A 57671-nucleotide genomic window follows, 5' to 3' on the forward strand; every position below is an offset into this window, starting at 1 on the left:
GGTGGTGACCGTCGGTGGCTGATTTGACGCGCGGTGTGCGGCTGGGTGTCGACGTCGGTCAGGTGCGGGTCGGTGTCTCCCGCTCGGATCCGGACGGGATCCTGGCAACTCCGCTGGTCACGCTCGCTCGCGACCTCACCGCGTCGCCGGACACCGTTCCGAGCGATCTCGCCGAACTGGCCGCGTTGGTGGCCGAACATGAGGCCGTCGCGGTTGTCGTCGGCCTTCCGGTCAATCTCGCCGGAAAACACGGCCCGGCGGCCGTCCACGTGAAGGCGTACGCTGACCGACTGGTCGATGTGATAGCGCCCGTCCCGGTAACGCTCACTGACGAGAGGATGTCGACCGTGGTGGCTTCTCGTAGGCTTGCCGAGCGTGGCGTCCGAGGTAAGCGTCAACGTGCGGTTGTCGACCAGGCGGCCGCGGTGGAGATTCTGCAGAGCTGGCTGGACGCGCAGCGGAGGCGGACGTAATGATCGACGATCTGGACCTTGGGTTCGACGAGCCGGAGCGGGGGGAGAAGGGTCGGCACCGGCGCGGCTTCCGCAAGCGCAACGGCAAGTCCGGCGGCGGCCGGGGCAAGACTTTCCTGGCTCTGCTGATGGCCCTGCTCCTGCTGGGCACCATCGGCGGTGGCGCGTTCTACGGCTTCGACCGCATCCAGAACTACTTCGTCACCCCCGACTACGACGGCGCCGGGACGGGTGAGGTCACCGTCGAGATCAAGAACGGCGCGCTGCTCGCCGACATGGCCGACGCCCTGGTGGCGGCCGACGTGGTGAAGAGCCAGAAGGCGTTCATCGAGGCCGCCGAGGCCGAGTCGCGCAGCAAGAACATCCAGCCGGGCACGTACAAGCTGCGCAAGCAGATGAGCGGCGCGAACGCCGTCACCGCGATGCTCGACCTGAAGAACAAGATCGTCAACGGCCTCACCATCCCCGAGGGCCGGACCGCCAAGAACATCTACAAGCTGCTCTCCGACAAGACCAAGATCCCGGTCAAGGATTTCGAGGCCGCCGCGAAGGACCCGGAGGCGCTCGGCGTCCCGGACTGGTGGTTCCAACGCGAGGACGGCAAGAAGATCGTCAAGTCCGTCGAGGGCTTCCTCTTCCCGGACACGTACGAGATCCCGCCGAAGGCCACCGCGGAGAGCATTCTCAAGCTGATGGTGGACAACTTCCTCTCGGTGACCGGTGAGATGACGTTCGCCGACCGGGTGCAGAAGGAACGCAAGGTCAGCCCGTACGAGGCGCTGATCGTGGCGTCGCTGGCCCAGGCCGAGGCGGGCAACAAGGACGACCTCGGCAAGGTCGCCCGGGTGGCCTACAACCGGGCGTACGGCGAGTTCAACTGCAACTGCCTGGAGATGGACGTCACGGTCAACTACTACCTGGAGCTGACCGGGCAGAAGACCAAGTCGTCGAAGGAGATGACGGCAGCCGACCTGGACAACCCGAAGAACCCGTACAACCGCAAGTTGCCGGGTCTGGTCCCCACCCCGATCAACAACCCGGGTAAGCAGGCCCTGGAAGGGGCGATGGCGCCGCCCACGGGCAAGTGGCTCTACTTCGTGGCGATCGACAAGGAGGGCCACTCCGAGTTCGCCGAGACGTACGAGCAGCATCAGCGCAACGAGGCGAAGGCCCGGGAGGCCGGCATCATCTGACCGGCCCGGTCGCCGACACCCGAGGCTCCCGTCCCGCTGACCGACGAGCCGGTCGCTCGGGACGGGAGCCCCGGCGGTCGCGACGAGGCACGCGGCGTGCGCGTGCGCCTGCTCCCGCCGATGGCCCGGCACCCGGGAACCCGGGCCGGCGAGCGTCGTCCGCAGCCGGTTCTCTGGTGGCCCGGCCGGCCGGCTGGGTAGTGTCGATCCGAGTCTGCGGGAGGGCGGGAAGCGATGCGGAACACGGCAGGAGCCCCGGGTGGTGGCCGGTGATCGTGGCGACCCGTAGGGCCGCGGTGCTGGGCAAGCCGATCGCGCACTCGCTCTCCCCGGTGATCCACACCGCCGGTTACGCCGCCGCCGGGCTGACCGGGTGGTCGTACACCCGGATCGAGTGCGCGGCGGCGGAGCTGCCGGATCTGGTCGCCGGCCTGGGCCCGGAGTGGGTCGGCTTGTCGGTGACCATGCCGGGCAAGGAGGCCGCGCTCGCCGTGGCCGCGCAGGCCTCGCCGGTCGCCGTCGCCGTCGGCGCGGCCAACACGTTGGTACGTCGACCGGACGGCTCCTGGTATGCCGACAACACCGACGTCGCCGGCATGGTGCGGGTGCTGACCGCGGCCGGGGTGAGCGCGGGTGCCGCAGTGACGGTGCTCGGCGCGGGTGGAACGGCCCGGGCCGCGTTGGCTGCCGCCGCGCAGGTGGGCTGCCCCGCGGTGACGGTGGTCGCCCGCCGACCCGAGGCGATCGGCGAGCTGCGGCCGGTGGCCGACGCACTGGGTGTCGTGCTGGCACCCGCCGGCTGGGTCGACGCACACCGCCACCTCTGCACCGCTGACCTGGTGGTCTCCACCGTGCCGAAGGGAGTCGCCGACCCGTTGGCCGGCGCGGTGGCGTGGCGGCCGGGGACGGTGCTCTTCGACGCGATCTACGATCCGTGGCCGACGCCGTTGGCCGCCTCCGCCGCTGCGGCCGGCCTGCGGCTGGTGTCCGGTCTGGACCTTCTGCTGGCGCAGGCGATCGGCCAGTTCGAGCAGTTCACCGGTGTGACCGCCCCGGTCGAGGCGATGCGCGGAGCGTTGGCACAGGCGACGTCGGTCGATTTTCTTAGCTGACGGTTAAGACGCGCTTACGAGAAACTGTCCTACCTGCGACCTGCGCTGGTCATCGATACGCTGCTCACCGTTACGGACGCAGACACAGGGAGTTTCCTTGACCAGGCACGGACTGCACCGCATCACCCGGTTCCGCTCCGGACCCCGGCGCAAGGCGATCGCCATCGGCGTGGTCGGCGGGTCGGTGGTGGCCGGCCTCGTGGCCACCATGATGCCGCTACTGGCCAGCGACGATCTGTCGATCCGGGCGGCGGCGGACACCACCGCGACCACTGTGTCGCAGGACGGCGACAACTCCGCCAAGACGACCCTGGCCACCTGCGCGACGCGGTGCGACGGAAACCCGCGGGGTGGTCGCCAGGCGGTCATCGAGTTCGCGGTGACCACGGTGCCGGCCGCCGCGGTCAACGTCCGGGCGACGCTGCGGATGCACGCCTGGCAGAAGTTCGCCGCCACCGTGACGGCGCACGCCTCGCCGCTGAGCGCCCGGGAGGCGCGGCCGAGCCTCGGCCCGGCCGGTGACGTGCTGGACAGCGTGAACGGTGTGTCCAAGGGATTCAACGAGTGGGACGTGTCCAAACTGGTCACCGGCAACGGGGTCTGGACGGTCTCGCTGGTCCAGGCCGGCCTGGAGAGCCGGATCTACTGGGCGTCGGTCGAGAACCGTAGCCCGGACCTCCGCCCGAGCCTGGTGATCAGCTACGACCTCGGGTCCCGGCCGGCACCGCCGCCGACCACCCGGCCCGCACCGCCGCCGTCGCCAAGTGCCTCGCCGACCACCGCCTCGCCGAAGCCCTCGCCGACCGTCACGCCCACCCGGACGGCGACCCCGAGCGCGAGCAGCACTCTGCCGACCGGCAAGTGTGGGGCCGTGTCGGACAAGCTCGTTCCCTCCTGCGGCGCCTGGTGGGGCATGTACTCGCCGGCCGGCTCTGCCGGCGGCTGGGACCACGGCAAGGCCGTCTCCGATGTGGAGGCACAGGTCGGCCGCAAGTTCGACGTCGTGCACCGCTACCACGACTTCTCCAACACGGGCAGCAACGGCGCCTTCCCCGACGTCTACGAGCAGCAGCAGATGCGCGAGGGCCGGCTGATGTTCTTCGCCTGGGAGTCGCGTAACTTCTCCACCGGCACCACGCTGAAGTGGTCCGATGTCTACAGTGGTCGGCAGGACGAGACCATCGACGCGGTCGCGGGTCGCATCCGCGCCGCCGGCGTGCCGGTCTTCATGGGCTTCGACCACGAGCCCGAGGACGAGCCGAACAAGGGCAGTGACGCCGACTTCGTCCGCGCCTGGCGCTACGTCCACGAGCGGTTCGCCCGGGCCGGCGCGAGCAACGCGGTCTGGGTCTGGACGATGATGGGCTGGTCCGGCCACTACTCGCGCTACGCCGGCCTGTACCCCGGTGACCAATACGTCGACTGGGTGGCGTACGACCCGTACAACTTCCACGTCTGCAACGGCAGCACGGTGTGGAAGAGCCCGAGCACGACAGTGGGCGGTTTCTACCGCTGGCTGGACGACAACGGCATCGGTGCGGGCAAGCCCCGGATGCTCGCCGAGTTCGGCACCAACTTCGACGCCGCCGACCCGGGTGCCAAGCAGCGCTGGTTCCAGGAGTTCCCGGCGGCGCTCAAGGCGCACCCCAAGATCAAGGCAGCCATCTACTTCAACTCGGCCGGCATGACCAGCCGGACGTCGACCTGCGACATGACGATGAACCACAACGCCGCGGCAGTGGCCGGCTTCGCCAAGGCCGGGCAGGACCCGTACCTGCGGCAGCCCACCGGGGGGAGCCGCTGACCACCACGACGACGCACTGACGGGACGCCGTTCGCCGGAGGTCGGGCATCCGACCTCCCGGCGTTCTGTCGGCTAGCGGATTCACGCACCGCCCAATCGGCGGATTTTGTTAACCAGGCTGGACGAGGCACGCTACCCCGGGTTCTCATCCAATCTGGAGGCGCAGCGTGCCCAAACTCTCGCACTTGTGGCGTTTTGTAGGACGACGTCGTGCTCGGGCGGGGGTGGTCGCGTTGGCGATCGTCGCCGCGGTTCTTGGCGTGCCCACCACCGCGTCGGCTGCGGTCGTACCGGTCCCGGAGACGGCCACCCTGGTGTCGGCGAACCCCGCCGACACGACACCGCACGCCCGAGACGGTGAGACCCGTGCCTTCGCGCAGGTGGGCAACACGGTCTTCGTCGGCGGCAGCTTCACCCAGCTCCGGCAGACCGCCGCCTCCGCGTGGGTGACGCAGCGCTACCTCTTCGCGTACGACCGGACCACCGGGACCATGTCCACCACCTTCCTGCCGGTGCTCGACGGCGCGGTCAACACGCTCGTCGCCGGCCCCGGCGGCACGCTGATCGTGGGCGGCGCCTTCAAGAACGTCAACGGCGTCTCGCGCAAGAACCTGGTCGCGCTCGACCCGTCGACCGGCGCGACCATCGACAGCTGGGTCGGACGCTCCGACGGCGGCACCGTCCGTGAGCTGGCCCTGCACGGCAACTGGCTGTACGTCGCCGGCGCGTTCAACTGGCTCAACGGCACCGCGCACGTCGGTCTCGGCCGGCTCAACGCCACCACCGGCGCGATCGACCCGACCTTTGTCATCGACGCGACGGTCGGGCGGCACGGCACCACGTCGTACGCCTGGACCATCGACGTCACGCCGGACGGCAACACGCTTGTCGTCGGCGGTAACTTCACCCTCGTCAACGGCCTGGCGCGCAACCAGATCGCACTGGTGGACGTCTCCGCGACGCCCACGCTGATCGACTGGAGCAGCGAGAAGTTCGTCGCGCCGTGCGCGTCGCCGACGACCTTCGTGCACTACGTGCAGGACGTGAAGTTCGGCGGCGACGGCACCTGGTTCGTGGTCGGCACGAACGGCGGCGCCGGCTGGCCGTCCGCGTACTGCGACGCCCTGGTCCGCTTCGAGACCGCGGCGCGGGGCAGCGGCCAGCTCGCCACCTGGGTCGACTTCACCGGCAACGACACCATCACCTCGGTCGAGGTCGCGGACAACGTGATCTACCTGGGCGGGCACTTCCGCTGGCTGAACAACCCGAACGCCAGCGACAACGCCGGCGCGGGCGCGATCGACCGGCTCGGCATCGCCGCGGTCACCCCGGCCACCGGGATGCCGGTGAACTGGAACCCGCGGCGCAGCGGCAGCGCCTCGATGCCCTCGGGCACCAGCAGTTGGGGTTCCTCGGTGCCGGTGCTCTGGCGCGGGTCCGACGGCCTCTACTTCGGGCACAACTCCGACGGCATGGGCGAGGAGTACCACGGCCGTCTCGGCATGTTCCCGCTCTCCGGCGGCCGGACCTTCACCCCGAAGAACCCGCCCACCGCCACCACCGGCAACCTCTACCTGAACACCGCTTCGGGCACCCTGGCGAAGGTGCCGTTCGACGGTGCCGCGCTGGGCACCCCGGTCACGGTCAGCCAGCCCGCGTACACCTCGGCCGGGGCGACCTGGCGGGTGGACGACCGGATCTACTGGTCGCACACGGTCGCCGGCACTCCCACCGGCAGCCGGATCGACGTGTCGCTGTTCAACGGCGGGGCGATCGGCTCTCCGTGGGAGGCGTCCGGCTACAACGACTGGTACAACCCGGCGCTGCTGACCGGCGCGTTCTTCCTCGACGGCCGGCTCTACTACACCCGTACCGGGGCCAACAACCTCTACTACCGCTACTTCGAGATCGACGGCAACTACCTCGGTGCCACCGAGTTCACCCTGCCGACGACGGGCGTGACCTGGTCCGGAGTGCGGGGCATGGCGTGGGTGGGCGGCCAGATCGTCTACGGTGCCACCGACGGGGCTCTGCGCAGCGTGGCGTTCGACCCGACGGCCGCGCCGACCGCGGCGGTCAACGGCGCCGCGGCGACTGTCATCACTGCGGCGACGCCCGAGTTGTCCTGGTCTACCCCATCGACATTCTTCTCCGTAGAGTAACGGTCAACCGTTCGTAACGAAGCATCGGTAGATTGTTCACGTTGGGCCGGCGGCGGGTACACGACCGCCGCCGGCCCCGCGATGTGGGGAGGATCGTTGCCCGGCGCCGCTGGCATCCGTAAGAGACGCGCGGTGCGTCTGATCTTCGCGGTCAAACGCGGTTGGTACCAGCTCCGCTATCGGCGGTTGACACTCGGCCGCGACGTGGAGATCCGTGGTCGGATCCGGCTGCGCCGCGGGGTGCGCGTGACCATCGGTGACCGCACCCGGTTGAACAAGCTCGTCCGCTTCGCAGGTCCCGGCGAGGTACGCGTCGGGGCCGACTGTCTGCTCAACGCCACCTGGATCGGCACCTGGACGTCGGTGACCGTGGGAGACCGCTGCCTCCTGTCGGACTGCGAACTGCTCGACAACGACTTCCACAACCTGCCGCCCGCGCAGCGACACGAGCCGCCCGGCCCGGCCACCCGCGCGCCGATCGTCCTGGAGGACAACGTGTGGGTCGGCGCGCACGCACTGGTGATGAAGGGCGTTCGGGTCGGCCGGGACAGCGTCGTGGGCGCGGCGACGGTGGTCCGCACGGACGTACCACCCGGTGTCGTGGTCGTCGGCAATCCTCAACAGACGGTGAAGAAGTTCCATGACTGATGCGACGCCCGGTCCCTGGTCCACGGACGGCCCGTCCTCGGGGACCCCCGGCACCGTGACACTGACCGACCTGCTGCGGGTGCCGCTGCACCGGTTGCGCCTGGTGGCGGCGGTGGCGATGGTCGGCCTGGTCGCCGCACTCGGCTACGTGCTGCTGGTGCCGGCGGCGATGAGCGCGAGCGCAGTGGTGGCGGTCCGGCCGGTGGTGACCGACGCGTTCACCCCCAGCGGCGCGGGCGCCGACCGCGCGGTCAACATGAACGTGGAGAGCGGCATCGCCACCGGCACCGAGGTGGTGCAGCGGCTCGCCGACTCCGCCGGCGGTGACCCGCGCGACATCCGCAACGCGCTGGAGGTCGAGGTGCCCACCGGCGGGCAGATCCTGCGCTTCACCTACCAGGCGGGCGACGCGCAGCGGGCGGTACAGAGCGCCAACATGGCCGCCCAGGCCTACCTGGACGTGCGACGCACCATGTACGAGCAGCAACGCGCCGAGATGTTGCGCTCCTACGACGAAAGCATCACCAAGGTCGTCGCCCAGCAGACCGCGCTGCAGAAGCGGGCGAGCACCGTCAAGGACACCGCCGCGGGTGACGCGGTGGTGGCCGAGTTGGCCGGAATCAACAACCAGCTCACCCAGCTCAACGCCGCCCGCACCGAGATCGCCGCGGTCGACGTCAACCCCGGCTGGGTCACCCAGACCGCGGAGAAGGCACTGGTCACCTCCGCCGGGCACCGGCCGCTCTACCTGGTCGCCGGCCTGCTCGGCGGCGCACTGGTCGGCATCGTGCTGGCGTACGCCTGGGAGTCGACCGACCGGCGGGTCCGCTCGGTCGCCGACGGCCGGGACGCCACCGGGCTGCCGCTGCTCGGCACGGTGCGCCGGCCGGCGCTGCGCGGCAGCCCACGGGCCGTCGACGCCGACATCCGGTACGTGGCGATGGCGGTCGCCGAGCGGGTCCGTCAACCCGCCCGGGTGGCGCTGGTCACCGCCCGGGAGGACGCCACCGCGCTCACCGCTGGACTCGCGGTGGCGCTCGCCGCCGACGGTCGCGAGGTCTTCGTCGCCGACGACAACGGGCGCGTCGAACGGCTGCGCACCACCGTGCTCGCCGACCGGGGGCGGCTGCCCGTCGACCCGTCCCGACCGCTGGTGCCCAAGCCTCGGCCGGCCGGCAGCACCTCGACTGCCGCCGGTGGCGCGGATGGCACGACCACCCGCCGGCCCTCGCCGCACCCGCCCGGCGCCCGCCCGTCCACCGACCCGGACGCCACCCTGACGCTGCCCCGGGTGGCGTCGGCCCGCCCGGAGAACGGTCGGGTCACCGACCCGGACGAGGTGGCCGTGGGCGTGGGCAGCGTCCGGTTCGGCACCTGGCGACAGGGCGCCGACCACGGCCTCGTGCTGTTCAACGCCCCACCGGCGGAGTCCGACGAGCGCGGCGTCGCGGTTGCCCGGCAGGGCAGCGCGGTGGTGGTCGTGGAACGGGACCGCACCCGGCAGAGCGACCTGCGCCGCCTGGTGGAACGGTTGCGTGCCGCAGGCGTCACCCCGCTGGGTTTCGTGCTCACCCGTAACGGCCGGGCCTGACCGTGTCGGTCACCCGCGCCCCGGCGACCGAACCGCCGCCCGGAGGTGTTCCGGCCGTCGTCGCGCCCGCACCCCGGCCCGCGCCGCCACGGCTGCCGCTCTGGCCGCTGACGCTGATGTTCGCCCTGGTGCCGCTCTGGTGGTTACTCGGAGCGTTCTACCTCGGGTGGCCCCTGCTGGGCGCGTTGCTGTTGGCGCTGCTGTTCACCCGAGGGCGGGTGCCGCTGCCCCCGGCGGTGGGCATCTGGCTGCTCTTCCTCGCCATCGTGCTGGTCAGCGCCACCCGGCTCGCGTCGCCCGCCTCGCTGCTGACGTTCGCCCTGCGCCTGGCCTTCTATCTGACCGCGCTGGTGGTCGGGGTCTACGTCTACGCCGCCGCCCGGGAACGAGCGAGCCTGGTGGCGGTGCTCACCCCGCTCTGCGCGTTCTGGTTCGGGTTGGTGGCGCTGGGTTGGCTCGGGGTGCTGGTGCCCCGACTCGCGATGACCACCCCGATGGAGGTGCTGCTGCCCGGCGGGGTGGCCGGCACCCCGTTCATCCAGGACATGGTGCACCTGACCACGGCCGAATACAGCGCCCGTTCGCTGAACCCGATCTACCGCCCGGCCGCGCCGTTCGCGTACACCAACAACTACGGCAGCGCGTACGCGATGACCATGCCGTGCGTGGTGGCGTACGCGATGCTGCGCCGGCAGGGGGCGCTGCGCTGGGCGCTGCTGGCGTCGCTGCCACTGTCGCTCGCGCCGGCGTTCCTCACCCTCAACCGGGCGATGTTCCTCAGCCTGGGCGCCGGGCTGGCGGTGCTCGGGGTGCGGGCCAGCCTGCGCGGCAACGTCCGGGTCGCCGCCTCCATCGTCGGGGTCGTGGTGATCGGCGCGTTGGCGACGTTGTTCATTCCGATCACCGACCTGATCAGCCAGCGGGTCGACTCCAGTGACACCAACACCGACCGACTCTCGCTCTACACCGAGGTGATCCGTCGGGTGCAGGAGTCGCCGTGGTTGGGCTACGGCGCACCGGTGAACGTCGACACCGTGTCGGCGGCCGCGCCGATCGGCACCCAGGGTCAGCTGTGGATGGTGCTGTTCAGTCACGGCGTACCCGCGCTCGTCTGTTTCCTGGCCTGGTTCGTCGCGTCCGCGGTGATCTGCGCGCGGGCGACCTCGGCGGCCGGGCAGTGGTTGGCGGTGGTGCCGGTGGTCTGCCTGGTCCAGGTCCCGTTCTACGGCATGGCCAATCAGAACCTGTCGGTCGCGTTCTTCGCGGTCGCCTTCGCGATGGCGCTCACCGAACGCGAACGGCTGACCCGGTCGACCGCACCGCGACCGCCGGCCACACGGGACGCGGCGGTGCCCGCATGACCGCCGCCACCCGACCTCCGGCCGTTCCCGACGAGCCGGTCGCCGGCGCGGCGGCGGACGCGGGTTCGGCGGAGACCCGCCGCAGCGCGCGCAGCGGCGTCGCCGGGCTGCTCGGCGCGGCCACCAGCGGGCTGTTCGGGTTCCTGCTGGCCGTGGTCATCACCCGGGGGTACGGCACGGCCGGCGCGGGCGCGTTCTTCGCCGCGATCGGGGTGGTCACGGTGGCCACCGCGGTCTGCACGCTCGGCGCGGAGACGGGTCTGATGTGGGGGTTGCCCCGCCGCACGGCCGGTGCGCGTGGGGACGCGGCGCGGCTGCTCCCGGTGGCGCTGATCCCACCGCTGCTGGCCGGGCTCCTGGTCGCCGGCGTCGGCGTGCTGGTCGCGGACGCGCTCGCACCCCGGCTGCTGGGCGGTTCCGGTGTGAGCGGCGACGCGCTGCTCACTGTCACGTTCGCCGCGGTGCCGGTGGTGGTCGCGATGACCTTGTTGCTGGCCGCGTTGCGCTGCGTACGGCCCATCCGGGCGTACGTCGGGGTGCAGTTCCTCCTGCTGCCGATCGCCCGCCCGGTGCTGGTCGGCGCCGCCGTGTTGGCCGGCGGCGGCCTGCTCGCCGGCATGACCGGGTGGTTGGTGCCGGCGGCGTTGGCGCTGCTGGTCTGCCTCACCCTGGTCGCCGGCCCGCTCGGGCTGGGCCGGGGCGCGACGCTCGCGCCGACCCGCTCCGACTGGTCGACGTTCTGGCGCTTCGCGCTGCCCCGGGCCGCCTCGGCGGCCATCGACGCGGGCAGCATGTGGGTGGGTGTGCTGCTCACCTCCGTGCTCGCCGGGCCGGCGGACGCCGGCGTGTTCGGCGCGGTCGGCCGGTACGTGCTGGCCGGTCAACTGGCCATGCAGGGGCTGCGGGTGGCGGTGTCGCCGCAGTTGTCCCGGCTGCTCGGTCGGGGCGAGCGGGCGGCGGCGGCGGCCGTGCACCGGCAGTTGACCATCTGGGGGCTGGTGCTGTCCTGGCCGGTGTACCTGCTGCTCGCGGTCTTCGCGTCGGCGTTTCTGCACCTGTTCGGGCCGGAGTTCACCGCTGGCGTTCCGGCGCTGACGGTGCTCGCGCTGGCGATGCTGGTCAACACCGGGGTGGGCAACGTGCAGAGCCTGCTGTTGATGAGCGGGCGCAGCGGGCGGCACCTGGTGGCCACCGTGGCCGGGTTGACGGTGACCGTCTCGTTGGGCCTGTGGCTGATCCCCCGCTACGGGGCCACGGGCGCGGCGGTGGCCTGGGCCGCCGGCATCGCCACCGAGAACCTCACCGCGGCCGGCTTCGCCCGGTCGGTGGTCCGGGAGCCGCTGTTCGACGCGGCGATGGTGCGGGCCGCCGGTGCCACGGTCGCCGCTGTGGGGCTGGCCGCCGCCGCCGGCGTGCTGGCGGGTGGTCGCGGCCTGCCCGGCCTGGCGGTGGCGCTGGTGGTGCTGCTGGCCGGCTGCGTCGGCATGTTGACGTTGCCCCGGGTGCGTGCCGGCATCCGGGGGACCATGAGGCAGATCCGTGGCGGGGGCCAGGCGACTGCGGCCGCCGAACCCGCCCCGGCATCGACGAGAGGCAGGTGAGGTCCGTCGTGGCGTCCATCCGTGACCGGGTCAAGCAGTTGGTCCCGACCCAGGTGACCACCCGGGTGAAGGAGTCGCTTGTCGACTACGGGGTACGCACCAGTGATCGCCGGCCGCTGCCGGACTTCCTGATCATCGGCACCAAGCGGGGTGGCACCACCTCGCTGTGGAACTACCTCATCCAGCACCCGTTGGTGCCCCGCCTGTTCCCGGCGTGGAACACCAAGTCGGCGCACTACTTCGAGGAGCACTGGGGTCGCGGCGAGGCGTGGTACCGCTCGCACTTCCCGACCGAGCGGCAGCGCGATGCCCTGGCCAAACGGCACGGCGGGCCGGTCCAGGTCGGTGAAGCCGCCCCGTTGTACATGTTCCATCCCCTCGCCGCGCAGCGGGTCTCCGCGCTGATGCCGACGGTGAAGCTGATCGTGCTGCTGCGGGACCCGGTGGAGCGGGCGTACTCGCACTGGAAGGAACGCCGCACCCACGGCATCGAGCCGTTGGACTTCGCCGCCGCGCTGGCCGCCGAGCCGGAACGCACCGCGGGGGAGCGGGAGCGGCTGATCGCCGAGCCGGAGTCGTTCAGCGAGGCGTACGACTGGTACACGTACCGGGCCCGGGGGCGCTACCTGGAGCACCTGGAACCATGGTTGGCACGCTTCGACGCCGACCAGATCCTCTTCCTGCCCAGCGAGGATCTCTACCGCGACTCCCGCGCGACCTACCGGCGCACCCTCGACTTCCTCGGGCTGCCGGCGTACGACCTGCCGAATTTCAAGGTCTACAACGACCGGCGCTCGGCACCGCTGGAGCCGACGGTTCGTGCCGAGTTGACCGACTACTACCGGCCGTACAACGACGCGTTGCGTCAGCGGCTCGGGCTGGACCTCGACTGGGCGGACCGGGCGGCGTGACGACGCTGGTGGGCGCGGACGCCGACCCACGCTCCCGGGTGGACGGTCTGGGCTGGGTGAGCCGCGCGGTCTTCCCGGACGAGCGGGTCGGCCTGACCGTGCGGGGCGCAGCGCCGGCCGGTCACCGGCCGGTGGCCCGGTACGCGGTGGTGCCGTCGATCGCCCGGGCCCGGTTCCTGGTGCCGTTGGGCGCTCCCCGGGCCGGGGCGGCGTCGCTGCTGGCGTACAACGCGCTGCGGCCACCGAAGGTGCGCGCGTTGCGGGCGGTGCTGGGCGGGTTGGCCCGGTTCGGTCGGGTGGGGCTCGCGCCCTTTCCGACGCTGACCGTCTCGGTGCCCGCCGGGTCGTCGGCGGCCGAGTTGCTGCTGACCGAGCGGCTCGCCGCCGACCTGGGCGGCACGCCGTTGCTGGCCGCGTGCGGGGTCCGGCCGCCCGACCCGAACGGCAAGCCGACCCTGCAGCTCTTCACCGCCGACGGTCGTCCGCGCGGCTACGCGAAGATCGGCTGGAACGACGCGACGCGCGCGCTGGTCGCCGCGGAGGCGGCGGCCCTGCGCGGGCTGGGCGCGGTCGCCGGCGTGGCGGACCACCCGACGCCGCCGAGGCTGCTCACCGAGACGGCGTGGGCGGGCCAGGTGGTCGCGGTGATCGAGCCGTTGCCACCGGCGGTACGCGGTGTGCCGGTCGACGACCCTCCGCGGATCGCGGCGCTGCTCGCGGTCGCCCGGCGTGGCGGCCCGGCGGGTACGCCCCGACCACTGGCCGGGTCGGCCTTCCTGACCCGGTTGGCCGGGCTGGCTGATCGGGCCGCCGTGGCCGAGCCAGCGGGTGCGCGGGCGGTCGCGGCGGTCTCCGCGCTGGCCCGCCGGCATGGCGACACCAGTGTGGAGTTCGGCCACTGGCATGGTGACTGGGTGCCGTGGAACCTGGGCTGGCACGCCGGCCGGTTGGTCGCCTGGGACTGGGAACACAGCGCCCCGGACGTGCCGGTCGGCTTCGACCTGGCGCACGACGCGTTCCAGCGGGCGCTGGTGTTGCGGGGAGAGTCGGCCGACGCGGCGGCATCGGCCGTCGACGGACACCTGGGCCGACACGGCGAGCGGCTCGGCCTCGACGCCGCGCGGCGGCGGCTGGTCGCCGACGCGTACCTGGTGGAGATGTGGCTGCGGACCTGGCGGCTGGCCGACGCGGGCGCGGGCTGGAACGCCGCGCTGCATCCCGCACTGCTGGACGTCATAGAGAAAAGACATAGCGGCTGATCCGGGGGAATCGCGGCGTCGGGGGTGCGTCGCAGAGTGACGACAAAATCGCAGGTGGTGATGACGATCGATGGACTTTGGACGATCGGTGTGTCCGACGGCCCGATCTGGAGATCGACGTCTCGTCCGGTCGCGCTATTCAACGACCGGACATCGTGTGATCTGCTTCTGCCTGGCGTGAACCTGAATTCCAAGCGAACTTGTGGGGAGTCGCGTGGACACGAAGAACGACGACGATGCGGCCCCGGTGCTGCTGCTGGTCGGATCCAGCGGCGGCCACCTGGCCCAACTACTCGCACTGAGGCCCTGGTACGAGCAGTGGCGGCGCTGCTGGGTCACCTTCGACACCCCGGAGGCGCTGTCCCTGCTGGCCGGTGAGGACCTGGTGCCGGCGCACCACCCGACCACCCGCAACGTGCCGAACCTGCTGCGCAACGCGCTGCTGGCCTGGCGGGTCCTGCGGGCACGGCGGGTCGCCGCGGTGGTCACCACCGGCGCCGGGGTGGCGGTCCCGTTCGTGGTGCTGGCCCGGTTACGGCGCATCCCGACCGTCTACATCGAGGTGTACGACCGGATCGACACCCCGACCCTGACCGCCCGCCTCTGCCGCCCGTTCCTGTCCGCGATGCTCGTGCAGTGGGACGAGCAGCGCCGGCAGTACCCCGAGGCGACCGTCGTGGGGACGCTGCTGTGACCGGCGAGACGGGCACCGCCCGGCGTCCGCAGCCGACCGTCGAGGCGGCCCGCCTTCCCCGTCAGCGCGACAGCACGTCGACGTCCCAGGTCCGGGTGTTGGTAGCGGTCGGCACCGACAAGCATCGCTTCGACCGGCTCGTCGACTGGCTGGCGCAGTGGCACGCGCAGGCCACCGACCCGGTCGCGCTGACGGTGCAACACGGGCACACCGCCGTGCCACCGCTGCCCGGCGCGGTGCCGTTCCTCGGTCACGACGCGCTTCAGCAGGCGATGGCCGACGCCGACCTGGTGGTCTGCCACGGCGGCCCGGCGACCATCCTGGAGGCCCGCCGGCACGGCCACCTGCCCATCGTGGTGCCCCGCAACCCGGCGCACGGTGAGCACGTCGACGACCACCAGCTCCTCTTCGCCCGCCGTCTCGGCGCCGCCGGGTTGGTGGTGCTCTGCGAGACCCGGGAGGCGCTGCACGACGCGTTGACCGCCGGGCTGGCCGACCCGACCCGCTACGCGGTGGCCACCGACCCGGAGGCGCACGAGGCACGACGGGCGGCGGTGGCCCGGGTCGGGCAGATCGTCGACGACCTGGTTGCCGGCTCGACCCCGCGCCGGTCCCGGTGGCGGGCCCGGTCCCGCCCGCGTCCGGGCACGAAGGAGACCTCCCGATGACCCCGCAGCCAAGCGTCAGCGTCGTGGTGCCCACCCGGGACCGTCCCGAGCTGCTGCGCGCAGCGGTGCGCGCGATCCTGGGCCAGGAGTACCCGGGCCCGATCGAGGTCGTGGTGGTGTTCGACCAGTCCGCGCCGGACGAGTCGCTGACCGACCTGGGGAGCGGCCCGGACCGCGCGGTGCGGGTGATCCGCAACGTCCGTACCCAGGGGTTGGCCGGCGCGCGCAACAGCGGCACCCTGGCGGCGCAGGGCGAGCTGGTCGCGTTCTGCGACGACGACGACGAGTGGCTGCCCGGCAAGCTGGCCGCCCAGGTCGACGCGCTGGCCGCCAACCCCGCGTCCGAGTTCGTCTGTTGCGGCATCCGGGTCAGCTACGACGGCAGCACCGTCGACCGGGTGCTCGACAAGGAGCGGATCACCCTGGACGACCTGCTGCGCGACCGGATGACGGAGCTGCACCCGTCGACCTTCCTGATCCGCGCCACCGCGCTGCGCGACGGGTTCGGTCTGGTCGACGAGGAGATCCCCGGCAGCTACGCGGAGGACTACGAGTTCCTGCTCCGGGCCGCCCGCAGCGCTCCGTTGATCAACCTGCGGACGCCGTCGGTGCTGGTCCGCTGGCACAAACGCTCCTACTTCGCGCAGCGCTGGGACACCATCTCCGAGGCCCTGCAGTGGCTGCTGCGGCGCTACCCGGAGTTCGCCAGCCAACCGGCCGGTGCGGCCCGCGTCGCCGGGCAGATCGCGTTCGCCCAGGCCGCCTCGGGCGACCGGCGGGGCGCGGTGCGCTGGGCGCGACGCACCCTGCGGAGCAATCCCCGCGAGCCGCGCGCCTACCTGGCCCTCGCCGTCGCCGGTCGGGTGGTCCGCGCCGACGCGGTGCTGCGCACCCTGCACAAGCGCGGCCGGGGGATCTGAGCTGCTGCCGCCCGGTCCGCCCCGGCGGCGGCGTCCGCAGGGCGGGACGCGCCGGGCGGCACGGCGGGGCAGCGACCGGCCGTGACAGACTGAGCACCGTGTTGCGCTGGCTGACTGCAGGTGAATCGCACGGTCCCGCCCTCGTCGCGATGTTGGAGGGGGTGCCGGCCGGCATCGAGGTGACCACCACCGTGATCGCCGACGAACTGGCCCGTCGGCGGCTGGGCTACGGCCGCGGCGCCCGGATGTCGTTCGAACGCGACGAGGTCGAGCTGCTCGGCGGCCTGCGGCACGGCGTCACCCTGGGCAGCCCGGTGGCCATCCGGGTCGGCAACTCCGAGTGGCCGAAGTGGCAGACCGTGATGGCCGCCGACCCGGTCGACCCCGACGAGTTGGCCCGGCAGGCCCGCAACGCCCCACTGACCCGTCCCCGGCCAGGCCACGCCGACCTGGCCGGCATGCAGAAGTACGGCCACACCGACGCCCGGCCGATCCTGGAACGCGCCAGCGCCCGTGAGACCGCCGCCCGGGTCGCCGTCGGCACCGTCGCCAAGGCACTGATCCGTCAGGCGCTCGGCATCGAGATCGTCTCGCACGTCGTCGAGCTGGGCCCGGTGGCCGTGAAGCCCGGGCTGCGCCCCGTGCCGTCCGACGCCGCCCGCATCGACGCCGACCCGCTGCGCTGCCTCGACCCGGAGGCCAGCGCACTGATGGTCGCCGAGGTCGACGCCGCGAAGAAGGCCGCCGACACCCTCGGCGGCGTGGTCGAGGTGTTGGCGTACGGGGTGCCGCCGGGGTTGGGTAGCCACGTGCAGTGGGACCGCAAGCTCGACGCCCGACTGGCCACGGCGCTGATGTCGATCCAGGCGATCAAGGGCGTGGAGATCGGCGACGGCTGGCAGCAGGCCCGGTCCCGTGGCTCGGAGGCGCACGACGAGATCATTCCGTCGGCCACCGGCGTCCGCCGGGTCACCGACCGGGCGGGTGGCCTGGAGGGTGGCATCACCACCGGCGAGCCCCTGCGGGTCCGCGCCGCGATGAAGCCGATCTCCTCGCTGAACCGCGCCCTCTCCACCGTGGACGTCACCACCGGTGAGCCGGCCACCGCGATCAACCAGCGCTCCGACGTCTGTGCGGTGCCGGCCGCGGCGGTCGTCGCCGAGGCGATGGTGGCGCTGGTGCTCGCCGAGGCGGCCACCGAGAAGTTCGGCGGCGACTCGATCGCCGAGATCCGCCGCAACCTGGCCGGTTACCTCGACGCGCTGGTCATCCGCTGATGGCACCGGTCGTCGTGCTGGTCGGAGCACCCGGCTGCGGCAAGACCACCGTCGGGCGGGCGCTCGCCGACACCCTCTCGGTGGAGTTCCGCGACACGGACATCGACATCGAGCAGATGGCCGGCAAGCCGATCCCGGAGATCTTCATCGACGAGGGAGAGGAGCACTTCCGCAAGCTGGAACGGGCCGCGGTGGCCGCGGCGCTGGCCGGCGGCACGGGCGTGCTCGCCCTCGGCGGGGGCGCGGTGTTGGCCGAGGAGACCCGGGCCGCCCTGGTCGGGCACCGGGTGGTGCACCTCTCGGTCGAGCTGCCCGACGCGGTGAAGCGGGTCGGGCTCGGCGCCGGCCGTCCGCTGCTGGCGATCAACCCGCGGGCCACCCTCAAGCACCTGCTGGACCAGCGTCGGCCGCTCTACGCCGAGGTAGCCACCGAGACGGTGACCACCGACGGCCGGACCCCGGCAGCGGTCGTCGCCGAGATCGCCGCGCTGCTGCCCCGCTGACGCCCGGGCCCCGCCCCAACCCCGTCGATCATGGAGTTGTGGTGGGGACGAACTGCCTGTGGACCCGCAAACCCGGCACCACAAGTCCATGATCGACGAGGACGGAGTCGGCCGGCGCCTCAGCCCCGGGCGGCCGCGTCGAGGATGTCGGCGAGAGCCTTCGGCTCGCTGAGCATCGGCCAGTGCCCGGTCGGCAACTCGAACAACGGGCCGCCGGCCAGGCCGGTGAAGAACGGGTGCCCCTCGTCGATCATCTGGCGGACCACGGCGAGCGGGAACGTGCTGGCGACCAGCGCGGTCGGCACCGGACGACCGCCGGTGCGGCGGACCGGGTCGGTGGCCGCGCGCAGCGGCTGCGGGGTGGCCCGGGCGCGCAGCAGAGCCAGCGTTGGCTCGTCCAGACCGGCCAGGTTGGTCGGGTCGGCGGTCGGGTCCCAGGCCGGCGGCGGCAGCAGGTCACCGTCGCCGATCGCGGCCCGGAGCCGTTCCTGCTCCTCCGGCGGCACCGTGTCGAACTGCGCGGTGCCGTCCGGCAGCGGCCCGCTCTCCACGTAGACCACCCGGGCGATCCGGTCCGGGATGCGGTCGGCCGCCTGGGCGACCGGCATGCCACCACCGGAGTGCCCGACCAGCAGCACGTCGCGCAGATCCTCGACCTCGATCAGCCGGACGATGTCCGCGGTGTGCGTCTCCAGGCCGACCTCCGGCCCGGCGAGGTGGTCCCGCTCGGCCAACCCGGTCAGGGTCATCGGGTGGACCTCGTGCCCCTGCGCCCGCAACGTCGCGGTCACCTCCCGCCACGCCCAGGCGCCCAACCAGAACCCCGGAACCAGCACGAACGTCGCCATCTGTCGCTCCTTCTCTCGGTTACCGACAGACCGTACGATCGAAAGCGGACAGAATCCGCCCGGTTTAGAGGAGTGGCCCGTGTCACATCCCGCCGGTCGGGTGCTGGCTCTCCTCGAGGTGTTGCAGACCCGGCACCGCGCTACCGCGGCCGAGCTGGCCGGCTGGCTCGGCGTCGACGAGCGGACCGTGCGCCGGTACGCGGCCACCCTGGTCCAGCTGGGCATCCCCGTCACCGCTGACCGGGGCCGCTACGGCGGCTACCGGCTGCACTCCGGATACAAGCTGCCGCCGCTCATGCTCACCGACGACGAGGCGCTGGCCGTGCTGCTCGGCCTGGTCGTCGCCGAACGCGTCGGGCTCGCCACCGAGCAGCCGGCCACCGCCACCGCCCTGGCGAAGATCCGCCGGGTGCTGCCGGCGGCGCTCGCCGACCGGCTCGCCGCCGTGCAGGAGCAGCTGGGCTTCACCCTGCGTCGACCGGAGCAGGAGCGCGGACCGGCGTCGGGCACGCTGCTCACGCTCGCCTCGGCGGCCCGACAGCGGCAACGGGTGGCACTGGACTACCGCTCCTGGCGGGGCGAGCGCTCGCACCGGGAGCTCGACCCGTACGGGCTGGTCTTCCACGCCGGCCGTTGGTATGTCACCGGCCATGACCACCGGCGCGGGGAGGTTCGCACCTTCCGACTGGACCGGATCGGCGCGGTGACGACCGGCCCGGCGACGTTCGCCGTGCCGGACGACTTCGAGGCGGTCGCCTGGGTGACCCGGTCGCTGGCCGGGGTGCCGTACCAGCACGCTGTGGAGGTGCTGCTGGAGACCGACCTGGTCGCCGCCCGCCGCCGCATCCCGCCCAGCGTGGCCGAGCTGACCGCCACCACCGACGGCGTGCTGCTGCGGGCTCGGGCGGAGAGCCTGCCCGGTATGGCCGCGCTGCTCTCCGGTCTGGGCTGCCCCTTCACCGTGCGACAGCCGGAGGCCCTGCGCACCGCCGTGGCCGAGCACGCCCGCCGACTGGCGCAGTGGGCCGCCCGGCCAGCAGGTGGACAGACGCCGTCGCCGCGCCGTCCGCTGGACTAGGCTGCCGGCGATGGACGAGGTGACCCGGATTCCGGTCGGCGGCGAGCGGCCGTACGACGTGTTGGTGGGGCGTGACCTGCTGGGCGCGCTGCCCGGCCTGCTGCCCGGGGCAAGTCGGGCGGCGGTGCTGCACGCGCCCCCGCTCAAGGCTCTCGCCGACGCGGTTGGTGAGCGGCTGCGCGTCGCCGGCGTCGAGCCGCTGCCGATCGAGGTGCCCGACGCCGAGTCGGGCAAGCAGATCGACGTCGCCGCCGCCTGTTGGGACCGGCTCGGGGAGGCCGGTTTCACCCGTACCGACGCGGTGGTCGGGGTGGGCGGCGGTGCGGTGACCGACCTGGCCGGTTTCGTCGCGGCCTGCTGGTTGCGCGGGGTGCGTTGGGTTCCGGTGGCGACCTCGCTGCTGGGCATGGTCGACGCCGCCGTCGGCGGCAAGACGGGGATCAACACGGCCGCCGGCAAGAACCTGGTGGGCGCGTTCCATCCGCCGGTCGGCGTGCTGGCCGATCTGGCCACCCTGGACAGTCTGCCCGCTGTCGACGTGGCGGCCGGGCTCGCCGAGGTGGTCAAGTGCGGGTTCATCGCCGACCCGGCGATCCTCGACCTGGTCGAACGCGACCCGGCGGCGGCCACCGACGTACGCGGGCCGGCGTCGCGGGAGCTGATCGAACGGGCGATCCGGGTCAAGGCCGACGTGGTCGCCGGTGACCTGCGCGAGTCGGGCGTGCGGGAGGTGCTCAACTACGGCCACACCCTCGCCCACGCGATCGAGCAGAACGAGGGCTACCGGTGGCGGCACGGGCACGCTGTCGCCGTCGGCCTGGTGTACGCCGCCGCGCTGGCCCGGCTCGCCGGCCGGCTGGACGCCCCGACCGCCGAGCGGCACCGGGTGACCCTGTCCGCGCTGGGTCTGCCGGTGAGCTACCCGGCCGACGCCTGGCCGCGCCTGCTGGCCACCATGCGGGTGGACAAGAAGGCGCGGGGCAACCGGCTGCGGTTCGTGGTGCTCGACGGGCTGGCCCGCCCGGCGATGTTGGAGGGCCCGGACGACGCGCTGCTGGCGGCCGCCTACCAGGAGGTTTCCCACCCGTGAAGGTCTACGTCCTGAACGGGCCGAACCTGGGCCGCCTGGGCACCCGCGAGCCCGAGGTGTACGGCGCGACCACCTACGCCGACCTGGTCGCGCTGTGCGAGGCCACCGGTCGGGAGCTGGGGCTGGACGTGACGGTCCGGCAGACCGACGCGGAGCACGAGCTGCTCGGCTGGCTGCACACGGCGGCCGACGAGCGTGCGGCGGTGGTGCTCAACCCGGCCGCCTGGTCGCACTACTCGTACGCCGTGCGGGACGCCTGCGCCATGCTGCGGGGGCCGTTGGTGGAGGTGCACCTCTCCAACATCCACGCCCGAGAGGAGTTCCGGCACCACTCGGTGGTCTCCGCGGTGGCGACCGGTGTGATCTGCGGCCTCGGCATCGACGGTTATCGTCTCGCCCTGCACCACCTGACCACCCGCTGAGCGCCCGCCGGAAGCGGGGACCGGTCAATTAGACGCAGGCAGTAGACTTGCCAGGTCTGTCCGCCAATTGATGATCAAGGCAGGAAATGGCCTCCACCAACGACCTCAAAAACGGCCTGGTTCTCAACCTGGACGGCGAGCTCTGGGCCGTCGTCGAGTTCCAGCACGTCAAGCCCGGTAAGGGTGGTGCCTTCGTGCGCACCACGCTGAAGAACGTGCTGTCCGGGAAGGTGGTCGACAAGACCTTCAACGCGGGCACCAAGGTCGAGACCGCGACCGTTGACAAGCGCACGATGCAGTACCTGTACGCCGACGGCGAGGACTTCGTCTTCATGGATCTGGAGACCTTCGACCAGATCACCGTGCCTGGCGGCACCGTCGGCGAGGCAGCCAACTACCTGCTGCCCGAGGCGGAGGCGACCGTCGCCCAGCACGAGGGTGTGCCGCTCTACATCGAGCTGCCCACCAGCGTTGTGCTGGAGGTCACCTACACCGAGCCGGGCCTGCAGGGCGACCGTTCGACCGGTGGCAACAAGCCGGCGACCGTGGAGACCGGCGCCACCGTGCAGGTGCCGCTGTTCATCACCACCGGCGAGAAGATCAAGGTCGACACCCGCGACGGCCGTTACCTCGGCCGCGCCTGATGGCTGAGGGTTCCAAGCAGCAGATGCCGGCGCGCCGCAAGGCGCGCAAGCGGGCGCTGGATGTCCTCTACGAGGCCGACCTACGGGACAAACCTCCGGTGGAGGTGCTCGCCGGCTACGTGCAGCGGATCGAGCAGCCCCGACCGGAGCACCTGGGCTACGCGGTGGGTCTGGTGGAGGGTGTCGCCGAGAACCTCAACCGGATCGACGAGCTGATCGCCAGCTACGCCGAGGGGTGGACGCTGGAGCGGATGCCGGTCGTCGACCGGAATCTGGCCCGGATCGCGGTCTACGAGTTGCTCTACGTCGACGAGATCGACGACGCGGTGGCGATCAGCGAGGCCGTGGAGTTGGCCCGGCAGATGTCCACCGACGACTCGCCGCGCTTCCTCAACGGGGTGCTGGGCCGGATCGCCGAGTACGCGACCCGCTGATCGAGCCAGCACCAGCACCACTATCGAAAAGGGCCCGTGCCGGATGGCACGGGCCCTTTCGGGTGGAGCTACTGCTCAGGAGGCGAAGAACGCCCGGGGGTCGGCCACCAGCACACCGTGCTCGGTGAGCCGCTCGATCAGGCCCGACGGTGAGGCGTCGTACACGATCGCGAGTGCCCGCAGGTCGTCGGCGCGGATGGAGAGCACCCGGCCGTTGTAGTCACCACGCTGCTGCTGGATGGCGCGGGCGTAGCGCGCGACGTAGGCCAGGTCCTCGGAGGCCTCGTCGTAGAGCCGCTCCAGGTCCAGGACGATCTTGCTGGTGGGCTCGTGCCGGACGCCGCTGCCGTCCGGCAGCAACTCCGAGACGGGGACACGGTAGAACTCGGCCAACTCGGCCAGACGGGACACCGTCACGGCCCGGTCGCCGCGCTCGTACGAGCCGACCACCACGGCCTTCCAGCGCCCGTTCGACTTCTCCTCCACACCCTGCAGGGAGAGACCCTGCTGTTGGCGGATGGAGCGCAGGCGGGCGCCCAGCGACTTGGCGTATTCAGAGGGCATTCGGACACTCCCAGTGCTGCTCGGGGTTCTCCCGTCGATCGCTACGGAGCGTGACGGTACGGGGAATGCGACACGTGGTCAAGTGGTCGTGACCCTACCGTTGGGGAGCGTCCGGGAAGTTATCGCCATTTCGTGGTGCTGATCCGGTGGTCAGCGGCCGCCGTCCATCGGCCCGGTGACCACTGGTAACGTGGCGTGAAGCCCCGGCCCAGGTCCGTTCCCGCGGTCCGGCCGGAGGTGCCCGACATCCTTTAACGACCCGTCCCGTGAGGCGGGGAAGGAGGTCCGCCGTGGCATACCCACCGGCTGCCCGCTCGTCACCACCGCGACAACCCTCGGTGAAGGTGATCCTCGCCAGCGCCGACGTGCAACGCGTGGTCGACCGCATCGCCCACCAGATCCTGGAGAAGACCCAGGGCGCCGCCAACACGGTGCTTCTTGGGATTCCCACGAGAGGGACCCCCCTCGCTCGGCGGCTCGCCGACCGGATCAGCACCTTCGAGGACGTCGACGTTCCCGTCGGTGTGCTCGACATCACCCTCTACCGCGACGACCTGCGCCGGCACGCCACCCGCGCGGTCGGCCCGACCGAGTTGCCGTCCGGTGGCATCGACGGCAAGCGAGTCATCCTCGTCGACGACGTGCTGTTCTCCGGCCGCACCGTCCGGGCCGCACTCGACGCTCTCAATGACGTCGGCCGCCCGGCTTCCGTGCAGCTCGCGGTCCTGGTCGATCGCGGTCACCGGGAGCTGCCGATCCGCGCCGACTACGTCGGCAAGAACATCCCGACCTCGCTCGCCGAGAGCGTGAAGGTGACGCTCGCCGAGATCGACGGCGTCGACGAGGTCAAGCTGTACGGGGGAACCGCCTCATGATCAAGCATCTGCTCTCCGGCGCGGACCTGGACGCCGCCACCGCCACCGAGATCCTGGACACCGCCGCCGAGATGGCCACCGTCGCCGGCCGGGAGATCAAGAAACTGCCGGCGCTGCGCGGCCGGACCGTGGTGAACCTCTTCTACGAGGACTCCACCCGTACCCGGATCTCGTTCGAGGCGGCGGCGAAGCGACTCAGCGCCGACGTGATCAACTTTTCCGCGAAGGGGTCCAGCGTCACCAAGGGCGAGAGCCTGAAGGACACCGCGCTGACCCTGCAGGCCATGGGCGCCGACGCCGTGGTCGTCCGACACCCCGCCTCCGGCGCCCCGCACCGACTGGCCAACTGGGTCGACGGGTCGGTCGTCAACGCCGGCGACGGCACCCACGAGCACCCCACCCAGGCGCTGCTGGACGCGTACACCATGCGGGCCCGGCTGGGCCGGCTGGCCGGCCTGTCGGTCGCGGTGGTCGGGGACGTCCTGCACTCCCGGGTCGCCCGCTCCAACGTGCTGCTGCTCTCCACCCTCGGCGCGAAGGTCACCCTGGTCGGCCCGCCGACCCTCATCCCGGTCGACATCGTCGGAGCCCTCGCCCCCGGCACCGACGTCTCCTACGACCTCGACTCCGTGCTGCCGAACGTGGACGTGGTGATGATGCTGCGGGTGCAGCGGGAGCGGATGAACGACTCCTACTTCCCCTCCGCGCGCGAGTACGCCCGCCGCTACGGGCTGGACGGCCCTCGGATGCGCCGGCTGCCGGAGCACGCGATCGTCATGCACCCCGGCCCGATGAACCGGGGGATGGAGATCACCCCCGAGGTCGCCGACTCACCCCGCTCCACCATCGTCGAACAGGTCACCAACGGGGTCTCCGTGCGGATGGCTGTCCTTTACCTGCTGCTCGGAGGGAACAACCGGTGAGCGCGTACCTGATCACCAACGTGAGCGTCGTCGGCGGCCCGCCGACCGACCTGCTGATCCGCGACGGCGTGGTCGCCGAGGTCGCCGACGGCCTGTCCGCGCCGGACGCGGCAGTCGTCGACGGCACCGGGCTGGTCGCCCTGCCCGGCCTGGTCGACCTGCACACCCATCTGCGTGAGCCCGGCCGGGAGGACGCCGAGACGGTCGAGTCGGGATCCCGCGCGGCGGCACTGGGCGGTTACACGGCGGTCTGTGCCATGGCCAACACCTCCCCGGTCGCGGACACCGCCGGCGTGGTCGAGCAGGTCTGGCGGCTCGGCCGGGAAGCCGGCCTGGTCGACGTGCAACCGATCGGCGCCGTCACCGTCGGGCTGGCCGGCGAGCGCCTGGCCGAGCTGGGCGCGATGGCCGACTCCGCGGCCCGGGTGCGGATCTTCTCCGACGACGGGCACTGCGTCGCCGACCCGAAGCTGATGCGTCGCGCCCTGGAGTACGTCAAGGCGTTCGACGGGATCATCGCCCAGCACGCCGAGGAGCCCCGGCTCACCGAGGGCGCCCAGATGCACGAGGGCGAGGTCTCCACCCGACTCGGGCTGATCGGCTGGCCGGCGGTCGCCGAGGAGGCGATCATCGCCCGCGACGTGCTGCTCGCCGAACACGTCGGCAGCCGACTGCACGTCTGCCACGTCTCCACCGCCGGCAGCGTCGAGGTGCTGCGCCAGGCAAAGGCCCGCGGGGTACGCGTCACCGCCGAGGTCACCCCGCACCACCTGCTGCTCAGCGACGAGCGTGCGGAGACCTACGACCCGGTCTTCAAGGTCAACCCGCCGCTGCGGACGGCCGCGGACATCGCCGCGCTGCGTGCCGCGCTCGCCGACGGCGTCATCGACATCATCGCCACCGACCACGCCCCGCACGCCGTGGAGGACAAGGAGTGCGAGTGGGCGTACGCCCGGCCGGGGATGCTCGGTCTGGAGACGGCCCTGTCCATCGCGCTCGACGTGCTCGGCCCGGAGTGGGACCTGATCGCCGAGCGGATGTCGCGTACCCCCGCCCGGATCGCGGGGCTGACCGGGCACGGCGTCGACCCGGCACCCGGCGTGCCGGCCAACCTGACAGTGATCGACCCGGCCGCCCGCCGCACCATCGAACCGGCGGAGCTGGCCAGTCGCAGTCGCAACACCCCGTACGCCCGCATGACGCTGCCAGGTCGCATCGTGGCGACCTTCCTGCGTGGCGAGCCGACGGTCCTGGACGGAAAGGCAGTCAAGTAATGGCCAAGCGCAGGCCCGCGATCCTCGTGCTCGAGGACGGGCGCACGTTCCCCGGTGAGGCGTACGGCAGCGTCGGGGAGACCTTCGGTGAGGCGGTCTTCAACACCGGCATGACCGGTTACCAGGAGACGCTCACCGACCCGTCGTACCACCGGCAGGTGGTGGTGCAGACCGCCCCGCACATCGGCAACACCGGCGTCAACGGCGAGGACGACGAGTCCGGCCGGATCTGGGTGGCCGGCTACGTCGTGCGCGACCCGGCCCGGATCGGCTCGAACTGGCGCGCCACCGGCGGCCTGGAGGACCGGCTCGCCACCGAGGGTGTGGTGGGCATCAGTGGGGTCGACACCCGGGCGCTGACCCGGCACCTGCGTGAGCGCGGCGCCATGCGGGTCGGCATCTCCAGCATCGACAGCGACCCGCAGAGCCTGCTGACCCGGGTACGCCAGGCGCCGCAGATGACCGGCGCGGACCTGTCCGCCGAGGTGACCACCGCCGAGCCGTACGTCGTCGAGGCGCTCGGCGAGCACCGGTTCACCGTGGCGGCGCTGGACCTCGGTATCAAGCGCAACGTGCCCCGCCGGCTCGCCACGCGCGGCGTGACCACCCACGTTCTGCCGGCCTCGTCGACGATCGACCAACTCCTCGCCACCGGCGCCGACGCGATCTTCCTGTCGCCCGGCCCGGGCGACCCGGCCACCGCCGACGCCCCGGTGGCGCTGGCCCGGGAGGCGCTGCGCCGGGAGGTGCCGCTGTTCGGCATCTGCTTCGGCAGCCAGATCCTCGGCCGGGCGCTCGGCTTCGGCACCTACAAGTTGGGCTACGGCCACCGGGGCATCAACCAGCCGGTGCTCGACCGGGCCACCGGCAAGGTCGAGGTGACCAGCCACAACCACGGCTTCGCGGTCGACGTGTCGGGCCGCGAACCGCAGCTCGGCGCGGTCGACGTGTCGGGCCGCGAACCGCAGCTCGGCGCGGTCGACGTGCCCGGTGTGGGCACCGGCGCGGTCGTCCCCGACCAGGTGATCGACACCGATTTCGGCGGCGTCCAGGTGTCGCATGTCTGCCTCAATGACAACGTGGTCGAGGGGCTGCGGGCGGTCGACGTGCCCGCCTTCACCGTGCAGTACCACCCGGAGGCGGCGGCCGGCCCGCACGACGCGGACTACCTGTTCGACCGCTTCGCGGAACTGATCGAAGGCCGGACCCACAGCAAGGGGCGCAGCAATGCCTAAGCGGACCGATCTCAAGCACATCCTGGTGATCGGCTCCGGGCCGATCGTCATCGGGCAGGCCTGCGAGTTCGACTACTCCGGCACCCAGGCGTGCCGGGTGCTGCGCAGCGAGGGGATCCGGGTCAGCCTGGTCAACTCCAACCCGGCGACCATCATGACCGACCCGGAGTTCGCCGACGCGACCTACGTCGAGCCGATCACACCGGAGTTCGTGGAGCTGGTCATCGCCAAGGAACGCCCGGACGCGATCCTGGCGACCCTCGGTGGGCAGACCGCGCTGAACACGGCGGTCGCCCTGCACGAGGGCGGCATTCTGGAGAAGTACGGCGTGGAGTTGATCGGCGCGAACATCGACGCCATCAACCGCGGCGAGGACCGGCAGCTGTTCAAGGAGATCGTGGCGAAGGCCGGCGTACGGCTGGGTGTCGACGACCCGACCGGCCTGGTGCCCCGCTCCCGGGTCTGCCACTCCATGGAGGAGGTCGAGGCGACCGTCGCCGAGCTGGGTCTGCCGGTGGTGATCCGGCCCTCGTTCACCATGGGTGGCCTGGGTTCCGGCATGGCGCACACCCCGGAGGACCTGGCCCGCATCGCCGGCGACGGCCTGGCCGCCAGCCCGGTGCACGAGGTGCTCATCGAGGAGAGCGTGCTCGGTTGGAAGGAGTACGAACTCGAACTGATGCGCGACCGGCACGACAACGTGGTGGTGGTCTGCTCGATCGAGAACCTCGACCCGATGGGCGTGCACACCGGCGACAGCGTCACCGTGGCCCCGGCCATGACGCTCACCGACCGGGAGTACCAGCGCCTGCGTGACCTGGGCATCGCCGTGCTCCGCGAGGTCGGGGTGGACACCGGCGGCTGCAACATCCAGTTCGCGGTCAACCCGGTCGACGGCCGGATCGTCGTGATCGAGATGAACCCCCGGGTGTCCCGTTCGTCGGCGTTGGCGTCCAAGGCGACCGGCTTCCCGATCGCGAAGATCGCCGCGAAGCTGGCCATCGGTTACACCCTCGACGAGATCCCCAACGACATCACGTTGAAGACCCCGGCGGCGTTCGAGCCGACCCTGGACTACGTGGTGGTGAAGATCCCCCGGTTCGCGTTCGAGAAGTTCCCCGGCGCGGACCCGGAGCTGACCACCACGATGAAGTCGGTGGGCGAGGCGATGAGCCTCGGGCGCAACTTCACCGAGGCGCTGAACAAGGCGATGCGCTCGATGGAAACCCGATCATCTGGTTTCTGGACCACTCCGGACCCGGAGGGGGCCAGCCGGGAGAACACTCTCGCCGCGCTGCGGATCCCGCACGACGGGCGCTTGTACACCGTCGAGCGGGCGCTGCGCCTCGGCGCGTCGATCGCCGAGGTCGCCGAGGCCTCCGGCGGGATCGACCCGTGGTTCCTCGACCAGATCGCCGCGCTGATCGAGCTGCGCGCGGAGATCGTGGACGCGCCGGTGCTCGACGCCGACCTGTTGCGGGTGGCGAAGCGGGCCGGCCTGTCCGACCGGCAACTCGCCGCGCTGCGCCCGGAGCTGGCCGCCGAGGACGGCGTACGGACCCTGCGGCACCGCCTCGACGTGCGTCCGGTCTACAAGACGGTGGACACCTGCGCGGCCGAGTTCGAGGCGACCACGCCGTACCACTACTCGACGTACGACCTGGAGACCGAGGTCGTACCGTCGAACCGGCCGAAGGTCCTGATCCTGGGCTCCGGCCCGAACCGGATCGGCCAGGGCATCGAGTTCGACTACTCCTGCGTGCACGCGGTGCAGGCGTTGCGGTCGGCCGGTTACGAGACCGTCATGGTCAACTGCAACCCGGAGACCGTCTCCACCGACTACGACACCGCCGACCGGCTCTACTTCGAGCCGCTGACCTTCGAGGACGTCCTGGAGGTCTGGCACGCCGAGGACTCGTCCGGCCGGGCGGCCGGCGGGCCGGGCGTGGTCGGGGTGGTCGTGCAGCTCGGCGGTCAGACCCCGCTGGGGTTGGCGCAGCGGCTCAAGGACGCGGGGGTGCCGATCGTCGGCACCTCGCCGGAGTCGATCCACCTGGCCGAGGAGCGGGGCGCGTTCGGCGCGGTGCTGGCCCGGTCCGGGCTGCGCGCGCCCGCGCACGGCATGGCCACCTCCTACGACGAGGCCAAGACGATCGCCGACGAGATCGGCTACCCGGTGCTGGTCCGGCCGTCGTACGTGCTGGGCGGGCGGGGTATGGAGATCGTCTACGACGACCCGACGCTGCGCGACTACATCGGACGGGCCACCGACATCTCCCCGGATCACCCGGTGCTGGTGGACCGGTTCCTCGACGACGCCATCGAGATCGACGTGGACGCGCTCTGCGACGCCGACGGCGAGGTCTACATCGGCGGTGTGATGGAGCACATCGAGGAGGCCGGCATCCACTCCGGCGACTCGTCCTGCGCGTTGCCGCCGATCACCCTCGCCGGCTCGCACCTGGCCGAGGTCCGCCGCTACACCGAGGCCATCGCACGTGGCGTCGGCGTCCGTGGCCTGCTCAACGTGCAGTACGCGCTCAAGGACGACGTGCTCTACGTCCTGGAGGCCAACCCGCGGGCGTCGCGGACCGTTCCGTTCGTCTCCAAGGCGACGGCGGTGCCGCTGGCCAAGGCGGCGGCCCGGATCGCGCTCGGCGCCACCATCGCCGAGCTGCGCGCCGAGGGCCTGCTGCCGGCGACCGGTGACGGGGGCACGATGCCCGCCGACGCGCCGGTCGCCGTCAAGGAGGCGGTGCTGCCGTTCAAGCGTTTCCGGACCCGCTCCGGCAAGGGGATCGACTCGCTGCTCGGGCCGGAGATGAAGTCGACCGGTGAGGTGATGGGCATCGACACCAACTTCGGGCACGCGTTCGCCAAGAGCCAGTCGGCCGCGTACGGCTCGCTGCCGACCGCCGGGAAGATCTTCGTGTCGGTGGCCAACCGGGACAAGCGCGGCATGATCTTCCCGATCAAGCGGCTGGCCGACCTGGGCTTCGAGATCGTCGCGACCGCTGGCACGGCCGAGGTGCTGCGTCGGCACGGCATCGCCTGCGAGCAGATCCGCAAGCACTACCAGGCGGGTGAGGGAGACGACGCGGTGTCGCTGATCGGCGGCGGCCACGTCGCGCTGGTGATCAACACGCCGCAGGGCTCGGGTGCCAGCGCCCGTTCCGACGGCTACGAGATCCGCAGTGCGGCCGTCACCGCGGACATCCCCTGCATCACCACCGTCCCCGGGGCCGCCGCGGCCGTGATGGGCATCGAGGCGCGGATCCGGGGCGACATGCGGGTGCGCCCCCTGCAGGACCTGCACGCCACCCTGCGGGCGGCCCAGTGACAGTGTTCGAGCGGGTCGTACGACCTCGGTTGTTCCGCCTCGGCGGCGGGGACGCGGAGGCGGCGCACGAGTGGACACTGCGGCGGTTGGCCACTGTGTCGCGGCATCCGGCCGCGCTGGCCGCGCTACGGGCCCGGTACGCGGTCGACGCGCCGCGCACGGTGTTCGGCGTGCGGTTCCCCAACCCGGTCGGGTTGGCCGCCGGCATGGACAAGGACGGCGCCGCGCTGCCGGCGTGGCCGGCGCTCGGCTTCGGCTTCGTCGAGGTCGGCACTGTCACCGCGCACGCCCAGCCGGGCAATCCCCGGCCGCGGCTGTTCCGGCTGCCGGCCAGCGAGGCGGTGGTCAACCGGATGGGCTTCAACAACGCCGGTGCCGCCGCGCTGGCCGCCCGGCTGGCGGCGCTGCCGCGCCCGCTCGGGGTGCCGCTGGGCATCTCGCTGGGCAAGTCCAAGGTGACCCCGCTGGACGAGGCGGTCGAGGACTACCTCGCCTCGTACCGGGCGCTGCGCGGGCACGGCGACTACTTCGCGGTGAACGTGTCCTCACCGAACACGCCGGGCCTGCGCTCGTTGCAGGACCGCGCCCACCTGGACGCGCTGCTCGGCGCGCTGGTGGGGGAGAAGCCGGTGCTGGTCAAGATCGCCCCTGACCTGACCGAGGCGGCGATCGCCGAACTGCTGGAGGTCTGCCTGGCCCGAGGCGCCGCCGGGGTGATCGCCACCAACACCACGCTGTCCCGCGACGGGCTCGCCGCCGTGGACGCCGACCGTGGCGAGCAGGCCGGTGGTCTCTCCGGTCGACCGTTGACCGGCCGCGCCCGGGAGGTGGTGGCCTTCGTGCATCGCGAGACCGGTGGTCGGCTGCCCATCATCGGGGTCGGTGGGGTGCTCGACCCGGACGACGCCACTCGGATGTTCGACGCCGGAGCCTCCCTGGTGCAGCTCTACACCGGCTTCATCTACCGGGGCCCGGCCCTGGTCCGGGCTGCCGCCCGGGCGAGTGCCACGGCGGTGACACCGGATCCGGTCGCCGGCCGGTGACCGCACGCGGCGAGGTGCCGGCCCGGCCCGACCCGGCGCCGAGCCGGCTCCGCGCCAAGGAGACCACCCCTGCTACGGGCCCTTTGCTCTGCACCCGCGGATGCACCACAGCCAACACTCGGTTGCTCTGCACCCGCGGGTGCACCACCACCGCCCGGTTGCTCTGCACCCGTCGGTGCACCACCACCGCCGGAGCCCGACATTCGGCCGACGCGGGTCGCGCCCTGAGGTGTCGCGCCCTGAGGTGTCGCGCCCGCGGGTGCAGAGCAAGGGCGGCGACGGAGCGGCCCGACCGGCCCAAGGACGACCGCCGTCCGGCCGGTTCGCGCCCCGAAAGGAGTACGCGTGACCCCCGAGGAGATCCTGGCCGTCGACCGGGACCACGTCTGGCATCCGTACGCGGCACTGCCGCCGGCGAACCCGCCGTACGTGGTGCGCAGCGCCGAGGGCGTACGCCTGCGGCTGGCCGACGGCCGTGAGCTGGTGGACGGGATGTCGTCGTGGTGGGCGGCGATCCACGGGTACCGGCACCCGGTGTTGGACGCGGCGGTCACCGACCAGCTCGGACGGATGAGCCACGTGATGTTCGGCGGGCTCACCCACGAGCCCGCCGTGCAGCTCGCCCGCACCCTGGTCGAGCTGACGCCGGAGGGCCTGGAGCACGTGTTCCTGGCCGACTCCGGGTCGGTGAGCGTCGAGGTGGCGGTGAAGATGTGCCTGCAGTACCAGCGGGCCGTCGGGCAGCCGCAGCGGCGTCGGTTGGCGACCTGGCGGGGCGGCTACCACGGTGACACGTTCCACCCGATGAGCGTTTGCGACCCGGAGGGCGGGATGCACCACCTCTGGGGCGACGTGCTGCCCCGACAGGTGTTCGCCCCGGTGCCGCCGGGCGGCTTCGACGACCCACCCGACGACGCGTACGTGGCGGCGCTGGTGGAGACCGTCGAGCGGTACGCCCACGAACTGGCCGCCGTGATCGTCGAGCCGGTCGTCCAGGGCGCCGGCGGGATGCGCTTCCACCATCCGGGTTACCTCCGGGTGCTGCGTGAGGTGACCCGCGCCCACGGAGTGCTGTTGATCTTCGACGAGATCGCCACCGGGTTCGGCCGTACCGGTGCGATGTTCGCCGCCGAGCACGCCGGGGTGACCCCGGACGTGCTGTGCGTGGGCAAGGCGCTCACCGGGGGCTACCTGACGCTCGCGGCGACGCTCTGCACGCCGGAGATCGCCCGGGGCATCTCCGCCGCCGGTGTGCTGGCGCACGGACCCACGTTCATGGGCAACCCCCTGGCCTGCGCGGTGGCCAACGCCTCCATCGGTCTGCTCCGGGCCGGAGACTGGGCGGGGCAGGTCGCCAGGGTCGGCGCCGGCCTGCGCGCCGGCCTGGAGCCGCTGCGCGGTACGCCGGGTGTCGCCGACGTGCGGGTGCTCGGCGCGATCGGGGTGGTCCAGTTGGATCACGAGGTCGACCTCGGCGCGGCCACCGCCGCCGCGGCCGGACAGGGGGTGTGGCTGCGCCCGTTCCGCGATCTTGTCTACACGATGCCGCCGTACGTCACCGACGACGCCGACCTGGCCCGGATCGCTGCCGGCGTGGCGGCGGCCGTGGCGGCCGGCTGAACCCACTGGTACATCCCGGGAGGCGCGTCGCCGCCCGGGAGAGAAGAGAGGAAGCACCGGATGGAGAGCTTCGGAACCCGGCTGCACCGGGCGGTCGCCGAGCGGGGGCCGCTCTGTGTGGGCATCGACCCGCATCCCGGTCTGCTGGCCAGTTGGGGTCTCGCCGACGACGTCAAGGGTCTTGACCGCTTCACCCGGACCGTCGTGGAAGCCCTCGGTGACCGGGTTGCGGTGGTCAAGCCTCAGTCGGCCTTTTTCGAGCGTTTCGGGTCCCACGGCGTGGCCATTCTTGAGTCAACTATCCGACAGTTGCGCGATGCCGGCTCGCTCGTTCTGCTCGACGTGAAGCGCGGCGACATCGGCTCGACGGTGAGCGCGTACGCCTCCGCGTACCTCGATCCATCCAGCCCTCTGTATGTCGACGCGGTCACCGCGAGCCCCTACCTCGGCGTCGGTTCGCTGGCCCCGATGTTCGAGTTGGCCGCCGAGCACGGCGGCGGGGTGTTCGTACTGGCTCTCACCTCCAACCCCGAGGGGGCGGCCGTGCAACGGGCCCGTACGGCCGACGGTCGCACCGTGGCGCAAACCGTGATCGACGAGATTTCCCAGCTCAACAGTGGTGCGACCCCGCTCGGCAGCTTCGGTCTGGTGGTCGGGGCGACCATCGGCGACACCGGTCACGACCTCTCCGGCGTGGGGGGTCCGCTGCTCGCCCCGGGCCTCGGTGCGCAGGGTGCCGGGGCCGCCGATCTGCGGACCGTCTTCGGTTCGAGCCTCGCCTCGGTGCTCCCGTCGTACTCCCGGGAGGTGCTCTCGGCGGGCCCCGACGTCGCTGCCCTGCGGGCCGCCGCGGACCGGGTGTTGGCCGACTGCCGGGCCGTCCTGCCTGCCCGCTGACTGACTGACGGGTCGGTCACTTTCCGTTGATCATGGGCCCCCCACGTTGCCGAAAGCTCCGTTGACCGCTAGTTTTCCCCGCGCTGGGAACCACGGACCCCTTGGTTCACAGCGACACCACGTTTCACAGATGCGGCGGTGCGCCCCGCCCGCCGCGATAGGGACCTGAGGAGAACTGGTGCCGCTCCCGTCACTGACCCCCGAACAACGCGCTGCCGCGCTCGAGAAGGCCGCGGAGATCCGCAAGGCCCGTGCTCAGCTGAAGGAGCAGCTCAAGCAGGGCAAGACCACCCTCGGTGCTGTCCTTGAGCGCGCCGAGAGCGACGACGTCGTCGGCAAGCTCAAGGTTTCTGCCGTCCTGCAGGCCATGCCGGGCATCGGCAAGATCCGGGCTACCCAGATCATGGAGAAGCTCAAGATCGCCGACAGCCGTCGCCTGCGTGGCCTCGGCGAGCAGCAGCGCAAGGCACTGCTTGGAGAGTTCGCCGCCAACTGAACCTGGCAGCGTGTAGAAACAAGCAGTGAGCACGGATGACGAGGCGCGCCCGGCGGCTCGGCTCACTGTCCTGGCTGGACCTTCGGGTTCCGGCAGGGAGAGTGTCGTCGAGCTCGTCCGGGCGCGTTCTCCGTCCGTGTGGTTGCCCGTGCCGGCGACCACACGGCCGCGCCGCGAGTCGGAGATCGACGGGGTTGACCGCGTCTTCCTCGCCCCGGCCGAGTTCGACCGCCGGCTCGTCGCGGGCGAGCTGCTGGAGTGGTCCCGGATCGGCTCGTACCGCCGGGGCACCCCGTATCCACCGCTGCGTGCCCGGCTCGACGCCGGGCAGCCGGTGTTGCTCCCGCTCGACCTGCCCGGCGCTCCGCTGGTGCGCGCGCGCCTGCCGGACTCCCGGCTGGTGCTGCTGAGCCCGCCCGGTTACCGCCCCGACGCCCAGGTGGCGGCGGCCTTCGAGCACACGCTGACGCACGACCTCACCGAGCGGGTCGTCGAAGAGCTGGTAGGCTTACTCGGTTCTTCTTATCCGGATCCGACCTGGTCGCGCGTGCGCGGCTGACGGTCGGCCGCTGTTGAGACTCAGCACCGCGTCCGCGCGGCTCGAAAGACGCAGAGGTTAATTCGTGGGATCCATCGCCAACCCCGAAGGCATCACCAACCCGCCGATCGACGAGCTCCTCGAGAAGACGACGTCGAAGTACGCGCTGGTCATCTTCGCCGCCAAGCGCGCGCGCCAGGTCAACGCCTACTACAGCCAGCTCGGTGAGGGTCTGCTGGAGTACGTCGGCCCGCTCGTCGAGACCACCCCCCAGGAGAAGCCCCTCTCCATCGCCATGCGCGAGATCAACTCGGGCCTGCTCACCGCCGAGCCGACCGACCAGCCGTAAGCACTCGCTGGCCGATGTCCGCCTCGATCGTCCTCGGGGTCGGCGGCGGCATCGCCGCCTACAAGGCGTGCGAGCTGCTGCGACTCTTCACCGAATCCGGTCACCGGGTTCGGGTCGTGCCGACCGCGTCGGCGCTCCGGTTCGTCGGGGCGCCGACCTGGGCGGCGCTCTCCGGCCAGCCGGTCGCCGACGACGTCTGGAGCGACGTCCACGAGGTGCCGCACGTCCGCCTCGGTAAGCAGGCCGATCTGGTGGTGGTCGCGCCGACCACCACCGACCTGCTCGCGAAGGCCGCGCACGGGCTCGCCGACGACCTGCTGACCAACACCTTGCTGACCGCCCGCTGCCCGGTGCTGCTGGCCCCGGCCATGCACACCGAGATGTGGGAGCATCCGGCCACCGTGGCCAACGTCGCCACGCTGCGGGCCAGGGGCGTGCGGGTGATCGAACCCGCCGTGGGTCGGCTCACCGGTGCCGACACCGGCAAGGGGCGGCTGCCCGACCCGGCGGAGATCTTCGCCGTCGCCCGTCAGGTGCTGGCCCGGGGCGGCTCCGCCCCCGCCGACCTGGCCGGCCGCCGGGTGGTCGTCACCGCGGGTGGCACCCGGGAGCCACTGGACCCGGTCCGCTTCCTGGGCAACCGCTCCTCCGGCAAGCAGGGGTACGCGTTCGCCCGCGCGGCGGTCGCCCGGGGCGCCCAGGTCACACTGATCGCCGCCAACGTCTCCGTTCCCGACCCCGCCGGCGTCGACCTGATCCGGGTGGGCACCACGGCCGAGCTGCGGGAGGCGACGGTGAAGGCCGCCGTCGAGGCCGACGCGGTGGTGATGGCGGCGGCTCCGGCCGATTTCCGGCCGGCGACGTACGCGCCTGGCAAAATCAAGAAGTCGGACGATGGCGTCGCGCCCACCATCGACCTCGTGACGAACCCCGACATCGCGGCGGAGCTCGGCCAGCGCAAGCGACCCGGGCAACTGCTGGTGGTGTTCGCCGCCGAGACCGGCGACGCCGAGGCCAACGGTCGGGCGAAACTCACCCGCAAACGGGCCGACCTCATCGTGATCAACGAGGTCGGTCCGGACCTGGTCTTCGGCGCCGACACCAACACGGTGACGGTCATCGGCGCGGACGGCTCGGTGGCCCATCTGCCCGAGCAGGCCAAGGAGTCCGTGGCCGACGCGGTGTGGGACCTCGTCGTGGCGCGGCTACCCGGCAGTTCCTGACGGGTGGTAAAGGGCGCGACCGATCCCGACACCAGCCGCAGTGGTGATTAGACTGCCGCGGAACGACCTCACACGCTTAGGAGTGCCGTGACACGCCGTCTCTTCACGTCCGAATCGGTCACGGAAGGCCACCCGGACAAGATCGCCGACCAGATCAGCGATGGCATCCTCGACGCGCTGCTGGCCGAGGATCCGCACAGCCGGGTGGCGGTCGAGACCATGATCACCACCGGCCAGGTGCACATCGCCGGTGAGGTGACCACCAAGGCGTACGCCGACATCCCGACGATCGTCCGCCGGACCATCCTCGACATCGGTTACGACTCGTCGAAGAAGGGCTTCGACGGCGCTTCCTGCGGGGTCAGCGTCTCCATCGGCGCACAGTCCGAGGACATCGCCCAGGGTGTGGACAACGCCTTCGAGCTGCGGACCGGGGCGTCGGAGAGCGCGCTGGACGCGCAGGGCGCCGGCGACCAGGGCATGATGTTCGGCTTCGCCTGCTCGGAGACGCCCGAGCTGATGCCGCTGCCGATCGCGCTGGCGCACCGACTGGCCCGCCGGCTCGCCGCGGTCCGCAAGGACGGCACGATCCCCTACCTGCGCCCGGACGGCAAGACCCAGGTCACCATCGAGTACGAGGGGCTGCGCCCGGTCCGGCTGAACACCGTCGTCGTGTCCAGCCAGCACGCCGCGGACATCTCCCTGGACTCGCTGCTCACCCCGGACGTGCGCGACCACGTCATCGCCCCGGAGCTGGAGAGCCTCGGTCTGGACACCGACGGCTACCGGCTGCTGGTCAACCCGACCGGCCGGTTCGAGATCGGCGGCCCGATGGGTGACGCCGGGCTGACCGGCCGCAAGATCATCGTGGACACCTACGGCGGGTACGCCCGCCACGGCGGTGGCGCGTTCTCCGGCAAGGACCCGTCGAAGGTGGACCGGTCGGCCGCGTACGCCATGCGTTGGGTCGCCAAGAACGTGGTCGCCGCCGGTCTGGCCGAGCGGTGCGAGGCGCAGGTCGCCTACGCCATCGGCAAGGCGCACCCGGTCAGCCTGTTCGTCGAGACGTTCGGCACCGAGACCGTGCCGGTCTCCTCGATCGAGAAGGCCGTGACCGAGGTGTTCGACCTGCGCCCGGCCGCGATCATCCGGGACCTCAACCTGCTCCGCCCGATCTACCAGCAGACCGCCGCGTACGGCCACTTCGGCCGGGAGCTGCCGGACCTGACCTGGGAGAGCACCGACCGGGCCGCCGACCTCAAGTCGGCCGCGGGAGCCTGACCGCCACCAGGCGTAGCGACCGGCGACCCGCGGACGGGTCGCCGGTCGCGCGCGTCTGCGTGGACGTCGCGTTGGCGCACCTGGACCGGCCGTTCGACTACCTGGTGCCGGCCGAGCTGGACGAGGTGGCGGTGCCCGGCACCCGGGTGAAGGTGCGGTTCGCCGGGCAGCTCGTCGACGGGTGGTTGCTGTCCCGTGCCGACGACTCCGGGCACACCGGCCGTCTCGCGTACCTGGAGAAGGTGGTCTCGCCGGAGCCGGTGCTGGCGCCCGAGATCGCCCGGCTGGCCCGCGCGGTCGCCGACCGGTACGCGGGCAACCTCGCCGACGTGCTCCGGCTCGCCGTACCGCCCCGGCACGCGCGGGTGGAGAAGGAGGCTCGCGACGACCAGCCCGCCCCGGCGTCGCTCGCCGAGGACGCGCTGGTCGACCCGCGCGGCTGGCGGGACTACCCGACGGGTCCCGCGCTGCTGCGGGCGCTCACCGACGGGCGGGCTCCCCGCGCGGTCTGGTCGGCGCTGCCGGGCGAGGACTGGGCGGCCCGCTACGCCGACGCGGTGGCCGCCACCGTGGCCGGGGGGCGCGGTGCTGTCGTCGTGGTGCCCGACGCCCGCGACCTCGACCGGCTGGACGCCGCGCTCACCGCTGTGCTCGGGCCGGGGCGGCACGTCGGCCTCACCGCCGCGCTCGGGCCGGCGCGCCGCTACCGCGCCTTCCTCGCCGCCCGGCGGGGGCAGGTGCCGGTGGTGATCGGCACCCGGGCGGCGATGTTCGCCCCGGTGGAGCGGCTCGGCCTGGTCGCCGTGTGGGACGACGGCGACGACCTGCACTCCGAACCCCGGGCCCCCTACCCACACGCCCGCGACGTGCTGCTCACCCGTGGCCAGCTCGCCGGGGCCGGGGCGCTGATCGGCGGTTACGCGCGTAGCGCCGAGGCGCAACTGCTGCTGGAGACCGGCTGGGCCCGGGAGGTGGTCGCCGACCGTGCGACCGTGCGGGCTCGCATCCCGGCCATCGCGCCGACCGGCGACGACCCCCAACTCGCCCGTGACCCCGGCGCTGCCACCGCCCGGCTGCCCAGCCTGGCCTGGACGGCCGCCCGCGACGCCCTCCGGCAGGACCTGCCGGTGCTCGTGCAGGTGCCCCGGCGTGGCTACCTGCCGTCGATCTCCTGCGCCGACTGCCGGACCCCGACGCGCTGCGCGCACTGCGCCGGCCCGCTCGCGCTGCCCTCGGCCGGCGGCACCCCGGCCTGCCGGTGGTGCGCCCGGGTGGCCGCCGCGTACGCCTGCCCGCACTGCGGTGGGCGGCGGCTGCGGGCGGCGGTGACCGGTGCCCGGCGGACCGCCGAGGAGCTGGGCCGGGCGTTCCCGGACGTGCCGGTACGCACCTCCGGGCGTGAGGAGGTGCTGACCGACGTACCCGGCGGCGCGGCCCTGGTGGTGGCCACGCCCGGTGCCGAGCCGGTCGCCGAGGGCGGCTACGGCGCGGTGCTGCTGCTCGACTCGTGGGCCCTGCTGACCCGGGCCGACCTTCGTGCCGGCGAGGAGGCGCTGCGTCGCTGGCTGACCGCGGCGGCGCTGGCCCGACCGGCCCCGGCGGGGCGGGTGGTGGTGGTCGCCGACGGCGCGCTCGCCCCGGTGCAGGCGCTGCTGCGCTGGGACGCGGGCTGGTTCGCCGGCCGGGAGCTGGCCGAGCGTCGGGAGTTGGGCTTCCCCCCGGCCGTCCGGATGGCGAGCGTCACCGGCCCGGCCGAGGCGGTGGCGGACCTGCTCACCGCGGCCCGGCTGCCCGAGGACGCCGAGGTGCTCGGGCCGGTGCCGGCCGAGGAGGGGCGGGAGCGGATGCTGGTCCGGGTGCCCCGGGCCCGGGCTGCCGCGCTCGCCGAGGCCCTGCACTCGGCGGCGGGCGCTCGTGCCGCCCGCAAGGCCGCCGACCCGGTCCGTCTCCAGGTCGACCCGCTGAGCCTGTTCTGAGGAGTTTCCGCTGGTGCCGGCGGCGGCGGACCCCTCCCCTCGGGAGGGCCCCCGCACACCGCGTCCGCCAGGGGGGTGGCGCCGGAGTGGTAGCATCGCCCGTCATGCCGAGGCGTACGGCGGCTCCAGGTCGCGACGGAGCGTCAGACGCGCCGAGTTGGGGCCGCCGCGGGCTGGCGCGACGATGGCGGGAACGCGTCGGTCGGACGCGGTGTCGATGATGTCAATGAGCCGGTGATCAGGGGTGGACAAGTCGTGACCGTTGGACAATCGATCGTCTTCAACGGCGACCTCGGCAGCGGCAAGAGCACCGTGTCGGTCGAGATCGCCAAGCGGCTCGGGATGCGCCGGGTCAGCGTGGGGGACCTCTACCGGGAGATGGCGCAGCAGCGGCAGATGACCGCTCTGCAGCTCAACCTGCACGCCGAGCTCGACCAGGCCGTCGACGGCTACGTCGACCAGCTCCAGCGGGACATCGCCGCCTCCGGTGAGCGCCTCGTCATGGACTCCCGGTTGGCCTGGCACTTCTTCACCGACGCGCTCAAGGTCCACATGATCACCGAACCGGGCGAGGCGGCCCGTCGGGTGCTCGCCCGGCCCTCCGGCCCGGCGGAGAGCTACGCCTCACTGGAGGAGGCCAAGGCCAAGCTCCGGGAGCGCAGCGCCAGCGAGCGCAGCCGGTTCATCATCCGGTACGGCGTGGACAAGGCCCGACTGCGCAACTACGACCTGATCTGTGACACCACCCGGGCGACCGCCACCGAGGTGATCGAGCACATCGTCGCCGCGTACGAGGGGACGCTCGGCGCCGAGGTGCTGCGGGACTCGCCACCGTTGCTGCTGCTGGACCCGGCCCGCGTCTACCCGACCGAGGACATCGCCACCCTGCGGGGTCTGTGGGACACCGACTTCGTCGGCGACGTGGCCGAGGCCGGCGACGAGGCCCTCGAACCGCTGAAGATCGGGTTCACCGGCGAGTACTTCTTCGTCGTCGACGGCCACCGCCGGCTCAGTGCCGCCCTGCAGAACGGGTTCTCCCTGGTCCCCGCCCAGCTGGTCGCCGAGGTCGACGAGCCGGTCGTGGGTGGGATGACGGCGATCGACTACTTCGCCGCCCAGGTCCGTCCCGGCCTGGTCTACGACTGGGAGGCGGCCCACAAGATCCAGCTTCCGCTTCCCGAGCCGGCGCTGCTCCGCGGCGACGCGGTGCTCGCCGGAGACCCGGCCGCCAGCGCCTGAGCCCCGCCCGCCGGTGCCTGGGCCGTCAGCCCTGGGCCCCGGCGCCCGAGCCCCGGGGGCCCGGCGCCCGAGCGGTCAGCGCCTGATCGCTCGGCGTCGACCGCACGGCGCCGAGGGCTGCCGGATCGCGGCCGCACCGGGATGATGGAACCTCCGACGCATCGACGGGGGAGGTCGGCCGTGGAAGCTGCCGAAGCGTTCACACTGCTCATGTCGCCGCAGGGGCGCGTCGACCCGTACCCGACGTACGAGCGGCTGCGCGCCCACGGGCCCGTGGTGCAGGCGTTGCCGGGCCTGTACGTGGTGACCGGCTACCCGGAGGCCGACGAGCTGTTGCGCGACCCCCGGCTCGGGGTGCTCGACGACGCGCTACGTGACCAGGTCTGGCCGAACTGGCGGCAGAGCCCCGCGGTGTCGTCGATCGCCCGGTCCATGCTGCGGACCAACCCGCCCGACCACAGCCGGATGCGTCGGCTGGCCGCGGGGGCGTTCAGCCCGCGCCGGATCGCCGGGATGCGCGACGTGGTGCGGGCGCAGGCCGAGGAACTGCTCGACGCGATGGCCTCCCGTGCCGCGGGCGGCGCTCCGGTCGACATACTGGCCGACTTCGCGTACCCGCTGCCGGTCGGGGTGATCTGCGCGCTGCTCGGCGTACCCGCGGCCGACCGGCCGCTGTTCCGCCGCTGGGCCGGTGACCTGACCGGGGTGCTGGAGCCGGAGATAACCCCCGAAGAGTTGACGGTTGCCGACGCGGGTGCCGCCGAGCTGCGCGACTACTTCGTCGAGTTGATCGTCGCCCGGCGGCGGGCACCGGCCGACGACCTGACCACCGCGCTGGTCCAGGTGCACGACGCCGACGGCGACCGGCTCACCGGCGACGAACTGCTGGCCAATCTTGTGGTGCTGCTGGTGGCCGGCTTCGAGACCACCACCAATCTGCTCGGCAACGGTCTCGTCGTGCTGCTGCGTCACCCGGCCGCCGCCGCCGCGCTGCGCGCCGATCCCGCGCTCGCGCCGGCGTACGTCGAGGAGCTGCTGCGCTACGACTCGCCGGTGCAGTTGACCACCCGGACCAGCACGGCGGCGGTGCGCTGCGGCGGGCTCGACCTTCCGGCCGGCAGCACGGCGCTGCTGTTGCTCGGCGCGGCGAACCGCGACCCGCGCCGGTTTCCCGACCCGCAGCGGTTCGACCCGACGCGGGACCAGGCGCACCCGCTGTCCTTCGGCGCGGGCCCGCACTACTGCCTCGGCGCCGGCCTGGCCAGGCTGGAGGCGCAGCTGGCCTTCCCGATGCTGCTGCGCCGCCTCCCCGAACTGGCCCTGGCCGAGCCGCCCCGGCACCGGACCCGGCTGACCCTGCGCGGTTACGAGAGCCTGCTGGTGACGCTGGGCACACCGGCTGTCGCCGATCGAGGTGCGCCGGCCGGCGTGCGGTGGGGCACTCCGTAGACTGGTACGGCACCCCTCGTCCGACCCGTGAAGGAGCCACCCCGCGTGACCGTCCAGCCCATCCGTCTGTTTGGGGATCCGGTGCTGCGCACGCCGGCCGATCCGGTGGTCGACTTCGACGCCGAGCTGCGTCGGCTGGTCGCCGACCTGACCGACACGATGCGTGAGCAGAACGGCGCCGGCCTGGCCGCCCCGCAGCTCGGTGTGAGCCTGCGGGTGTTCGCCTTCGACGTCGACGACGTGCTCGGGCACCTGGTCAATCCCGTGCTGGAGTTTCCCGACGAGGAGGAGCAGGACGGCCCGGAGGGCTGCCTGTCCATCCCCGGGCTCTACTTCGACACCAAGCGCCGCCAGAACGTCATCGCCAAGGGCTTCAGCGCGTTCGGCGACCCGATGCAGATCGTCGGCACCGGCCTGATGGCCCGCTGCGTGCAGCACGAGACCGACCACCTGGACGGCGTGCTCTTCCTGGACCGGCTGGACGCCGCCGGTCGCAAGGAGGCCATGAAGGCGATCCGTCAGGCCGACTGGTACGACGCGGCTGCCCCGCCCACGGTCAAGCTCAGCCCGCACATCAGCGACCCCTTCGGTCTGGGTCGGTGACCCGGATGCGCGTGGTCTTCGCCGGTACGCCGGCCGTCGCCGTCCCCGCCCTGGCCGCCGTCGCCGCCTCCCGGCACGAGCTGGTCGCCGTGGTCACCCGGCCCGACGCGCCCGCCGGACGCGGGCGTGGCCTGTCCCGGTCCCCGGTCGGCGAGTGGGCCGACGAGCACGGCGTCGAGGTGCTCACACCGGCCCGCCCCCGCGAGCCCGAGTTCCTCGACCGGCTGCGCGTGCTCGCACCGGACTGCGTGCCGGTGGTCGCCTACGGCGCGCTGGTGCCGCCGGCCGCCCTGGAGATCCCGCGGCACGGCTGGATCAATCTGCACTTCTCGCTGCTGCCCGCGTGGCGTGGCGCCGCGCCCGTGCAGCACGCCGTGCTGCACGGTGACGAGGTGACCGGTGCCAGCGTCTTCCAGCTGGAGGAGGGTCTGGACACCGGCCCGGTCTACGGCACCCTGACCGACGAGATCCGCGCCGCCGACACTTCCGGCGACCTGCTGGGGCGGCTCGCCGACTCCGGCGCCGGGCTGCTGGTGGCGGTGCTCGACGCGATCGACGACGGCACCGCCCGGGCCGAGCCGCAGCCCGCCGACGGGGTGTCGCTGGCACCGAAACTGACTGTGGACGACGCCCGGGTGCGCTGGGGCGACCCGGCTTTCGCCGTGGACCGTCGGCTCCGGGCGTGCACCCCGGCCCCGGGCGGCTGGACCACGTTCCGAGGGGAGCGGGTGAAGCTCGGCCCGGTCGTGCCGGTGCCCGACGGTCCGGAGTTGAAGCCGGGGGAGTTGCTGGTGGAGAAGTCCCGGGTGCTCGCCGGCACGGCGACCGTGCCGGTGCGCCTCGGTGAGGTCCGTGCCGCAGGTAAGCGGGCGATGGGCGCGACCGACTGGGCCCGCGGTGTCCGGGTCGGCGTCGGCGAGGACTTCGCGTGACGGCCCCGGAGGGGACCCGACCCACCCGCTCGGGCCCGCCCACGGGTCGTGGCGGGGACCGCCGGCCGGTCCGGCCACCACTGGACCGACCGCGTCGTGCCGCGTACGAGGCGGTGGCCGCCGTGCACCGCGACGACGCGTTCGCCAACCTGGTGCTGCCGATCATCCTGCGGGAGGAGGGGCTGTTCGGCCGGGACGCGGCCTTCGCCACCGAGCTGACCTACGGCACCCTGCGCCACCTGGGCACGTTGGACGCGATCCTGACCGACGCGTCCGGTCGGGACGTGGCCCGCATCGACCCGCCGGTACGCGACGCGTTGCGCCTCGGTGCGTACCAACTGCTGCACACCCGGGTGCCGGCACACGCCGCCGTCTCGTCGACAGTGGACCTGGTCCGCTCGGTCGCGCCGGGTGCCACCGGCTTCGCCAACGCGGTGCTGCGCGAGGTGTCCACCCGTGACGTGGACGCCTGGGTGGCGAAGCTGGCCCCGCCGATGGAGACCGACCCGGTCGGGCACCTGGCCCTTGCGTACAGCCATCCGCAGTGGATCGTGCGAGCCTTCTCCGAGGCGCTCGACGGCGACCTGGGCGAGACGGCCCGCCTCCTGATCGAGGACAACGAGCGCCCGCCGGTGCACCTCTGCGCCCGGCCGGGGCTGATCGACCCGGTCGAGCTGGCCGACCAGGTCGGCGGCGCGCCCGGTGCCTTCTCGCCGTACGCCGTCTATCTGCCCGGCGGCGCGCCCGGCGACGTGCCGGCGGTGGCTGACGGCCGTGCCCACGTCCAGGACGAGGGCTCCCAGTTGGTGGCCGCCGCGCTCGCCGACGCGCCGCTCGACGGTCCGGACGGGCGCTGGCTGGACCTGTGCGCCGGTCCGGGTGGCAAGGCCGGTCTGCTGGGTGCCCTGGCCGCGCAGCGTGGCGCCCGGGTGACCGCGGTGGAGGTGGCCGAGCACCGGGCCCGGCTGGTGTCCCAGGCGACCCGGGGCCTGCCGGTGGCCGTGCTGGCCATGGACGGCCGGGAGGTCGGCGGCGACCCGAAGCTGCCCGAGCAGCACTTCGACCGGGTGCTCGTCGACGCCCCGTGCACGGGGCTGGGCTCGCTGCGCCGCCGGCCGGAGTCACGGTGGCGTCGCCAGCCGTCCGACCTGCCGCCACTGACCCGGCTGCAGCGGGAGCTGCTCGGCGCGGCGCTGCGGGCGGTCCGCCCCGGCGGCCTGGTCGCCTATGTCACCTGCTCGCCGCACACGGTCGAGACGCACGTGACGGTGACCGAGGCCGCCCGCCGCAGCGGGGTCGCGGTGGACTTCGTGGACGCCCGCCCGCTGCTGCCGGCCGGCATGCCCGGTCTGGGCGACGGGCCGACCGTGCAGCTCTGGCCGCACCGCCACGGCACCGACGCGATGTTCCTCGCCGTCCTGCGGCGTAGCTGATTCGGTTCGCTGTAAGGAAGGGTCCCTTATTAACGCTCCGCGTTAATAAGGGACCCTTCCTTACAGCTGGGTGCTCAGGTGACCGGGAGGCCCTTGGTGCCGGCGTTCTTCATCGAGCGGGTCAGGTCCCGGTCGGAGATCCAGAGGAAGCACTGCACGCCGCGGTTGCCGTTCTTCCACTCCTCCTCGTACGGCTGGTAGTAGATCGTTCCAGCGCGGAATTCGAGTTGCGAGTTGTCCGGCACCTTCGCGTACTTCGCGATCATCGACTGGCAGGCCCGGTGGGTGCGCTTGGTGTCGCGGGTGAACTCGGCGTAGCTGACGTCCGGGCCCTGCCACACCCCGACGAACTCGGCGTGGTGCTTCGCCGTGCAGGAGACCGGGACCATCTCGTCGATGTCGTCCTTGACCATCTTCGGGTTGAAGCAGCGGTACGCCAGGGGTGCCGCGCCGGACAACGCGCCCCGGAGGCTGCCGGTGCGCAGGTCGACAGTCGTGTCGTCGATGCTGACGATCTCGGTGACGTCGCAGCGGTACCAGCGGGCCCCGCCCGCCCAGGCCTGCGGCGACGGCAGCACGACGGTCAGGCCGAGTCGCCCGGAGCGCCAGTCGGCGCCGACCGCCTTGTTGACCTGCGTGTCGCACGCGGACTGCGCGGCCCGCATGCCCGCCGAACCGGGCAGCGGCGGTGTGCCGGGCTCGGCGGCCGGGCCGGTGAGGGTGCCGACGTGCATGGTCTCGACCCGGTGCGACTCGGTGCACGCCGTCGGGTTGTAGCCGGTCAGGAAGCCGACCTGCTGGGCGGTCTGGTGGCAGACGTCGGCGGCGGGCACGAACTGCTGCGCCGCGACGGGCGCCGGCCAGTCGTCGACGAGGTCACGGTCGAGTCCGGCGGGCGCGTTGCACCCGGCCAGCGCCAGGGCCGCACCTCCGGCGAACGCCGTCAACCACCGTCGCATCCCTGACCTCCCCGCCACTGGTGGCCGCCGACCGGACCCGGCCGGCCGGTAGCGCCACGGCGCAGCAGCATACGGCACCGATCCTCAGATCGCCGGAAGTCCCTCCGGGCCGGCGCCGCGCATCGAACGGGTGAGTTTGCGGTCGTCGCTCCACAGGAAACAGCGCACGCCACGGTCGCCCTCCTCCCACTCCCGTTGCGACGGTGGGTAGTAGATGGAACCGGCCCGGTACGGCAGTTCGTCGTTGTTCGGCACGGACGCGAACGTGGCGATCAGCTCCATGCAGCGCTGGTGCGCCTGGGCGGCGGCCTTGCTGAAGTCGGCCCAGCTCATGTCGCGTTCCTCGTAGACACCCACGAACTCGGCGCGGTGCGGTTCGGTGCAGAGCACGGGTGCCATGTAGTTGAGGTTGTCGCCGATCAGCTTGGGGTCGAAGCAGCGGTGCGTCAGTGGGCTGTCGCCGATCAACGCGCCGCGCAGGCTGCCGGTGCGGTTGACCGGGCGGGTGTTGTCGATGCTGCCGGTCTCGCTGATGTCGCAGCGGAACCAGCGCGCGCCGCCGGACCAGGCGGGCGCGGACGGCAACGCGAGGGTCAGCGCGAGCCGGGCGGTGTGCCAGTCGCCGCCGAGCACCTCCCGGGCCCGCTGGTCGCACTCGGCGCGGGCGGTGCGCAGCGCCGACGAGCCGGGCTCGGGCCGGGTCTCGGTCAGCGCGTCGGGCCCGACGAAGGTGCCGACGTGGATGGTCTCGGCCAGGTGGTTACGCGCGCAGTCGACCGTCTCGTAGGTGCTGGCCTGCACGACCGGGATGATCCGGGGCAGGCAGGTGTCGGTGGCCGGGCTGAACGGCTTCGGAACCCGTAGTGCCGGCCAGTCGTCGGTGAGGTCACCGTCCGCGCCTCGTGCCGGCGTGCAACTGGCCAGCAGCATCGTCGTGACGCCGGCCAGTACCAGTGCTGGGAGCCACCGTCGCATCGTCCGCCCTTCCCGGGAGCTGGCGGCCGGTCATCGCGCCCCGCGGCGAGACCCCGGCGGGCGTGCAGCCTATGGCACAGTCCCGCTTGGAGTGTCGTCGCCTTTCCGTCGATCGGCCAGCCATTGACGTCTGTTCGTCCGGATTCTGGGGTCCGGAGTGACTAATTCTGCACCAGTGGTCACTGCCGGATCACAGCGCGTCTCCGAAGGTGGCGCGATGCGGGTCGCGGGTCGCCACGTTCGTACACTGGCCACGTGACCGTACCGCCGCCGATCGTCGCGCCGAGCATCCTGGCCGCCGATTTCTCCCGCCTCGCCGAAGAGGTCCGTGCCGTCGAGGACGCCGCGGACTGGTTGCACGTCGACGTGATGGACAACCACTTCGTGCCGAACCTGACCATCGGCCTGCCCGTGGTGCAGAGCCTGCGGGCTGTCACCGCGATGCCGTTCGACGTGCACCTGATGATCGAGGATCCGCGCCGGTGGGCCCCCGGCTACGCCGACGCCGGGGCGTACAACGTCACCTTCCACGCCGAGGCCGCCGACGACCCGGTGGCGCTGGCGAAAGACCTGCGCTCGGCCGGCGCGAAGGCGGGCCTGGCCATCGACCGGGACACCCCGATCGAGCCGTACCTGGACCTGCTGCCCAGCTTCGACACCCTGCTGATCATGACGATCAGGGCCGGCTTCGGTGGGCAGCGGTTCATCCCACAACTGCTGGACAAGGTTCGTACCGCCCGCCGGCACGTCTCGACCGGGCACCTGGAGCTACGCATCGAGGTGGACGGCGGGATCGCCGCCGACACCATCGAGCAGGCCGCCGCGGCGGGCGCCGACGCCTTCGTCGCCGGCACCGCCGTGTACGGCGCCGCCGACCCGGCGGAGGCGGTACGGCACCTGCGTTCGCTGGCGGAACGCGCGGCTCCCGGCGCCTGAGGTGGAACCCGACGGCGACCGCAAGGACATCATCCTCGTCGTCGACGACGACGAGGACATCGCTCGTTTCGTCGAGTTCAACCTGCGGCTGCACGGCTTCGAGGTGATCCACGCCAGCGACGGCCAGGAGGCCCTCGACGTCATCGAACGCGAGCGTCCGGACCTGGCGGTGGTCGACCTCATGATGCCCCGCATCGACGGGCTGGAACTGACCCGCCGGCTGCGCGCCGACCCGATGACCTCCGCCCTGCCGGTGATCATGCTGACCGCCAAGGGGATGACCGTCGACAAGGTGCTCGGGCTCAGCGCCGGCGCCGACGACTACCTGGTCAAGCCGTTCGACACCGCCGAGCTGGTGGCCCGGGTCTCGTCCACGCTGCGCCGCAACAAGGAGTTCCGCGAGGTCTCCCCGCTGACCGGGCTGCCCGGCAACAGCCGGATCCGTCGGGAGATCAGCGACCGGGTGCGGCAGGGTGTGGACTACGCCGTCGGCTACGTCGACATCGACCGGTTCAAGAGCGTGAACGACCGGTACGGCTTCGTCCGTGGCGACGACTTCATCTCCGCGTTGGCCCGCAGCCTGCACCGGGCGGTGGTGGGTGTCGGTCTGCCGCCGGCCTTCCTCGGACACGTCGGCGGTGACGACTTCGTCATCGTCTGCGCTCCGGACCAGGTCCGCCCGCTGACCTCCCAGGCGGTGGTGGACTTCGAGAACGCCGCCGACACGCTCTACGACCCGACCGACCGGGAGCGCGGCTTCGTCGAGCTGAAGGACCGACGCGGCAACATCCGTCGCGCCGCCCTGGTCACGCTGTCCATCGGGGTGTCCCTCTCCGACGCCGGTAAGCGGTTCACCGACCCCCTGGAGGTGATCGCGGTGGCCTCGGAGATGAAAACGGTCGCCAAGAGCCAACCCGGGTCGTACGTGGCCGTGGACCGGCGTCGCGGCGTCACCTGACGCGTGATCCCGCTGTGAAGTAGCTCGCCTAGGTGGCGGCGGACGCGCGTCAGCGTGTAAGACTGCCGGTATAACCCACCACGCGCTGGCGGGACTCGGTGAAATTCCGAACCGGCGGTGATCCACGGTCCAACCGTGGTCAGCCCGCGACCCGGACGGCTCTGCCGCCCGGTGGACCTGGTGAAAATCCGGGGCCGACGGTTGGGGGCGGTTCGTCCGCGCCCAGACAGTCCGGATGGGAGACAGCGCGCGGGACGGACGGTCCGTACCGGCCGCTGGCGTCAGCGTGCCGTGCCGACCTCCCGGGCCGGCTGTGCCGTTCCCGGATTCCGCCTCCGCCTGCCCGCGGCCCCATGGCCGCAGCCTCCCTGACCGCCAGCGCGCGGACGGCGAGTGAGAGGGCAGGGCAGGGCGATGGCCAGCGTCTCCGTCGACGAGGCGATGCGGCGTGCGATCGAGTTGGCGGCGCGCGGGCTCGGTACGACCAGCCCCAATCCGGTGGTCGGGTGCGTGCTGCTCGACGAGGACGGCCAGGTCGTGGGCGAGGGCTTCCACGCGTACGCCGGCGGGCCGCACGCCGAGATCGTCGCCCTGGCGCAGGCCGGGCAGCGAGCCAAGGGCGGCACCGCGGTGGTCACTCTGGAACCCTGCGACCACACCGGCCGCACCGGCCCCTGCAGTTCCGCGCTGGTCCAGGCCGGGGTCGCCCGGGTGGTCATCGCCGTGCCGGATCCCAACCCGGTCGCGTCCGGTGGGGCCGCCACCCTGCGCGCCGCCGGGGTCCGCGTCGATCTCGGGGTACGCGGCGAGGAGGCCGAGGCCGGCAACGTCGCGTGGCTGACCTCGATGCGCCGGGGCTGGCCGTACGTCATCTGGAAGTACGCCGCCACGCTCGACGGGCGGGCCGCCGCACTGGACGGCACCAGCATGTGGATCACCTCGGAGGCGGCCCGGATCGACGTGCACGCGCTGCGGGGCACCGTCGACGCGGTGCTCGCCGGCGTGGGCACCGTGCTCGCCGACGACCCCCGGCTGACCGCTCGCAACCTGCGTGACGGCAGCCTGGCCATCCGGCAGCCGCTGCGGGTGGTGGTGGACAGCTCGGGGCGTACCCCGGCTGACGCCCGGGTCCGCGACGGCGCCGCGCGGACGTGGATCGCGACCGCCGACGAGGTAGGCGCCGGCCCGGACGGCCGGGTCGACCTGCCGGCGCTGCTCGCGGCGCTGCACCAGCGCGGAGTCCGCTCGCTGCTGCTGGAGGGCGGCCCTCGACTGGCCGGCGCGTTCCTGCAGGCCGGCCTGGTCGACAAGGTCATCGGGTACGTCGCGCCACGGCTGCTCGGCGCCGGCCCGACCGCGCTGGTCGACGCGGGAGTGAGCACCATCGCTGAGGCCATCGATCTGGAGTTCGTCGACGTTACGCAGATCGGTCCGGATCTCCGGATCACCGCTTTGCCCCGCAAAAGGGAGGGCTGACATGTTCACCGGCATTATCGAGGAGTTGGGGGAGATCGTCCGGGTCACGGCGACGGCGGGCGATTCCGCGCTGATCGGCGTCCGTGGTCCGCTGGTCACCTCGGACGCCCGGCACGGCGACTCCATCGCGGTCAACGGCGTCTGCCTGACCGTCGTGGAGGTGACCGACGGGGTCTTCACCGCCGACGTGATGGGCGAGACGCTGCGCCGCTCCGCGCTGGGCGCGCTGGGCGTCGGCGACCCGGTCAACCTGGAGCGGGCGGCCGCACTCGGCAGCCGGCTCGGCGGGCACCTGGTGCAGGGCCACGTGGACGGGGTCGGCGAGGTGATCTCCCGGGAGCCGGCGGAGCAGTGGGAGACGGTCCGGTTCCGGCTGCCTGCCGCCCTGTCCCGGTACGTGGTGGAGAAGGGTTCGATCACCATCGACGGTGTCTCACTGACCGTGGCCGAGGTGGGCGCGGACGAGTTCGCCGTCGGGTTGATCCCGACCACGCTCAAACTGACCACACTCGGCGCGAAGGGGGCCGGCGACCCGGTCAACCTGGAGGTCGACGTGCTGGCCAAGTACGTCGAGCGGCTGCTCGGCGACCGGCTCGCCGGCACCGACGGCCCCGGGGCGGCCTCGATCACGGGCGAGGTGGTCTGATGGGTCCGCTCGGTTGGCTGCTGGACGCCCAGGTGCAGGTGGCCGGTTCGCCGGTGCTGGTTCGGGAGATCGTCGGCAACGCGTTCGGGCTGCTCTCCGCGCTGCTCGGACTGCGCCGGGTCGTCTGGGCCTGGCCGGTCGGCATGATCGGCAACGCGCTGCTCCTGACCGTCTTCCTGGGCGGTGTGTTCGCCACCCCGCAGGCGCACGACCTGTACGGGCAGGCCGGCCGACAGGTGTTCTTCTTCGCGGTCAGCGTGTACGGCTGGTGGCGCTGGCAGCGCAACCGTCGCGCCGACGGCGGGCAGGCGGCGGTCGTGCCGCGGTGGGCCACCGGGCGGGAGCGGCTGATGCTGCTGCTGGCCGCCGTGGTCGGCACCGCCGTGGCGTACCCGGTGCTCAAGGCGCTGGGCTCGTGGGGCCCGCTGCCCGACGCCTGGATCCTCACCGGCAGCCTGCTGGCCACCTACGGCATGGCCCGCGGCTGGGTGGAGTTCTGGCTGCTGTGGATCGCGGTGGACGCGGTCGGCGTGCCGCTGCTGCTGCGCGGTGGGTTCTACCCGTCGGCGGTCATGTACCTGATCTACGGCGCGCTGTGCGTCTGGGGCTTCGCCGCGTGGTGGCGCACCTCGCGCGCCACCCGGCCGGCCACCGTCCGCAAACCCGTCTACACGGAGGCTGTGGCATGACCAGCTTCGGAAGCATCGAGCAGGCGGTCGCCGAGATCGCGGCCGGCCGGCCGGTCGTCGTGGTCGACGACGCGGACCGCGAGAACGAGGGCGACCTGATCTTCGCGGCCGAGCTGGCCACGCCGGAGCTGATGGCGTTCATGGTGCGCTACACCTCCGGCTACGTCTGCGTGGCGCTGACCGAGAGCGAGGCCGACCGCCTCGACCTGCCGCCGATGCACCACACCAACCAGGACCGGCGCGGCACCGCGTACACGGTGACCGTGGACGCCCGGGCGGGGGTCAGCACCGGCATCTCGGCGGCCGACCGCGCGCACACCAGTCGGCTGCTCGCCGACGCGTCCACCGATCCGACCGACCTGGCCCGGCCCGGGCACGTGGTGCCGCTGCGCGCCCGGGAGGGCGGGGTGCTGCGCCGGCCCGGGCACACCGAGGCGGGAATCGACCTGACCCGGCTGGCCGGGCTGCGCCCGGCGGGCGTGCTCTGCGAGCTGGTCAACGACGACGGCACCATGATGCGGTTGCCCGACCTGGAGAAGTTCGCCGCCGAACACGGTCTCGTCCTGGTCACCATCGCCGACCTGATCGCCTACCGGCGGCGTACCGAGAAGCAGGTCGAGCTGGTCGCCGACGCCCGGATGCCGACGAGGCACGGGGTGTTCCGGGCACTCGGCTACCGCGCCGAGCACGACCCGGCCGAGCACGTCGCGATGGTGCTGGGTGACCTCGGTGACGGCCAGGACGTGCTGGTCCGGGTGCACTCCGAGTGCCTGACCGGGGACGTGTTCGGTTCGCTGCGCTGCGACTGTGGGCCGCAGTTGGACGCCGCGCTGGCCCGGGTCGCGCGGGAGGGTCGGGGCGTGGTGCTCTACGTCCGCGGGCACGAGGGGCGTGGCATCGGGCTGCTGCACAAGCTGCAGGCGTACCAGTTGCAGGACCTGGGCCGCGACACCGTCGACGCCAACCTCGACCTGGGTCTGCCGGCCGACGCCCGGGACTACGGCACCGGCGCGCAGATCCTCTACGACCTGGGCGTGCGCTCGATGCGGCTGCTGACCAACAACCCGGCCAAGCGGGCCGGGCTGGAGGGGTACGGGTTGACCATCACCGGCCGCGAAGGGCTGCCGGCCGGGGCGCACCCGGAGAACCTGCGCTACCTGCGCACCAAGCGGGACCGGATGGGTCACCTGCTGGACGAGTTGGACGAGGTGTCCGAGGCGCCGCTGGGGCGTCCGGTCGCCAACGACGAGATCGGAGCATGACGATGGCGGGATTCGGTGAGCCGGGAATCGACGCGGTGGACGCCGCGGGGCTGACCGTGGGGGTCGTCGCCGCCCGCTGGCACGGCGAGTTGACCGACCACATGCTGGAGCGTGCGGTGGCGGCGGCCGAGGCGTGCGGGGCGCGTTCCGTGGTCGCCCGTGTCGCCGGCTCGGTGGAGCTGCCGGTGGTCGCCCAGGCCCTCGCACGCCGCTGCGACGTGGTGGTCGCTCTCGGTGTGGTGGTGCGCGGCTCCACCGCCCACTTCGACTACGTCTGCCGCTCGGTCACCGACGGTCTGACCCGGGTGGCGCTGGACGAGGGCAAGCCGGTGGCACACGGGGTGCTCACCGTGGAGACCATCGAACAGGCCCGGGACCGCGCCGGTCTGCCCGGTTCGGCGGAGGACAAGGGCTGGGCGGCCACCGTCGCCGCGCTCGACGCGGCGCTGGCCGTACGGACCGTGGCGGCGGGCAACGCCCAACGGGTCGGCTTCGGCGGCTGACGCCTCGGCCGGTTCTCGCTCAGAGCCGACCGGCCTCGATGATCCGGCGCAGGAACTGCCGGGTACGGGGCTGGGTCGGCTCGCCGAGCACCTGCTCGGGCGGGCCGCTCTCGACCACCCGCCCGGCGTCGAGGAAGCACACCTCGTCGGCGACCTCCCGGGCGAAGCCCATCTCGTGGGTGGCCAGCACCATGGTCATGCCGTCGGCCTTCAGGTCGCGGATCATCGTCAGCACTTCGCCGACGAGTTCCGGGTCGAGCGCGGAGGTGACCTCGTCGAGCAGCATCAGCCGAGGTGAGTTGGCCAGTGCCCGGACGATCGCCACCCGCTGCTGCTGACCGCCGGAGAGCCGGTCCGGGTAGGCGTCCGCCTTGGCGCCCAGCCCCACCCGGTCCAGCAGCTCCCGGGCCTGCGCCTCGGCCTGCGCACGAGCCCGCCGGTGTACGCGGCGCGGCGCGAGGGTGATGTTGTCCAACACGCTCAGGTGCGGAAAGAGGTTGTACGCCTGGAACACCATGCCGATCCGCCGCCGGACAAGGTCCGCGTCCACCCGGGGATCGGAGATGTCCTCCCCGTCCAACTCGATGGTGCCGTCGTCGAGCTCTTCCAACAGGTTGACGCAGCGCAGCAGGGTCGACTTGCCGGACCCGGACGCGCCGATCAGCGCCACCACCTGGTGTTCGGCGACGGTCAGGTCGAGGTGGTCGAGCACGGCGTGCCCGCCGAACTCCTTACGCAGTCCCCGACAGCGCAGCAACGCCATGGGTCAGCCTCCCGACTGTCGGCGGGCCGCGCGCAGCGTCACCCAGTCGGTGACCGCGATCAGCGGGATGGCGAGCAGCACGAAGAGCACCCCCGCCACGATGTACGGCGTGTAGTTGAAGGTCTGCGCGGTGGCGATCTGGGCGGCGCGGACCGCGTCGATCGGTCCGGCGAGCGAGACCAGCCCGACGTCCTTCTGCAACGCCACCACGTCGTTGAGCAACGGCGGCGCCACCCGGCGGACGGCCTGCGGCAGGACCACGTGCCGCATCGTCTGCCGGTAGGTCAGGCCCAACGAGCGGGCCGCGGCGAGCTGGCTGGAGTGCACCGACTCGATGCCGGCCCGGAACACCTCGGCGAGGTAGCCGCCGTAGGTGAGGACCAACGCGATCCCGCCCAGCACCAGCACCGGCGGCATTCCCTGCAGCCGCAGCCCCGGCACACCGAGGGTGAGCAGGTACAGCACGATGATCAGCGGTAGGCCACGGAAGGTGTAGGTGTAGCCGGCGGCCAGCGCGCGGACCGGGAAGAAGACCGGCCCGCGCAGCGTCCGCAGCACGGCGATCACCAGCCCGAGCAGCAGCGCGCCGACCGCACAGCAGACCAGCAGCCGTACGTTGAGCCAGAGCCCGCTCAGCACCGTCGGCAGCGCGTCGCGGGCGATCTCGGGATCCAGGAACGACCGCCGGACCCGGTCCCAGCCCGGCGCCCCGGTCACCGCGATCACCAGCAGCGTGCCGAGCGCCGCCGTCGAGGACGCCGCGACGAGCACGCTGTAGACGGTCTGCCGACGCCGGTACGCCGACCGCCGCAGCTGCGCCTCGGACGGCACGTGATCCAGAAGGGTCACCGCAGCTCGGCCGCCCCCGCCACCTGGGCGAGCCACTTCTGCTCCAGCTCCTTCAGGGTGCCCGCCGTGGTGAGCTGACCGACCGCACCGCTCACGCAGGACGTCAGTGGGGAGTTCTTGTCCAGCAGCAACCCGAAGGCTTCGGGCGTACCGACCTGCGGCACCTGCCCGACGATCACCGCGTCGGTGATCTCCGCGCCGGTGATGTAGAAGGCGGTCGGGAGATCCACCACGAGACCGTCCAACTGCCCGTTCTGCAGGGCCTTCTTGGCATCGTCGTTGCTGTTGTAGACCTGCGGCTTGGCGGTCGGTTTGAGCACGTCGGTGATCGCCTGGTAGCTGGTGGTGCCGACCTGCGCGCCGAGCCGAGCGTCCCGCAGCTCGGCCAGCGACGTCCGGCCGGCGATCTTCGAGGACTTCAACGCGATGACGGTCTGCCGCACCAGGTAGTACGGCGCGGAGAAGTCGACCGCGCGCTTGCGCTCCTCGGTGATGGAGAACTGGTTGATGTCGAAGTCGAAGTCCTTCGGCCCGGGCGCGATGGCGGTGTCGAACTTGACCCGGGTCCAGGTGACGTCGGCGCGGGCGTAGCCGAGCTTCTCGGCCACCGCGTACGCCACGGCGGACTCGAAGCCCTCGCCGTTGTCCGGTTTGTCGTCGGAGAACCACGGCTCGTACGCGGGCTGGTCGGTGGCGATGGTCAACTTGCCCGGCGTACGGGTGGGCAGGCTGTCCTTGGTGCAGGACGGCGGTGCGGTGACGGTCGGGGTGGGTTCCTCGTCCTGTGGCGCGCATCCGGCGGTGGCTACGACGACGGCGCCGGCGACGGTGAGCGCGAGGAGACGTGAGCTGCTGGCCATGGCGGACAGCGTAGAGCTTGATGAGCATCGATCGACAATTGTCCCACCATGTTGGTAGGGAATTGTCCCGATGGCTGGGTGCCGGCGGACCCGGGCGTGGGGTGCCGGTGGGGTGGCTGGAAGAATCGTTCCCCGTGAAGACGTTCGAGGAGTTGTTCGCCGAGCTGCAGGCCAAGGCCGCCGCCGGCACCCCGGGCTCGGGCACCGTCGCCGCCCTCGACAAGGGCGTGCACTTCATCGGCAAGAAGGTCGTCGAGGAGGCCGCCGAGTCGTGGATGGCCGCCGAGCACGAGGGGCCGGAGCGCACCGCCGAGGAGATCTCCCAACTGCTCTACCAGGTCCAGGTGCTGATGCTCGCCAGTGGTCTCGAGCTCAAGGACGTCTACCGACATCTGTGAGTGCCCCCACCCCTGTTGATCGCCAACCGGATCGAAGGAGCACTCCGTCATGCTGCGTGTCGCCATTCCCAACAAGGGCACCCTGGCCGAACCGGCCGCCCAGATGCTGCGCGAGGCGGGCTACCGCCAGCGCACCGACCCCAAGGACCTCGTCTGCCGGGACGAGGCCAACGACGTCGAATTCTTCTACCTGCGCCCCAAGGACATCGCCACCTACGTCGGTTCCGGTGACCTCGACCTCGGGATCACCGGTCGGGACCTGTTGATCGACTCGGCCGCGCCGGCCGAAGAAGTCGTCGACCTCGCCTTCGGCCGGGCCACCTTCCGCTTCGCCGCCCGCCCCGACGACATCGCCTCCGTGCAGGAGTTGGGCGGTCACCGCATCGCCACCGCGTACCCGGGGCTGGTCGAACG

Annotated in this window: 56 protein-coding genes and 1 riboswitch (1 of these 57 running past the window's edge); of the genes, 49 read left to right on the forward strand and 7 right to left on the reverse strand. The window is 72.2% G+C overall.

The window, feature by feature from the left end; genetic code table 11:
- The first annotated feature begins 14 nt into the window (after positions 1-14).
- The 16 genes from ruvX to O7614_RS13205 all read left to right on the forward strand — a co-directional run bounded on the left by ruvX (position 15) and on the right by O7614_RS13205 (position 18177).
- On the forward strand, positions 15-473 hold the full coding sequence (gene ruvX, locus O7614_RS13130; protein ID WP_278138734.1) for a Holliday junction resolvase RuvX: 459 nt from the start codon (positions 15-17) through the stop codon (positions 471-473).
- Positions 473-1666, forward strand: coding sequence for an endolytic transglycosylase MltG (gene mltG, locus O7614_RS13135; RefSeq protein ID WP_278138735.1), 1194 nt, complete (start codon positions 473-475; stop codon positions 1664-1666). Before ruvX ends, mltG begins: the two co-directional genes overlap by 1 nt.
- A 272-nt stretch (positions 1667-1938) precedes the next feature.
- Positions 1939-2778, forward strand: a complete 840-nt coding sequence (locus O7614_RS13140; RefSeq protein WP_278142243.1) for a shikimate dehydrogenase — start codon at positions 1939-1941, stop codon at positions 2776-2778.
- A gap of 97 nt (positions 2779-2875) precedes the next feature.
- Positions 2876-4582: a glycoside hydrolase gene (locus O7614_RS13145; RefSeq protein WP_278138736.1), complete on the forward strand. Its 1707-nt coding sequence runs from the start codon at positions 2876-2878 to the stop codon at positions 4580-4582.
- Positions 4583-4806: 224 nt separating this feature from the next.
- Positions 4807-6744 (forward strand): hypothetical protein, encoded by a 1938-nt coding sequence (locus O7614_RS13150; RefSeq protein ID WP_278142244.1) that lies wholly within the window; start codon positions 4807-4809, stop codon positions 6742-6744.
- Between the two features lie 81 nt (positions 6745-6825).
- Positions 6826-7392 (forward strand): DapH/DapD/GlmU-related protein, encoded by a 567-nt coding sequence (locus O7614_RS13155; protein ID WP_278138737.1) that lies wholly within the window; start codon positions 6826-6828, stop codon positions 7390-7392.
- Positions 7385-8983: a lipopolysaccharide biosynthesis protein gene (locus O7614_RS13160; RefSeq protein ID WP_278138738.1), complete on the forward strand. Its 1599-nt coding sequence runs from the start codon at positions 7385-7387 to the stop codon at positions 8981-8983. Before O7614_RS13155 ends, O7614_RS13160 begins: the two co-directional genes overlap by 8 nt.
- Positions 8984-8985: 2 nt before the next feature.
- Positions 8986-10344 carry an O-antigen ligase family protein gene (locus O7614_RS13165; RefSeq protein ID WP_278138739.1) on the forward strand — a complete coding sequence of 453 codons (1359 nt, stop codon included), beginning with the start codon at positions 8986-8988 and terminating at the stop codon, positions 10342-10344.
- Positions 10341-11945: a polysaccharide biosynthesis C-terminal domain-containing protein gene (locus tag O7614_RS13170; protein ID WP_278138740.1), complete on the forward strand. Its 1605-nt coding sequence runs from the start codon at positions 10341-10343 to the stop codon at positions 11943-11945. The genes O7614_RS13165 and O7614_RS13170 overlap by 4 nt, the downstream gene beginning before the upstream one ends.
- Before the next feature lie 8 nt (positions 11946-11953).
- Positions 11954-12856, forward strand: coding sequence for a sulfotransferase domain-containing protein (locus tag O7614_RS13175; protein ID WP_278138741.1), 903 nt, complete (start codon positions 11954-11956; stop codon positions 12854-12856).
- Positions 12853-14115 carry a hypothetical protein gene (locus tag O7614_RS13180; RefSeq protein ID WP_278138742.1) on the forward strand — a complete coding sequence of 421 codons (1263 nt, stop codon included), beginning with the start codon at positions 12853-12855 and terminating at the stop codon, positions 14113-14115. The genes O7614_RS13175 and O7614_RS13180 overlap by 4 nt, the downstream gene beginning before the upstream one ends.
- 214 nt (positions 14116-14329) lie before the next feature.
- Positions 14330-14809, forward strand: coding sequence for a UDP-N-acetylglucosamine--LPS N-acetylglucosamine transferase (locus tag O7614_RS13185; RefSeq protein WP_278138743.1), 480 nt, complete (start codon positions 14330-14332; stop codon positions 14807-14809).
- Positions 14806-15477 (forward strand): glycosyltransferase, encoded by a 672-nt coding sequence (locus O7614_RS13190; RefSeq protein ID WP_278138744.1) that lies wholly within the window; start codon positions 14806-14808, stop codon positions 15475-15477. The genes O7614_RS13185 and O7614_RS13190 overlap by 4 nt, the downstream gene beginning before the upstream one ends.
- The gene (locus O7614_RS13195) at positions 15474-16397 is read left to right on the forward strand and encodes a glycosyltransferase family 2 protein (RefSeq protein ID WP_278138745.1); all 924 of its coding nucleotides are present in this window, start codon (positions 15474-15476) and stop codon (positions 16395-16397) included. Before O7614_RS13190 ends, O7614_RS13195 begins: the two co-directional genes overlap by 4 nt.
- A gap of 98 nt (positions 16398-16495) precedes the next feature.
- The gene (gene aroC, locus O7614_RS13200) at positions 16496-17674 is read left to right on the forward strand and encodes a chorismate synthase (RefSeq protein ID WP_278138746.1); all 1179 of its coding nucleotides are present in this window, start codon (positions 16496-16498) and stop codon (positions 17672-17674) included.
- Entirely contained in the window at positions 17674-18177 is a 504-nt protein-coding gene (locus O7614_RS13205; RefSeq protein ID WP_278138747.1) for a shikimate kinase, read from the forward strand. The genes aroC and O7614_RS13205 overlap by 1 nt, the downstream gene beginning before the upstream one ends.
- 119 nt (positions 18178-18296) lie before the next feature.
- Here O7614_RS13205 and O7614_RS13210 read toward each other — a convergent pair whose 3' ends face one another.
- Positions 18297-19025: an alpha/beta hydrolase gene (locus O7614_RS13210; protein ID WP_278138748.1), complete on the reverse strand. Its 729-nt coding sequence runs from the start codon at positions 19023-19025 to the stop codon at positions 18297-18299.
- A 79-nt stretch (positions 19026-19104) separates the two neighbouring features.
- On the opposite strand from O7614_RS13210, the gene O7614_RS13215 reads away from it, so the two are divergent.
- The 5 genes from O7614_RS13215 (at position 19105) to nusB (ending at position 22693) form a co-directional block, all read left to right on the forward strand.
- A complete protein-coding gene (locus tag O7614_RS13215; RefSeq protein WP_278138749.1) occupies positions 19105-20103 on the forward strand; it encodes a YafY family protein in 999 nt (332 codons plus the stop codon).
- Positions 20104-20113: 10 nt separating this feature from the next.
- The gene (gene aroB / locus O7614_RS13220; protein WP_278138750.1) at positions 20114-21193 is read left to right on the forward strand and encodes a 3-dehydroquinate synthase; all 1080 of its coding nucleotides are present in this window, start codon (positions 20114-20116) and stop codon (positions 21191-21193) included.
- On the forward strand, positions 21190-21615 hold the full coding sequence (gene aroQ / locus O7614_RS13225) for a type II 3-dehydroquinate dehydratase (RefSeq protein ID WP_278138751.1): 426 nt from the start codon (positions 21190-21192) through the stop codon (positions 21613-21615). The genes aroB and aroQ overlap by 4 nt, the downstream gene beginning before the upstream one ends.
- Positions 21616-21701: 86 nt before the next feature.
- Positions 21702-22259, forward strand: coding sequence for an elongation factor P (gene efp, locus O7614_RS13230; RefSeq protein ID WP_088990319.1), 558 nt, complete (start codon positions 21702-21704; stop codon positions 22257-22259).
- 23 nt (positions 22260-22282) lie between these two features.
- Entirely contained in the window at positions 22283-22693 is a 411-nt protein-coding gene (nusB, locus tag O7614_RS13235; protein WP_278142245.1) for a transcription antitermination factor NusB, read from the forward strand.
- A gap of 75 nt (positions 22694-22768) precedes the next feature.
- Here nusB and O7614_RS13240 read toward each other — a convergent pair whose 3' ends face one another.
- Complete coding sequence (locus tag O7614_RS13240; RefSeq protein WP_007458348.1) at positions 22769-23257, reverse strand: transcriptional regulator; 489 nt, start codon at positions 23255-23257, stop codon at positions 22769-22771.
- 290 nt (positions 23258-23547) lie between these two features.
- On the opposite strand from O7614_RS13240, the gene pyrR reads away from it, so the two are divergent.
- The 19 genes from pyrR (at position 23548) to O7614_RS13335 (ending at position 45983) form a co-directional block, all read left to right on the forward strand.
- Positions 23548-24132, forward strand: coding sequence for a bifunctional pyr operon transcriptional regulator/uracil phosphoribosyltransferase PyrR (gene pyrR, locus O7614_RS13245; protein ID WP_278138752.1), 585 nt, complete (start codon positions 23548-23550; stop codon positions 24130-24132).
- Complete coding sequence (locus O7614_RS13250) at positions 24129-25055, forward strand: aspartate carbamoyltransferase catalytic subunit (protein WP_278138753.1); 927 nt, start codon at positions 24129-24131, stop codon at positions 25053-25055. Before pyrR ends, O7614_RS13250 begins: the two co-directional genes overlap by 4 nt.
- Complete coding sequence (locus tag O7614_RS13255; protein ID WP_278138754.1) at positions 25052-26329, forward strand: dihydroorotase; 1278 nt, start codon at positions 25052-25054, stop codon at positions 26327-26329. Before O7614_RS13250 ends, O7614_RS13255 begins: the two co-directional genes overlap by 4 nt.
- Complete coding sequence (gene carA / locus O7614_RS13260; protein ID WP_278138755.1) at positions 26329-27564, forward strand: glutamine-hydrolyzing carbamoyl-phosphate synthase small subunit; 1236 nt, start codon at positions 26329-26331, stop codon at positions 27562-27564. The genes O7614_RS13255 and carA overlap by 1 nt, the downstream gene beginning before the upstream one ends.
- On the forward strand, positions 27557-30904 hold the full coding sequence (carB, locus tag O7614_RS13265) for a carbamoyl-phosphate synthase large subunit (protein WP_278138756.1): 3348 nt from the start codon (positions 27557-27559) through the stop codon (positions 30902-30904). Before carA ends, carB begins: the two co-directional genes overlap by 8 nt.
- Positions 30901-31947, forward strand: a complete 1047-nt coding sequence (locus O7614_RS13270; protein WP_278138757.1) for a quinone-dependent dihydroorotate dehydrogenase — start codon at positions 30901-30903, stop codon at positions 31945-31947. The genes carB and O7614_RS13270 overlap by 4 nt, the downstream gene beginning before the upstream one ends.
- A 345-nt stretch (positions 31948-32292) precedes the next feature.
- On the forward strand, positions 32293-33567 hold the full coding sequence (locus O7614_RS13275) for an adenosylmethionine--8-amino-7-oxononanoate transaminase (protein ID WP_278138758.1): 1275 nt from the start codon (positions 32293-32295) through the stop codon (positions 33565-33567).
- Between the two features lie 60 nt (positions 33568-33627).
- A complete protein-coding gene (pyrF, locus tag O7614_RS13280; protein WP_278138759.1) occupies positions 33628-34464 on the forward strand; it encodes an orotidine-5'-phosphate decarboxylase in 837 nt (278 codons plus the stop codon).
- A 178-nt stretch (positions 34465-34642) separates the two neighbouring features.
- Positions 34643-34960 (forward strand): integration host factor, actinobacterial type, encoded by a 318-nt coding sequence (gene mihF / locus O7614_RS13285; RefSeq protein WP_030335662.1) that lies wholly within the window; start codon positions 34643-34645, stop codon positions 34958-34960.
- Between the two features lie 25 nt (positions 34961-34985).
- Positions 34986-35519 carry a guanylate kinase gene (locus O7614_RS13290; RefSeq protein WP_145783699.1) on the forward strand — a complete coding sequence of 178 codons (534 nt, stop codon included), beginning with the start codon at positions 34986-34988 and terminating at the stop codon, positions 35517-35519.
- A 64-nt stretch (positions 35520-35583) separates the two neighbouring features.
- On the forward strand, positions 35584-35847 hold the full coding sequence (rpoZ, locus tag O7614_RS13295; RefSeq protein WP_030335666.1) for a DNA-directed RNA polymerase subunit omega: 264 nt from the start codon (positions 35584-35586) through the stop codon (positions 35845-35847).
- Between the two features lie 14 nt (positions 35848-35861).
- Complete coding sequence (gene coaBC / locus O7614_RS13300; protein WP_278138760.1) at positions 35862-37070, forward strand: bifunctional phosphopantothenoylcysteine decarboxylase/phosphopantothenate--cysteine ligase CoaBC; 1209 nt, start codon at positions 35862-35864, stop codon at positions 37068-37070.
- A gap of 87 nt (positions 37071-37157) precedes the next feature.
- On the forward strand, positions 37158-38351 hold the full coding sequence (gene metK, locus O7614_RS13305; protein WP_278138761.1) for a methionine adenosyltransferase: 1194 nt from the start codon (positions 37158-37160) through the stop codon (positions 38349-38351).
- On the forward strand, positions 38348-40327 hold the full coding sequence (locus O7614_RS13310; RefSeq protein WP_278142246.1) for a primosomal protein N': 1980 nt from the start codon (positions 38348-38350) through the stop codon (positions 40325-40327). Before metK ends, O7614_RS13310 begins: the two co-directional genes overlap by 4 nt.
- Positions 40328-40582: 255 nt before the next feature.
- The gene (locus O7614_RS13315; protein WP_278138762.1) at positions 40583-41566 is read left to right on the forward strand and encodes an AAA family ATPase; all 984 of its coding nucleotides are present in this window, start codon (positions 40583-40585) and stop codon (positions 41564-41566) included.
- Between the two features lie 180 nt (positions 41567-41746).
- The gene (locus O7614_RS13320; protein WP_278138763.1) at positions 41747-43015 is read left to right on the forward strand and encodes a cytochrome P450; all 1269 of its coding nucleotides are present in this window, start codon (positions 41747-41749) and stop codon (positions 43013-43015) included.
- 45 nt (positions 43016-43060) lie between these two features.
- Positions 43061-43618 carry a peptide deformylase gene (gene def / locus O7614_RS13325; RefSeq protein WP_278138764.1) on the forward strand — a complete coding sequence of 186 codons (558 nt, stop codon included), beginning with the start codon at positions 43061-43063 and terminating at the stop codon, positions 43616-43618.
- A gap of 5 nt (positions 43619-43623) precedes the next feature.
- Positions 43624-44550: a methionyl-tRNA formyltransferase gene (gene fmt / locus O7614_RS13330; RefSeq protein WP_278142247.1), complete on the forward strand. Its 927-nt coding sequence runs from the start codon at positions 43624-43626 to the stop codon at positions 44548-44550.
- Complete coding sequence (locus O7614_RS13335) at positions 44505-45983, forward strand: transcription antitermination factor NusB (protein WP_278142248.1); 1479 nt, start codon at positions 44505-44507, stop codon at positions 45981-45983. The genes fmt and O7614_RS13335 overlap by 46 nt, the downstream gene beginning before the upstream one ends.
- A 74-nt stretch (positions 45984-46057) precedes the next feature.
- Here O7614_RS13335 and O7614_RS13340 read toward each other — a convergent pair whose 3' ends face one another.
- Positions 46058-46942, reverse strand: coding sequence for a septum formation family protein (locus O7614_RS13340; protein WP_278138765.1), 885 nt, complete (start codon positions 46940-46942; stop codon positions 46058-46060).
- A gap of 84 nt (positions 46943-47026) precedes the next feature.
- Complete coding sequence (locus O7614_RS13345) at positions 47027-47917, reverse strand: septum formation family protein (RefSeq protein ID WP_278138766.1); 891 nt, start codon at positions 47915-47917, stop codon at positions 47027-47029.
- Between the two features lie 255 nt (positions 47918-48172).
- Between O7614_RS13345 and rpe the strand changes: the two genes are divergently transcribed.
- The 7 genes from rpe (at position 48173) to ribH (ending at position 54387) form a co-directional block, all read left to right on the forward strand.
- Positions 48173-48853, forward strand: a complete 681-nt coding sequence (gene rpe, locus O7614_RS13350; RefSeq protein ID WP_278138767.1) for a ribulose-phosphate 3-epimerase — start codon at positions 48173-48175, stop codon at positions 48851-48853.
- Between the two features lies 1 nt (position 48854).
- Complete coding sequence (locus tag O7614_RS13355; protein ID WP_278138768.1) at positions 48855-49811, forward strand: response regulator; 957 nt, start codon at positions 48855-48857, stop codon at positions 49809-49811.
- Positions 49812-49891: 80 nt separating this feature from the next.
- Positions 49892-50062, forward strand: a riboswitch (FMN riboswitch).
- A gap of 163 nt (positions 50063-50225) precedes the next feature.
- Positions 50226-51287, forward strand: coding sequence for a bifunctional diaminohydroxyphosphoribosylaminopyrimidine deaminase/5-amino-6-(5-phosphoribosylamino)uracil reductase RibD (gene ribD, locus O7614_RS13360; RefSeq protein ID WP_278138769.1), 1062 nt, complete (start codon positions 50226-50228; stop codon positions 51285-51287).
- A 1-nt stretch (position 51288) separates the two neighbouring features.
- Positions 51289-51933, forward strand: coding sequence for a riboflavin synthase (locus O7614_RS13365; RefSeq protein ID WP_278138770.1), 645 nt, complete (start codon positions 51289-51291; stop codon positions 51931-51933).
- On the forward strand, positions 51933-52622 hold the full coding sequence (pnuC, locus tag O7614_RS13370) for a nicotinamide riboside transporter PnuC (protein ID WP_278138771.1): 690 nt from the start codon (positions 51933-51935) through the stop codon (positions 52620-52622). Before O7614_RS13365 ends, pnuC begins: the two co-directional genes overlap by 1 nt.
- Complete coding sequence (locus O7614_RS13375; protein ID WP_278138772.1) at positions 52619-53884, forward strand: bifunctional 3,4-dihydroxy-2-butanone-4-phosphate synthase/GTP cyclohydrolase II; 1266 nt, start codon at positions 52619-52621, stop codon at positions 53882-53884. Before pnuC ends, O7614_RS13375 begins: the two co-directional genes overlap by 4 nt.
- Before the next feature lie 2 nt (positions 53885-53886).
- Positions 53887-54387, forward strand: a complete 501-nt coding sequence (ribH, locus tag O7614_RS13380) for a 6,7-dimethyl-8-ribityllumazine synthase (RefSeq protein WP_278142249.1) — start codon at positions 53887-53889, stop codon at positions 54385-54387.
- 19 nt (positions 54388-54406) lie between these two features.
- Here the strand turns inward: ribH and O7614_RS13385 are convergent, their stop codons facing one another.
- Genes O7614_RS13385 through O7614_RS13395 form a run of 3 tightly spaced genes read right to left on the reverse strand, consistent with a single transcriptional unit; the run spans position 54407 to position 56859 of the window.
- The gene (locus O7614_RS13385; protein ID WP_278138773.1) at positions 54407-55150 is read right to left on the reverse strand and encodes an amino acid ABC transporter ATP-binding protein; all 744 of its coding nucleotides are present in this window, start codon (positions 55148-55150) and stop codon (positions 54407-54409) included.
- 3 nt (positions 55151-55153) lie between these two features.
- Positions 55154-55999 carry an amino acid ABC transporter permease gene (locus O7614_RS13390; protein WP_278138774.1) on the reverse strand — a complete coding sequence of 282 codons (846 nt, stop codon included), beginning with the start codon at positions 55997-55999 and terminating at the stop codon, positions 55154-55156.
- Positions 55996-56859 (reverse strand): ABC transporter substrate-binding protein, encoded by an 864-nt coding sequence (locus O7614_RS13395; protein ID WP_278138775.1) that lies wholly within the window; start codon positions 56857-56859, stop codon positions 55996-55998. The genes O7614_RS13390 and O7614_RS13395 overlap by 4 nt, the downstream gene beginning before the upstream one ends.
- Before the next feature lie 134 nt (positions 56860-56993).
- Between O7614_RS13395 and O7614_RS13400 the strand changes: the two genes are divergently transcribed.
- Both O7614_RS13400 and hisG read left to right on the forward strand, forming a co-directional pair.
- Positions 56994-57257, forward strand: coding sequence for a phosphoribosyl-ATP diphosphatase (locus O7614_RS13400; RefSeq protein ID WP_030335709.1), 264 nt, complete (start codon positions 56994-56996; stop codon positions 57255-57257).
- Between the two features lie 49 nt (positions 57258-57306).
- Positions 57307-57671, forward strand: the 5' portion of a protein-coding gene (hisG, locus tag O7614_RS13405; protein WP_278138776.1) for an ATP phosphoribosyltransferase. The gene runs 481 nt beyond the window's last position; 365 of the gene's 846 nt are visible here — the first part of the coding sequence; it begins with the start codon at positions 57307-57309; its stop codon lies beyond the right edge, outside the window.

Source organism: Micromonospora sp. WMMD961 (assembly GCF_029626145.1).
Taxonomy (GTDB): domain Bacteria; phylum Actinomycetota; class Actinomycetes; order Mycobacteriales; family Micromonosporaceae; genus Micromonospora.

Excerpts from the sequence above, each read along its gene's own strand:
- mltG (WP_278138735.1), top strand. The coding sequence starts at position 473 with ATGATCGACGATCTGGACCTTGGGTTCGACGAGCCGGAGCGGGGGGAG.
- O7614_RS13155 (WP_278138737.1), top strand. The coding sequence starts at position 6,826 with ATGTGGGGAGGATCGTTGCCCGGCGCCGCTGGCATCCGTAAGAGACGC.
- O7614_RS13160 (WP_278138738.1), top strand. The coding sequence starts at position 7,385 with ATGACTGATGCGACGCCCGGTCCCTGGTCCACGGACGGCCCGTCCTCG.
- O7614_RS13170 (WP_278138740.1), top strand. The coding sequence starts at position 10,341 with ATGACCGCCGCCACCCGACCTCCGGCCGTTCCCGACGAGCCGGTCGCC.
- O7614_RS13195 (WP_278138745.1), top strand. The coding sequence starts at position 15,474 with ATGACCCCGCAGCCAAGCGTCAGCGTCGTGGTGCCCACCCGGGACCGT.
- O7614_RS13205 (WP_278138747.1), top strand. The coding sequence starts at position 17,674 with ATGGCACCGGTCGTCGTGCTGGTCGGAGCACCCGGCTGCGGCAAGACC.
- O7614_RS13210 (WP_278138748.1), bottom strand. The coding sequence starts at position 19,025 with ATGGCGACGTTCGTGCTGGTTCCGGGGTTCTGGTTGGGCGCCTGGGCG.
- aroB (WP_278138750.1), top strand. The coding sequence starts at position 20,114 with ATGGACGAGGTGACCCGGATTCCGGTCGGCGGCGAGCGGCCGTACGAC.
- efp (WP_088990319.1), top strand. The coding sequence starts at position 21,702 with ATGGCCTCCACCAACGACCTCAAAAACGGCCTGGTTCTCAACCTGGAC.
- nusB (WP_278142245.1), top strand. The coding sequence starts at position 22,283 with ATGCCGGCGCGCCGCAAGGCGCGCAAGCGGGCGCTGGATGTCCTCTAC.
- O7614_RS13240 (WP_007458348.1), bottom strand. The coding sequence starts at position 23,257 with ATGCCCTCTGAATACGCCAAGTCGCTGGGCGCCCGCCTGCGCTCCATC.
- O7614_RS13250 (WP_278138753.1), top strand. The coding sequence starts at position 24,129 with ATGATCAAGCATCTGCTCTCCGGCGCGGACCTGGACGCCGCCACCGCC.
- carA (WP_278138755.1), top strand. The coding sequence starts at position 26,329 with ATGGCCAAGCGCAGGCCCGCGATCCTCGTGCTCGAGGACGGGCGCACG.
- carB (WP_278138756.1), top strand. The coding sequence starts at position 27,557 with ATGCCTAAGCGGACCGATCTCAAGCACATCCTGGTGATCGGCTCCGGG.
- pyrF (WP_278138759.1), top strand. The coding sequence starts at position 33,628 with ATGGAGAGCTTCGGAACCCGGCTGCACCGGGCGGTCGCCGAGCGGGGG.
- coaBC (WP_278138760.1), top strand. The coding sequence starts at position 35,862 with ATGTCCGCCTCGATCGTCCTCGGGGTCGGCGGCGGCATCGCCGCCTAC.
- fmt (WP_278142247.1), top strand. The coding sequence starts at position 43,624 with ATGCGCGTGGTCTTCGCCGGTACGCCGGCCGTCGCCGTCCCCGCCCTG.
- O7614_RS13340 (WP_278138765.1), bottom strand. The coding sequence starts at position 46,942 with ATGCGACGGTGGTTGACGGCGTTCGCCGGAGGTGCGGCCCTGGCGCTG.
- O7614_RS13345 (WP_278138766.1), bottom strand. The coding sequence starts at position 47,917 with ATGCGACGGTGGCTCCCAGCACTGGTACTGGCCGGCGTCACGACGATG.
- ribD (WP_278138769.1), top strand. The coding sequence starts at position 50,226 with ATGGCCAGCGTCTCCGTCGACGAGGCGATGCGGCGTGCGATCGAGTTG.
- O7614_RS13365 (WP_278138770.1), top strand. The coding sequence starts at position 51,289 with ATGTTCACCGGCATTATCGAGGAGTTGGGGGAGATCGTCCGGGTCACG.
- pnuC (WP_278138771.1), top strand. The coding sequence starts at position 51,933 with ATGGGTCCGCTCGGTTGGCTGCTGGACGCCCAGGTGCAGGTGGCCGGT.
- O7614_RS13375 (WP_278138772.1), top strand. The coding sequence starts at position 52,619 with ATGACCAGCTTCGGAAGCATCGAGCAGGCGGTCGCCGAGATCGCGGCC.
- ribH (WP_278142249.1), top strand. The coding sequence starts at position 53,887 with ATGGCGGGATTCGGTGAGCCGGGAATCGACGCGGTGGACGCCGCGGGG.
- O7614_RS13385 (WP_278138773.1), bottom strand. The coding sequence starts at position 55,150 with ATGGCGTTGCTGCGCTGTCGGGGACTGCGTAAGGAGTTCGGCGGGCAC.
- O7614_RS13395 (WP_278138775.1), bottom strand. The coding sequence starts at position 56,859 with ATGGCCAGCAGCTCACGTCTCCTCGCGCTCACCGTCGCCGGCGCCGTC.